The 57,671-nt window shown below is 39.1% G+C and carries 63 protein-coding genes and 2 pseudogenes (1 of these 65 running past the window's edge); 11 read left to right on the top strand and 54 right to left on the bottom strand.

The window, feature by feature from the left end; translation table 11 throughout:
* The 18 genes and pseudogenes from BLS49_RS10120 to BLS49_RS10200 all read right to left on the bottom strand — a co-directional run.
* On the bottom strand, positions 1-171 hold a 171-nt coding region (locus BLS49_RS10120), incomplete at its 3' end, for a transposase (RefSeq protein ID WP_175471367.1).
* A gap of 210 nt (positions 172-381) precedes the next feature.
* Positions 382-1,392, bottom strand: coding sequence for an iron-hydroxamate ABC transporter substrate-binding protein (locus BLS49_RS10125; RefSeq protein ID WP_175471368.1), 1,011 nt, complete (start codon positions 1,390-1,392; stop codon positions 382-384).
* 577 nt (positions 1,393-1,969) lie between these two features.
* Positions 1,970-2,449 carry a DinB family protein gene (locus tag BLS49_RS10130; protein ID WP_091229300.1) on the bottom strand — a complete coding sequence of 160 codons (480 nt, stop codon included), beginning with the start codon at positions 2,447-2,449 and terminating at the stop codon, positions 1,970-1,972.
* A 560-nt stretch (positions 2,450-3,009) separates the two neighbouring features.
* On the bottom strand, positions 3,010-3,210 hold the full coding sequence (locus BLS49_RS25005) for a hypothetical protein (RefSeq protein WP_217640050.1): 201 nt from the start codon (positions 3,208-3,210) through the stop codon (positions 3,010-3,012).
* Positions 3,207-3,350: a hypothetical protein gene (locus tag BLS49_RS24800; RefSeq protein ID WP_175471369.1), complete on the bottom strand. Its 144-nt coding sequence runs from the start codon at positions 3,348-3,350 to the stop codon at positions 3,207-3,209. Before BLS49_RS24800 ends, BLS49_RS25005 begins: the two co-directional genes overlap by 4 nt.
* Before the next feature lie 106 nt (positions 3,351-3,456).
* On the bottom strand, positions 3,457-4,272 hold the full coding sequence (gene pheA, locus BLS49_RS10140) for a prephenate dehydratase (protein ID WP_091229303.1): 816 nt from the start codon (positions 4,270-4,272) through the stop codon (positions 3,457-3,459).
* 4 nt (positions 4,273-4,276) lie between these two features.
* A complete protein-coding gene (locus tag BLS49_RS10145) occupies positions 4,277-5,101 on the bottom strand; it encodes an alpha/beta fold hydrolase (protein ID WP_091229306.1) in 825 nt (274 codons plus the stop codon).
* Positions 5,098-5,796: a DinB family protein gene (locus BLS49_RS10150; protein WP_091229308.1), complete on the bottom strand. Its 699-nt coding sequence runs from the start codon at positions 5,794-5,796 to the stop codon at positions 5,098-5,100. Before BLS49_RS10150 ends, BLS49_RS10145 begins: the two co-directional genes overlap by 4 nt.
* A gap of 53 nt (positions 5,797-5,849) precedes the next feature.
* Entirely contained in the window at positions 5,850-6,608 is a 759-nt protein-coding gene (locus BLS49_RS10155) for a CPBP family intramembrane glutamic endopeptidase (RefSeq protein WP_091229310.1), read from the bottom strand.
* 18 nt (positions 6,609-6,626) lie between these two features.
* On the bottom strand, positions 6,627-7,190 hold the full coding sequence (locus BLS49_RS10160) for a DUF4269 domain-containing protein (protein ID WP_245742329.1): 564 nt from the start codon (positions 7,188-7,190) through the stop codon (positions 6,627-6,629).
* Between the two features lie 26 nt (positions 7,191-7,216).
* Positions 7,217-7,954, bottom strand: a complete 738-nt coding sequence (locus BLS49_RS10165) for a lipoprotein (protein ID WP_091229313.1) — start codon at positions 7,952-7,954, stop codon at positions 7,217-7,219.
* Between the two features lie 57 nt (positions 7,955-8,011).
* Entirely contained in the window at positions 8,012-8,647 is a 636-nt protein-coding gene (locus tag BLS49_RS10170) for a hypothetical protein (RefSeq protein WP_091229315.1), read from the bottom strand.
* Between the two features lie 53 nt (positions 8,648-8,700).
* Positions 8,701-9,027: pseudogene (locus tag BLS49_RS10175) on the bottom strand (NUDIX domain-containing protein); the annotation flags it as partial.
* A gap of 21 nt (positions 9,028-9,048) precedes the next feature.
* Positions 9,049-9,366 carry a hypothetical protein gene (locus BLS49_RS10180; protein ID WP_245742330.1) on the bottom strand — a complete coding sequence of 106 codons (318 nt, stop codon included), beginning with the start codon at positions 9,364-9,366 and terminating at the stop codon, positions 9,049-9,051.
* Positions 9,367-9,389: 23 nt separating this feature from the next.
* Positions 9,390-10,034: an HAD family hydrolase gene (locus BLS49_RS10185; protein ID WP_245742331.1), complete on the bottom strand. Its 645-nt coding sequence runs from the start codon at positions 10,032-10,034 to the stop codon at positions 9,390-9,392.
* A 5-nt stretch (positions 10,035-10,039) separates the two neighbouring features.
* Positions 10,040-10,678, bottom strand: coding sequence for a class I SAM-dependent methyltransferase (locus BLS49_RS10190; protein WP_245742332.1), 639 nt, complete (start codon positions 10,676-10,678; stop codon positions 10,040-10,042).
* An 11-nt stretch (positions 10,679-10,689) separates the two neighbouring features.
* Positions 10,690-11,142, bottom strand: a complete 453-nt coding sequence (locus BLS49_RS10195; RefSeq protein WP_091229321.1) for a hypothetical protein — start codon at positions 11,140-11,142, stop codon at positions 10,690-10,692.
* Between the two features lie 128 nt (positions 11,143-11,270).
* Positions 11,271-11,768 carry a cysteine hydrolase family protein gene (locus BLS49_RS10200; RefSeq protein ID WP_091229324.1) on the bottom strand — a complete coding sequence of 166 codons (498 nt, stop codon included), beginning with the start codon at positions 11,766-11,768 and terminating at the stop codon, positions 11,271-11,273.
* Between the two features lie 118 nt (positions 11,769-11,886).
* Here BLS49_RS10200 and BLS49_RS10205 point away from each other — a divergent pair, with 118 nt between their 5' ends.
* Positions 11,887-12,579 (top strand): M50 family metallopeptidase, encoded by a 693-nt coding sequence (locus BLS49_RS10205; protein ID WP_091229681.1) that lies wholly within the window; start codon positions 11,887-11,889, stop codon positions 12,577-12,579.
* Positions 12,580-12,648: 69 nt separating this feature from the next.
* On the opposite strand, the gene BLS49_RS10210 is transcribed toward BLS49_RS10205, so the two are convergent.
* The 23 genes and pseudogenes from BLS49_RS10210 to BLS49_RS10315 all read right to left on the bottom strand — a co-directional run bounded on the left by BLS49_RS10210 (position 12,649) and on the right by BLS49_RS10315 (position 36,412).
* The gene (locus tag BLS49_RS10210) at positions 12,649-15,471 is read right to left on the bottom strand and encodes a starch-binding protein (protein ID WP_091229325.1); all 2,823 of its coding nucleotides are present in this window, start codon (positions 15,469-15,471) and stop codon (positions 12,649-12,651) included.
* 403 nt (positions 15,472-15,874) lie between these two features.
* A complete protein-coding gene (locus tag BLS49_RS10215) occupies positions 15,875-16,999 on the bottom strand; it encodes a sugar ABC transporter permease (RefSeq protein WP_425432139.1) in 1,125 nt (374 codons plus the stop codon).
* A gap of 68 nt (positions 17,000-17,067) precedes the next feature.
* Positions 17,068-18,588 (bottom strand): sugar ABC transporter ATP-binding protein, encoded by a 1,521-nt coding sequence (locus tag BLS49_RS10220; RefSeq protein ID WP_091229684.1) that lies wholly within the window; start codon positions 18,586-18,588, stop codon positions 17,068-17,070.
* An 87-nt stretch (positions 18,589-18,675) separates the two neighbouring features.
* Positions 18,676-19,779 carry a sugar ABC transporter substrate-binding protein gene (locus tag BLS49_RS10225; protein ID WP_091229330.1) on the bottom strand — a complete coding sequence of 368 codons (1,104 nt, stop codon included), beginning with the start codon at positions 19,777-19,779 and terminating at the stop codon, positions 18,676-18,678.
* Between the two features lie 494 nt (positions 19,780-20,273).
* Complete coding sequence (locus BLS49_RS10230; RefSeq protein WP_091229332.1) at positions 20,274-20,891, bottom strand: MBL fold metallo-hydrolase; 618 nt, start codon at positions 20,889-20,891, stop codon at positions 20,274-20,276.
* 29 nt (positions 20,892-20,920) lie between these two features.
* Positions 20,921-21,802 carry an MBL fold metallo-hydrolase gene (locus BLS49_RS10235; RefSeq protein WP_175471371.1) on the bottom strand — a complete coding sequence of 294 codons (882 nt, stop codon included), beginning with the start codon at positions 21,800-21,802 and terminating at the stop codon, positions 20,921-20,923.
* A gap of 160 nt (positions 21,803-21,962) precedes the next feature.
* A complete protein-coding gene (locus BLS49_RS10240; RefSeq protein ID WP_091229336.1) occupies positions 21,963-22,877 on the bottom strand; it encodes a helix-turn-helix transcriptional regulator in 915 nt (304 codons plus the stop codon).
* A 90-nt stretch (positions 22,878-22,967) separates the two neighbouring features.
* Positions 22,968-23,468, bottom strand: a complete 501-nt coding sequence (locus BLS49_RS10245; RefSeq protein WP_091229338.1) for a hypothetical protein — start codon at positions 23,466-23,468, stop codon at positions 22,968-22,970.
* 39 nt (positions 23,469-23,507) lie between these two features.
* Positions 23,508-24,248: a hypothetical protein gene (locus BLS49_RS10250; protein ID WP_091229341.1), complete on the bottom strand. Its 741-nt coding sequence runs from the start codon at positions 24,246-24,248 to the stop codon at positions 23,508-23,510.
* Positions 24,245-25,570 carry an SPFH domain-containing protein gene (locus tag BLS49_RS10255; RefSeq protein ID WP_091229344.1) on the bottom strand — a complete coding sequence of 442 codons (1,326 nt, stop codon included), beginning with the start codon at positions 25,568-25,570 and terminating at the stop codon, positions 24,245-24,247. The genes BLS49_RS10250 and BLS49_RS10255 overlap by 4 nt, the downstream gene beginning before the upstream one ends.
* Before the next feature lie 361 nt (positions 25,571-25,931).
* On the bottom strand, positions 25,932-26,366 hold the full coding sequence (locus BLS49_RS10260; RefSeq protein ID WP_091229348.1) for a VanZ family protein: 435 nt from the start codon (positions 26,364-26,366) through the stop codon (positions 25,932-25,934).
* 13 nt (positions 26,367-26,379) lie between these two features.
* Positions 26,380-27,465 carry a hypothetical protein gene (locus BLS49_RS10265; RefSeq protein ID WP_091229350.1) on the bottom strand — a complete coding sequence of 362 codons (1,086 nt, stop codon included), beginning with the start codon at positions 27,463-27,465 and terminating at the stop codon, positions 26,380-26,382.
* A 29-nt stretch (positions 27,466-27,494) separates the two neighbouring features.
* Entirely contained in the window at positions 27,495-28,274 is a 780-nt protein-coding gene (gene murI, locus BLS49_RS10270; RefSeq protein ID WP_091229353.1) for a glutamate racemase, read from the bottom strand.
* A 107-nt stretch (positions 28,275-28,381) separates the two neighbouring features.
* Complete coding sequence (locus tag BLS49_RS10275) at positions 28,382-29,452, bottom strand: undecaprenyldiphospho-muramoylpentapeptide beta-N-acetylglucosaminyltransferase (protein WP_091229354.1); 1,071 nt, start codon at positions 29,450-29,452, stop codon at positions 28,382-28,384.
* A gap of 42 nt (positions 29,453-29,494) precedes the next feature.
* A complete protein-coding gene (locus BLS49_RS10280; protein WP_091229357.1) occupies positions 29,495-30,028 on the bottom strand; it encodes a DinB family protein in 534 nt (177 codons plus the stop codon).
* Between the two features lie 18 nt (positions 30,029-30,046).
* A complete protein-coding gene (locus BLS49_RS10285) occupies positions 30,047-30,619 on the bottom strand; it encodes a histidine phosphatase family protein (RefSeq protein ID WP_091229361.1) in 573 nt (190 codons plus the stop codon).
* Between the two features lie 104 nt (positions 30,620-30,723).
* Positions 30,724-31,160: pseudogene (locus BLS49_RS10290) on the bottom strand (GNAT family N-acetyltransferase).
* 130 nt (positions 31,161-31,290) lie between these two features.
* Positions 31,291-31,680 carry a hypothetical protein gene (locus BLS49_RS10295; protein WP_091229363.1) on the bottom strand — a complete coding sequence of 130 codons (390 nt, stop codon included), beginning with the start codon at positions 31,678-31,680 and terminating at the stop codon, positions 31,291-31,293.
* 197 nt (positions 31,681-31,877) lie between these two features.
* A complete protein-coding gene (locus tag BLS49_RS24805) occupies positions 31,878-32,039 on the bottom strand; it encodes a hypothetical protein (RefSeq protein WP_217640051.1) in 162 nt (53 codons plus the stop codon).
* A 71-nt stretch (positions 32,040-32,110) separates the two neighbouring features.
* Positions 32,111-32,278, bottom strand: a complete 168-nt coding sequence (locus BLS49_RS24810; protein WP_175471373.1) for a hypothetical protein — start codon at positions 32,276-32,278, stop codon at positions 32,111-32,113.
* 47 nt (positions 32,279-32,325) lie between these two features.
* On the bottom strand, positions 32,326-34,683 hold the full coding sequence (helD, locus tag BLS49_RS10305; protein WP_091229369.1) for an RNA polymerase recycling motor HelD: 2,358 nt from the start codon (positions 34,681-34,683) through the stop codon (positions 32,326-32,328).
* A 249-nt stretch (positions 34,684-34,932) separates the two neighbouring features.
* Positions 34,933-35,376 (bottom strand): GNAT family N-acetyltransferase, encoded by a 444-nt coding sequence (locus BLS49_RS10310; RefSeq protein ID WP_091229373.1) that lies wholly within the window; start codon positions 35,374-35,376, stop codon positions 34,933-34,935.
* Positions 35,377-35,863: 487 nt separating this feature from the next.
* Positions 35,864-36,412, bottom strand: coding sequence for a hypothetical protein (locus tag BLS49_RS10315; RefSeq protein WP_091229377.1), 549 nt, complete (start codon positions 36,410-36,412; stop codon positions 35,864-35,866).
* A gap of 79 nt (positions 36,413-36,491) precedes the next feature.
* On the opposite strand from BLS49_RS10315, the gene BLS49_RS25255 reads away from it, so the two are divergent.
* Positions 36,492-36,641 carry a DUF3797 domain-containing protein gene (locus tag BLS49_RS25255; protein ID WP_281243730.1) on the top strand — a complete coding sequence of 50 codons (150 nt, stop codon included), beginning with the start codon at positions 36,492-36,494 and terminating at the stop codon, positions 36,639-36,641.
* 314 nt (positions 36,642-36,955) lie between these two features.
* Here the strand turns inward: BLS49_RS25255 and BLS49_RS10320 are convergent, their stop codons facing one another.
* Both BLS49_RS10320 and BLS49_RS10325 read right to left on the bottom strand, forming a co-directional pair.
* Positions 36,956-37,543: a nucleotide-binding protein gene (locus tag BLS49_RS10320; RefSeq protein WP_091229381.1), complete on the bottom strand. Its 588-nt coding sequence runs from the start codon at positions 37,541-37,543 to the stop codon at positions 36,956-36,958.
* 323 nt (positions 37,544-37,866) lie between these two features.
* Positions 37,867-38,436 carry a hypothetical protein gene (locus tag BLS49_RS10325; RefSeq protein ID WP_091229385.1) on the bottom strand — a complete coding sequence of 190 codons (570 nt, stop codon included), beginning with the start codon at positions 38,434-38,436 and terminating at the stop codon, positions 37,867-37,869.
* A 330-nt stretch (positions 38,437-38,766) separates the two neighbouring features.
* On the opposite strand from BLS49_RS10325, the gene BLS49_RS10335 reads away from it, so the two are divergent.
* A complete protein-coding gene (locus BLS49_RS10335) occupies positions 38,767-39,234 on the top strand; it encodes a tyrosine-type recombinase/integrase (RefSeq protein WP_091229392.1) in 468 nt (155 codons plus the stop codon).
* A gap of 222 nt (positions 39,235-39,456) precedes the next feature.
* On the opposite strand, the gene BLS49_RS10340 is transcribed toward BLS49_RS10335, so the two are convergent.
* On the bottom strand, positions 39,457-40,239 hold the full coding sequence (locus tag BLS49_RS10340) for a DUF695 domain-containing protein (RefSeq protein ID WP_091229395.1): 783 nt from the start codon (positions 40,237-40,239) through the stop codon (positions 39,457-39,459).
* A gap of 1,016 nt (positions 40,240-41,255) precedes the next feature.
* Here BLS49_RS10340 and BLS49_RS10350 point away from each other — a divergent pair.
* A complete protein-coding gene (locus BLS49_RS10350; RefSeq protein ID WP_091229401.1) occupies positions 41,256-41,828 on the top strand; it encodes a superoxide dismutase family protein in 573 nt (190 codons plus the stop codon).
* Positions 41,829-42,175: 347 nt separating this feature from the next.
* On the opposite strand, the gene BLS49_RS10355 is transcribed toward BLS49_RS10350, so the two are convergent.
* From BLS49_RS10355 to BLS49_RS10365, 3 genes are all read right to left on the bottom strand, one after another.
* Positions 42,176-43,039: an AraC family transcriptional regulator gene (locus BLS49_RS10355; RefSeq protein WP_091229405.1), complete on the bottom strand. Its 864-nt coding sequence runs from the start codon at positions 43,037-43,039 to the stop codon at positions 42,176-42,178.
* Between the two features lie 38 nt (positions 43,040-43,077).
* Positions 43,078-44,184: a C45 family autoproteolytic acyltransferase/hydrolase gene (locus tag BLS49_RS10360; protein ID WP_091229408.1), complete on the bottom strand. Its 1,107-nt coding sequence runs from the start codon at positions 44,182-44,184 to the stop codon at positions 43,078-43,080.
* Between the two features lie 450 nt (positions 44,185-44,634).
* On the bottom strand, positions 44,635-44,835 hold the full coding sequence (locus BLS49_RS10365; protein ID WP_091229410.1) for a hypothetical protein: 201 nt from the start codon (positions 44,833-44,835) through the stop codon (positions 44,635-44,637).
* A gap of 113 nt (positions 44,836-44,948) precedes the next feature.
* Between BLS49_RS10365 and BLS49_RS10370 the strand changes: the two genes are divergently transcribed.
* Together BLS49_RS10370 and BLS49_RS10375 are read left to right on the top strand one after the other, a co-directional pair.
* On the top strand, positions 44,949-45,764 hold the full coding sequence (locus BLS49_RS10370; RefSeq protein WP_091229413.1) for a helix-turn-helix domain-containing protein: 816 nt from the start codon (positions 44,949-44,951) through the stop codon (positions 45,762-45,764).
* A gap of 67 nt (positions 45,765-45,831) precedes the next feature.
* Entirely contained in the window at positions 45,832-46,221 is a 390-nt protein-coding gene (locus BLS49_RS10375) for a hypothetical protein (RefSeq protein WP_091229416.1), read from the top strand.
* 7 nt (positions 46,222-46,228) lie between these two features.
* Here BLS49_RS10375 and BLS49_RS10380 read toward each other — a convergent pair whose 3' ends face one another.
* The 3 genes from BLS49_RS10380 to BLS49_RS10390 form a co-directional block, all read right to left on the bottom strand.
* Entirely contained in the window at positions 46,229-46,639 is a 411-nt protein-coding gene (locus tag BLS49_RS10380; protein ID WP_091229420.1) for a hypothetical protein, read from the bottom strand.
* 480 nt (positions 46,640-47,119) lie between these two features.
* Positions 47,120-47,203 carry a helix-turn-helix domain-containing protein gene (locus BLS49_RS25770; protein ID WP_425432140.1) on the bottom strand — a complete coding sequence of 28 codons (84 nt, stop codon included), beginning with the start codon at positions 47,201-47,203 and terminating at the stop codon, positions 47,120-47,122.
* 288 nt (positions 47,204-47,491) lie between these two features.
* On the bottom strand, positions 47,492-48,085 hold the full coding sequence (locus tag BLS49_RS10390) for a hypothetical protein (protein WP_091229422.1): 594 nt from the start codon (positions 48,083-48,085) through the stop codon (positions 47,492-47,494).
* Positions 48,086-48,560: 475 nt separating this feature from the next.
* Between BLS49_RS10390 and BLS49_RS10395 the strand changes: the two genes are divergently transcribed.
* The gene (locus tag BLS49_RS10395) at positions 48,561-49,319 is read left to right on the top strand and encodes an ABC transporter ATP-binding protein (protein WP_091229425.1); all 759 of its coding nucleotides are present in this window, start codon (positions 48,561-48,563) and stop codon (positions 49,317-49,319) included.
* On the opposite strand, the gene BLS49_RS10400 is transcribed toward BLS49_RS10395, so the two are convergent.
* The 3 genes from BLS49_RS10400 to BLS49_RS10410 form a co-directional block, all read right to left on the bottom strand.
* Positions 49,297-49,947 carry a LamG domain-containing protein gene (locus BLS49_RS10400; RefSeq protein WP_091229427.1) on the bottom strand — a complete coding sequence of 217 codons (651 nt, stop codon included), beginning with the start codon at positions 49,945-49,947 and terminating at the stop codon, positions 49,297-49,299. The two genes, BLS49_RS10395 and BLS49_RS10400, sit on opposite strands and share 23 nt — an antisense overlap.
* A gap of 102 nt (positions 49,948-50,049) precedes the next feature.
* Complete coding sequence (locus BLS49_RS10405) at positions 50,050-51,036, bottom strand: serine hydrolase domain-containing protein (protein ID WP_091229430.1); 987 nt, start codon at positions 51,034-51,036, stop codon at positions 50,050-50,052.
* Positions 51,037-51,196: 160 nt separating this feature from the next.
* On the bottom strand, positions 51,197-51,610 hold the full coding sequence (locus BLS49_RS10410; RefSeq protein WP_091229432.1) for a VOC family protein: 414 nt from the start codon (positions 51,608-51,610) through the stop codon (positions 51,197-51,199).
* A gap of 230 nt (positions 51,611-51,840) precedes the next feature.
* On the opposite strand from BLS49_RS10410, the gene BLS49_RS10415 reads away from it, so the two are divergent.
* Entirely contained in the window at positions 51,841-52,485 is a 645-nt protein-coding gene (locus BLS49_RS10415; protein WP_091229687.1) for a L,D-transpeptidase family protein, read from the top strand.
* Between the two features lie 41 nt (positions 52,486-52,526).
* On the opposite strand, the gene BLS49_RS10420 is transcribed toward BLS49_RS10415, so the two are convergent.
* Entirely contained in the window at positions 52,527-53,573 is a 1,047-nt protein-coding gene (locus BLS49_RS10420) for an HD-GYP domain-containing protein (protein WP_091229434.1), read from the bottom strand.
* 169 nt (positions 53,574-53,742) lie between these two features.
* Between BLS49_RS10420 and BLS49_RS10425 the strand changes: the two genes are divergently transcribed.
* The 3 genes from BLS49_RS10425 to BLS49_RS10440 all read left to right on the top strand — a co-directional run.
* Entirely contained in the window at positions 53,743-55,350 is a 1,608-nt protein-coding gene (locus BLS49_RS10425) for a spore germination protein (protein WP_245742333.1), read from the top strand.
* Positions 55,347-56,540 carry a Ger(x)C family spore germination protein gene (locus tag BLS49_RS10430; RefSeq protein ID WP_091229436.1) on the top strand — a complete coding sequence of 398 codons (1,194 nt, stop codon included), beginning with the start codon at positions 55,347-55,349 and terminating at the stop codon, positions 56,538-56,540. Before BLS49_RS10425 ends, BLS49_RS10430 begins: the two co-directional genes overlap by 4 nt.
* Before the next feature lie 260 nt (positions 56,541-56,800).
* Positions 56,801-57,671, top strand: partial view of a GerAB/ArcD/ProY family transporter gene (locus BLS49_RS10440; RefSeq protein ID WP_091229440.1) — the 5' portion only. The gene runs 242 nt beyond the window's last position; the window shows 871 of its 1,113 coding nt (coding positions 1-871); it begins with the start codon at positions 56,801-56,803; its stop codon lies off the right edge, out of view.

Genomic DNA, 57,671 nt, shown 5'->3' on the forward strand with positions numbered 1-57,671 from the left:
GTGCCCTTCTATGATTTCCACTCCCTTGTACTTACATAATCGTTTGAAGATTTCAATTAAGTCTTTCCTCACTTGATTATAGATCTCTTTCCGTCTATACTTCGGGGTGAATACAATGTGGTATTTGCACATCCACTTGGTGTGCGCTAGACTATAGTTCTTGTTTGCCATCTATGACCATTCCTTTCCATTGAGCCTGAACATCTCAATTCTATCGGAATGGTCTTGTTGGTCAAACCCTCGTTCCCTCCACCCGCATAGCGGGTGGTTTTTTGTTTCGCACGCTTCGCGAGCTCAACTGGCTAAAGCCTAAATAAAAAAAGCCGCCAAAAGGCGGCCTGCGATTGTCAGTTCAATCGTGGTAATTTGACAATTCGAATCCTACTTGGATTCGATTAATCTCACCAAGTCGTCCATGATTTTAGTTCCAGCGATCTGACCATTGTACAGCCAACTGCTCGTGGAATCAAGGTCAAACACATTTCCATTCTTCACAGCCGGAATGTTTTTCCACAAAGCATCTTCCAAATTACCTGCCTGCCCTTTATCACTGTTCACCAGGAAAATATAGTCTGCATCCAGCTCAACCAACTTTTCGAGAGAAATCGGATTCCAGTTTGCAGTAGCTTCAGGCAATACTGCTAGGACATTAGGAGTCTTCATGCCCAAGTCACCATATAAAACAGCTCCGCTTGCAACTTCACCGTTAACAACGTAGAAGTTTTTAGACACAAGCCAAATAATGGCAGCTTTTTTATCTCCAATTTTTGCCTCAACTTTAGTTTTTGTGTCCGCTACCTTCTGTTCATACTCCTTCAAAGCTGCGTCAGCCTTGTCAGTCGCATTCAGCAGCTCACCCATAGTAGTGAGTGTTTTACGCCAGTCAGCTGAGATTGCGTCACCAACTACATAGGTTGGAGCGATTTTTGAATATTGCTCATACAACCCATTCTGAACAGTGGCTTCACTAGTAATAAGAATAAGGTCTGGATTAAAGCTGGCCACTGTTTCCGGTGGAAGATCATAAGAAATCGTCGGGATACCGGACAATTGATCCTGCAAGTAATCCTGAATACCATTAGCAACTGACCATTGAGCTACTGGTTTATGTCCTAGCACGAGCAATGGGTCTTCTAAATAACTAGCAATGATCCGCTGCGGGTTAGCAGGAATTGTCACTTCATGTCCCATTGCATCCGTTACAACCTTCTCAGTTGCTGTTTGCTCTCCTGCCTGATTTTCAGCCTTAGTCTGCTCTTCCTGAACTACGTTTGAAGAGGTATTCTCTTTATTTTGCTCTCCTCCACAGGCGGTCAGCATTAATGCAAAGACCATCATAATCATAAGGCTTATCGACCATTTACTAGCATGTCGTTTCTGTAATTTCTTCATCTTGTTTCCCTCCATTAATTGTCACAGCGAAGCTCAATGTGTATGTATGCCAATCATCATATCCTTGTAAGCATGAAGATTTGATGTGATTAGTGCAACAATTGTATGATAATGATAATTATTATCAATGTCAAGGAAAACAACTTCACTCGCATAGCGAAAAAAAGAGGCTCTCCCAAAAGTTATCCTAAGTAAACTTTGAGGGATGCTTCTTGTTTAGCAGTGGAAAGACAAGATATCAGGAAGAGGATGCAAAAATACAGTTTTTTTAAAGTAGCCATGAAAGGATGAACAAAAGCGTGCAAAAATGCAGCAATATGGTTCAGAATAGACTAGTTTGAAGAGAATCCTTAGAGAAAGCCTGCACATTTGCAGCAATTTAGAGCATTTAGTAGATTTACATGATCAAAACCTGCACATTTGCAGGAATTGCAGCAATTCTGCGTCATGACACTATTACACATGAGATACGGTCATAGCATATGGCGGGATCAAGCGGTGCAGAGATCGTCTTCCTTGCACCGCTATTTCTAGTTTTGACAGTAAACCTACTTTTGGGACAGCCTCTTAAAGTCACCTACCGACTCTGAATCGCATCCATTTGCACTTTATGATGTGCATCATGATCAATAAATTCCTGGATTATATAAATCAAGCTATATGGAGTTCCTGTATACGGACAATGACTTACTCCATTAGTGGTCGTAGGCTTATCGATAATTTCTAATGAATTCAACAATAACTGTGACAAATCATTTCTCGTATTTCTAAATTCATCTAATAACTGATCTTTAGTTACACTCCGGGCGTATTCATATGCAGTTTTATTAAATGAATCGAATTCCGGGAATACTATGCCTTCATTATTGGCTACCGCAGGGATCGCACTGGATATCAGGTTAAGATCCCAGTACAACAAATGACCGATAATCTCTGCTATTGTCGCCTTACCTTCTGAAAGAGAACAATTCCATGATGAATCACTAAAGCTATAATCAACCCAGTAGTTCTTGTATGTATCAATGATGTTCAGAATTTCCTCATTACTATTTGACATGTTATGGGCCTCCAATTATTTTTTCTTATATATTACCATATACCCGCACAAATAGGAACAAGTGTTCTCGGACGATTCTATATTTTATTTATTTGTTTAATTTTCCAAACACTAATGACAAGCGCACAGGTAAAAATGATAACAATAGGTAAAATGGAGGAAAATTCGAATTTGCGATTGCACAAATTAATGAATCCCCAAGTTGCAGGAAATATCATTCCTATATATTCCAGAGTTTTCGACAGCATGTTTACAGGAAACATAATTCCCGACAGCATAGTAAGCTTTGAATGGCTTTTAACAAATACGCCTAGAAAAGTTCCAATCATTGTACAAGCTGCTATGAAAATGACGAGCATCACGATGTAAGGAGTTAAACTTTGAGGAGTTGAAGCATCGAAGGCTAATGGAGCTGTAATTAGTATAATTATGCTTATCAGAAACAAATGGACAACTCCGGAGATAAAATTGTTTACAGCGACAGTCCATAAGGGTATGTTCCCGATTCGAAACGCTTTTTTCATTTCACTACCATATAGCTCTACCAGTGGTGCAGGAGTTCATAACAGAGTCCCCATACTAACCCCGAATACGGTCATCGACTGGATCAACGTTTGCTTGGCAAGCGGATCGATCGAAGTGAAAATCCCGCCCATAAAGGCAAAGAACACAAGAGGAACCACGTAATACGTCAAAACTACATTTTTATTGCGAAAATCAAGCTTCCATTGTAAAAAAGCCCCATATGCAAAAGCCTTCATTGTCCATCCTCCTTTGCAATATCCAGAAACTGCTGCTCCAGACTGGAGTGCTCGATCTTAATATCGTAAATGCGAATACAATGGGCTTTGGCATACTTAGCCAGCTCGCCAACCAATAAATAATCTTTGATTATCAACAAATGTTCACCTCCATGCGATCATTATATGTGACGTTAGGTCACAAGCAATAACGAAAAACAAAAAAAACTGACAGCCAAAAGGCTATCAGCTATTTATCATTTTGTTTCAACTATTATACCTGCCAAGGATACGAACATGATGTCCCAACGTCTCCAGAATTGTTTTTGCTTTATGAATCATCATTTCACTACAATTATTGTTGGCCTCCAAAAAAAATCGGTAGCACCCTAATTGATGCGCCGTTGGTCGAGATTCAATCCAAGACAAATTAATGTTAAGGGCAGTAACCACATTCAATATAGCAGACAACACTCCTGGTTGCTCCTGATCTGGGGTAATGACAAACATCGTTTTCTTAAAATCCCCATCTGTGTTCATATGTTCACTAATAATGATAAATCGTGTCTGATTATTCGGATTGTCTTGAATATTCCTATCGATAATATCTAAATTCAATAAAGATGCCAATGATTCAGAGCCAATTGCTGCCACATCTAATCTTCCACTGCTCTTTAAAGTTTGGGCGGCTGAAGCCGAGCTATCAAACTGCAGGCTCTTAACACTCCGTTGTCTTATGTATTTCCTGCATTGAGTAAGTATCGGAGAGATTGACCATACCTCATGTACTGAGGAGAGCTTACATTCCTTGTTAGCTAGAAGGTGCAAGGCAACCGGAAGAGTGAATTCTCCTTCGATCATCAGCCCTTCACAGGACACTAAGGTATCTATCGTCATGTTAATCGTACCTTCGATAGTGTTTTCTAGTGGAACGATGGCTTTTTCTACTCTACCTTCCCCAACCGCATCAATAACGTCAGGAATAGTATCGTACATGAAAAACTCCACTTCATCGTGATTAAAGTATCGTTTGGCCGCTTCCTCAGAAAATGTACCTTTGGGGCCAAGATAAGCTACTTTCATGGAATTATATCTCCTTGGATTTGTTTTGTTCTTTATTGTAGCCGTTAATAAATTCAGTATATATCATCTTTCTGTATGACTCATCCCAATATAAACTGTGGCCAGCCTTTACGATATGGATTTCTGAGTTACTTAACTTAGAGCTTAACCACTTGGCACCTTCGAGTGGAGCAGAATCATCATCTTCACCATGCCAAATACTGATTGGAGCATTGACTTGAGCAAAGTTAATGTCCCAGGGTTCCGTTATCATTCTAGTTTCTATCACACTTTCCTTTACACCCTGTCGAAATGCTTCTATCAGTTGAACATCGTTCACCTTTTTTGAGCGAACATTCATTGCTTTATAAAGTAAACTCAGGATTGCAGGACAGGATTTGCTTAAAGTGAAACCCATTCTATTTATTCTATTCATTTTCTTTTTGTGATTTGACATGTTTATCCAAGCGGGTGAAGAAATTAAGAAGACTCCTCGTAATTTCTCTGGAATCATCTCAGCACAAGCTAATGCATAAGGAGCACCTCCAGATATACCAGCAACCCCAAATTTATCGATTTGCAAATGAGAAGCAAGTTCTAATAAATCTAATGGCCAATCCCTGAATGTTCTATTTTTCTGCTTATCCGATAAACCATAACCTGGACGATCAACACTAATCATTCGCAAGTTCAAATCTATTGCTACATCATCTTCAATCTCAAATAATAACCGTGAGCCAGGTGATCCATGGAAAACAAAAAGAGGTAGCCCATCCGAAACACCATATTCGGCGTAACCCAAACGTCTTTTATCTTTCAAAATAATAACTTTGCTCCTGTCTCGAGTCATTGTTCTCTCCTTCTCTGATATTTTTGTTTAATACGAATCGATTTGTTTAAGTGCACAAAATTATGTCTGGTAGCTGGCATAAGCACCAACCCTGCTTTAGTTTTCTTTCCCCAATAGTCCAGTAACCAGCTTTCTTCTTTTTTAACAGCACCTTGATCCTCGAGTTTTTGGAGTTTAGCAGGGTCTACTGCTTCCTTTAATTGCCCGGGTATCATCGAGCTTATGATCTCACGTGTCTTGCGTCCCACCTCTAGTCGATAAGATAACAGTGCATCAATATCTATCCTGGAGCTTAATTCTCCTACTTCTTCCTCAGACATCCCGTTACCGGAATGCATAAAATCTACTTTAAGTTGATTATACCAATCTCCTGAAAAGAGGATTTGATCACCGTTATGTACAAGAGTATTCATAGTCATATCCTCAATCCGGGTAGTATGCCATAAATGCCAAACTATAGAATTTTTTGTCCCCGGGGTTTTAACAGGATATTTTCGAAGTGCTTCTTCAGTTATGTCATTGAATAGTTCGTCCTCTAAGGTAATAAGCTGCGAATAAGTCATTTGGGATGAAAATAATAACGCATGTAGATGAAGAAACAATTCTACTGCACTTTCATGTAAATCCGGATTCAGGATACAATTGCTCAATTTCTTATGATTCTCACTCCATAGTTTCCTTTGAAATGATTCCATCCAGTATCATCCTCATAAATTTTTTCTATTCAATGACCCACACTAATTTAATCCTACCAAGTATTAGTGACCTTCCTTTTACGCATTAATGCATAAACCAGATATACCCCATATATCAGATACAATATATTTAAAATAGATACTACTAGCAGTTCTTTGTCTACATTATCCGGGTTAGTCATTAGTGCAAGAGCATCATACAAAAAATGAAAAGCGATGAGCGGGATGATGTTTTGTGTCAATTCTATAAGAAGAGCAAGAATGATTCCTATCAGAAACGCATTGATAACTTGAGATACAGTTTGTAAGATGTCTTCTCCGTTAAACGCATTCGCCATATGAAGAATACCAAAAAATATAGATGAAAAAACGATGTAAAAAACAGGTCCCTTAATTTGCAGTCGTTCCTTGATGATCCCTCTGAATACCGATTCTTCTGTATAACCTACAAAAAGAGAGAAAATCACAATAATACAAACCTCTGTTAGGGAGATCTCTAAGTTAAACCCACCGAATAAAGGCTGTATCCACGCAATAATAAGAAGCGGAATATAGTATAGTGCTTTTCTTTCTCTACGCCCATCGAGTTTTTTGAATCCAAATTGTTCAAGTGATCGGTCTCTCTTCATCATATACACAGTCACAATCACAGCCATAATAAAAAATGCTACCCCTTGGGCAATCATGATGCCAGTATCATTTAGTTCCATAATCGATGCAACTGTTGATGCTACAACAACCAATAAAGTAAGAACTATTCCCAGCATGATCGAAAATAATATGGGTCGTCCTTTTTTTTCATTGCTTTCCACTGATTCAGCTCCCTTTCCTCAAATGCGATAATTATTCTTAAGCTCTTCATCCGTCCAATTACTCATTTCCAGCAATGTTAAGTATGGATCGCCCTCAAGCTGTAAAAGGTTTGCGAAAGCAGGCTCTGTTTTTAACCCTTCTCTCTTTAATTTGATAATCTGTTCTTTAAACTGCTTTCCAAAAAGCTTCAGCATTCGATCTTCAATTATCATATGTATAAATCCATTTTGCTCATGAGTTGGTTTGTTCTGACCAAAAATTTCAATGGGCCAACCTTCAATCGTAAAGTTGATTTTGACTCGTTCTATGCCTTCAACTACTCTTCGAATGAATGAGAAATCGGCTAGATGTTTAAAATGTGCCTTTACTGCTTTCTCAAACTTTTCAAAGTTTCTAACTTCACAAATAATATCAAGATCGCTTGATTGAATGTGAACCCCAATAGGAACTGTACCAACTAAAATTGGACTATAGTCTTGAAGTAGCTCTAGCAGCTTATGTTTTTTTAACAACTGATAAACTTCCATTTGCGTTGGAGTTCCTGATTTAAGATACTCTATATTCTTCCATTCATCGATCATGCTCGTTATCTCCTTGTTGCAAAATATTACATATCCTCATTGTTAAACTCTTTAAGCTTTATTAGTTCCTTCTTTCCTCTGTTTCCTTTAGTCGTTACAACCTTTCCATTCTCATCCGTTATTTTGATAATATAATCCCCAGTAAGTAAGTTATAATCCTCCTCATCAGCAGACGCAGTCATCGTATGATGCGAACCCGTTGTCGCTCCAATCAAATACCAATCATTATCCTGAAATCTGAATCTATATTTGTTATACCATCTCCAGTTGCTTCCACCATAATCGCTATACAGAACCGATCCTCTATCAATAGTCAGACTATCAAAAGGATCTCCCCAAGCTCCTCCCTCATCGGCCGTCAAGACTACATGTTCTGCAACGATGGAAAGAGAATACGTATTCTCTTCCGTACCAAAAGCAATCAATATTGCACGCTGCGGTGCTTCTTCTGTATCCGATGAAGTTTCTTCAATGATAGCAGCAATATCAATAATCCCGTCTTTATTTAAATCTCCTTCTGCTGTTGCCGGTTCTCCTTTTACGATCTCAAACAAACGCCAGCCAGATGGAATTATAGAAGTTATGTCTTTTGGTTTCTGTGGTTTTTCTTCTTTTGCTGGAATTATCTCATCAGTAACTGTTTTAATATCCAACTCATTTTTACTTTCACTCTCTTTATTGTATACGTTTGAAGTATTATCGATACTTTTATTGCAACCCGTTAAGGTAATAGATAATAAGATTAATAAGATTATTTTTTTCATGATATGATCCCTCTGCAAAAGTTTTCCTTACAAGCCTACTCCCTATTGAATTATGCTTTATTCAAACATTGAAACAACTGTACCTTCGTTTATATCTACAGTCAACCAGTCAATTGTATCCGTCCCGCCGGATCCAGGGTTATACACATGATAAACAAGATTTTCATTATCTTCGTGGTCAAATTCAACTAAGGTTAGGTCTTCAACATAACCATTTTTACTTAAATATGTACTTGCATATGTTTTTGCAAGCGCAAGCCCTTGTTCCTGTTCTGTAGTTAATTCAACAATTTCATTTTCCGGTAAATCGTCGCCCTCCAGACAATTTCCCCCGAGTAATTCACAAACGATTTCTTGCGTAAATGGATTCACGTGATACCACTCCATCACACTGGTTGTAGCTTTACTGGATTGTGTTACTATGTAATTTCCATCCTCATCAGTTTCATATAGATTTAAGGATGAAATTTTTAATGCTTCCTTGCCTAGCTTGGACTCCACTAGCTGTAAGGCTTCCTCTTCACTCAGCATAGCAGGCTCATTTTGTGTGCTAACTTCGGATTCTGGCTGTAACTCATATTTTGTTGGAAGTTTTGACGGAAAGTCAGTTATTGAAGAACTAACAGAACAACCAACTACCGCTAGATAAGATATAATTATAATGATTGCTTTCATAATATTGGTCCATTGCATCTAAATAACATCTCCAATAATTCACTTGATCGAATAGTATATTCGACCATCCGTTACACCCAAGAAATATACCCTGATTTTCGCAAGATAGTTTCTGCCATTATATTAATTCCTTCAATTCGTTGCTCTAAGCTAAAATATTTTAACTCCAATCCTTCATCATCTTGGATCTCGGGTATACCCATCGTGTCCTTAGTTTCATAGACTACAAGCGCGTTATATACTTCATCCCCATGAGGGTATTGATAGTACATATCCTTACCAGATAATAAGGTGATATATTGCAAGTCGTTTGTCCTTAGTCCCGCTTCCTCATAAAGCTCTCTATGGGCAGCCTCCTCAAAGGTCTCCGCTAATTCCAGTGCACCTCCAATAGTTCCCCAATCTCCTGAATCTGAACGTCAGCCTTTATTATTCCCACCATTCAAAACTATAGTTGATGCACTTTCTTTGGTTATTGGTTTCAATCTATTCCATAAATGCAAGCAAGCATAGATCAGCCCATAAATAATAAAAACATCAAAGAAATAATAAAGTAATTGAATGCCTACCCCCTGAATAAACCATTCAGTACTTTGATACTGTATAAAAAACCTGAATGGAAAACCATATTCGATTCGAGAAGCACCCTCCGTTGGAACTTTACCTGGAATCAAAATGATCGTTAACAGAGCTAGCCAAAACGAGATATTAAATATTATTATCCTTTTTTTCATCATATCTCCCTTTCTCCAAAAAGTAGCTAGACATACTGCAATAACTCTCTTATATCCATTAAATCTGCACTCGGAAAAACACCCATACTATTCATTTTTAAAATATCCCCGTGATATGAAATAAACTGGATTCCAGCTTCTGCTGATGCCTTTCCATCGATCCAGGAGTCTCCGACCGAAATCCAATCTTTTGACGAAGTTGAGTTATATCGGTTCAAAATATATTGAAAACCGTCAGGCAACGGCTTTAATGCTCCAACCATTTCTCTGCCAACGATACAATCAAAATAATCATAAATATTATTATCTTTTAGTGCAGCTTCTGCTGCTTCAAGTGCGTTATTGGTCACAACGACCAATCGATACTTTCCCTTCAATTGTTCAAGCAACTCAATAACTCCGGACTCAAGCTTAGCATTTTGCATCCCTGACACTTCATATTTCTTTGGAATCGCCCACAATTCCTCAAGCAGTTCCTCCGTCAGTTGGTTAGTTCTAACAGCTTCCTCAATAAGAGTTGAAGTTGTGTGATTCGTCAGATTAAGCTCTACAGGAAGTAATCCTCGGGTAACAAGAAAATGGAAGGTTTCCTTCTTCATCCCGATAAAATCAATTTTGGAGCACAATAATGTATTATCCATATCAAAAATAATTCCTGTAATCTTATTCATAAGCATCACCTCTTTACAACAATATACCGAAGCAAATATTCTTTACTCCGATTGTCATTGTAAGTTAATGTTTCACAGGTAGTTCCTGTTTCAATCACTTGCAGCCCTTCAAAATGTTCGATCAAATCTTCTTCAGTAAAAAAATGAGCGTACTTCCCCTCAACATACCCAAATGTACCTTCTTCTAATTTGCCGCCTACTCCATTGTTACGATCCTCATCTGAAAAACATGTAAAATACATTAACCCTTCTTCATTAAGCTGTTGAATACAATTATGTATCAATCTTTGTCTATCCTCTTGTAAAAATAAATGCAAGACATCATAGCAATAGATTGCATCATACTTTTTATCCCCTGCTAACTGTTCTAACACTGAGCCCTGAATAAATTGACTCTTAGGGTCCCATTTTATTGCCATACTAATAGCATCAGTAGATAACTCAATTCCATCAACTCGAAAAAATGAGGACAAAGCTTTTGTATTTCTTCCATAACCCGAACCCGGCACTAGAACAGTTCTAATAGTATGCTTAGAATTCTGAAACAACTCTAAAGCGTGGTAGGCAGTTTTACTGGGAGCTTCTCCCCAAATCATTCCTTCATTACTAAATCTATCATCCCAATATGTACTCAAATTACTCATCCCCATCAGTCCTATTCATCTTGAATCTCATTCAATGTATAAATGATGTTAAGCTGCTCATAATCCTCTTTACTAAATATCAACTCAGGGATCTTATCCAACCATTCTACTTCTGTTCCTATATATTCTTCATAAACACATGATTCATCATATCTGCTAGTGTCTACACCGATCCGTTTCCATTTCACAAGCTTCTCACTAACTTCGACCTCTGCAACAATTAAAGTACAGGCTAAATCACAATCATCCGGACACATTAATATAGGTAAAATATGAATTCCTTGACTAGTATTAAAACGTCTTTGAACTAAATATGCTTCTTTTCTTAATATCATCCAATCCACGATGGTTGGAATGAGTCCTAAAAAGAATCGGTCTGGATATTGCTCATCTATAATCTTGTCTAAGGAAATCCCATCAACTAATATGATTGGGTGCTCTGCTTTAACGTATTTACTCTCCATGTATACTACATTTAGTTGGTTAATGATAGGACACATCCTGTACTTGGATTAGAATTCCTTAAGATTATTACAAAAATATGTAATACCCCAGCCAAAGATAGCTCTTATCATGACTGGGGCACTAGGAACTAGTTGCTAACTAGGCTATCAATAACAGGATATGAAATTAAGTTCCTATCTCTGCAGGTTGAAGTAATAGCATCGAAATGAGTGCTTAATATTCCTTTTTGTAATATTACTGGTTTAAAGCCTCTTTCAATTGCTCCATTGTAAGTGAATAATACGCAGTGTTCTGCTGCAAACCCTGAAATAATCACTAATTCAACTTCATGATTCTGCAGTAACTGCTCTAAGTCAGTTTTCCAAAAAGCGTTCGAATACTCCTTCTTGATCACAGCATCTCCTTCATCAATCTGAATCTCTGTGATAAAGTTATACAGATCACTGTTAGCTTCCTGATTATCCATACCTTCAATGTCCTGAATATGTACAACCAGATGACCGTTAGAGCGAAGGGAGTAAGCAACATAATTGATATATTCGCAAGCTTGATCTACCGTCTTCTTCTCAACTTGATCCTGTAAAAATATCTTTTGCATATCTATTATTAAAAAGCCTATTCTCATCAAGAGCCTCCTATTTTTGTGTATCATTATGATCTACTTTATAATAAATAATATCTGGCTTCCATCAGATATGGAAGAAAAAAATGAAATCCGAGAGAAGTTCTGGAAAGGATATTCTATGAATAAATGGCTTAAAGCACTCTTATTTCTTGTAGGTGCAGCTTTTCTAACTAGGTTGATTCCATTCTCTAACTGGTTTCGTATACTGGATACAATGATTCATGAGCTTGGGCATGCCGTGATGACGCTCCTGATGTCCGGCAGCGTACTCCGCATTGAGCTAAATCCGGATCACAGCGGTGTTACCTATTCCATGCTATCCGCAGGTTGGAGTCAGGTTGCGGTATCCCTATCAGGTTATATATCAGCTTCTTTGTTTGCGATTGCCCTGTTTTATGGCTATCACAAGCAAAAACAAACGATAGGTCTTGTGATCATCAGTATACTCGCCATAACCATGATCATCTTTTTTGTACGCTCAGGTTATGGACTATGGTGGCTCATCATTTTTATTATTGTGAATTTGCTGTTTTATTTTATCGGTGGACGAATTCAAAATTTCTATTATTTACTGCTGTCTTTTCTGTGTCTGGAGGAGTCGGTCATGGGACCAATCACACTGCTGCTCAGATCCTTCACCCATCCAGATCATGCAGGAGATGCCACAAATCTGGCCAATACAACGATGATACCCGCTTTTGCATGGGCACTGCTGTTTGTTGCCATTTCTTTTTGGTGTGGGAAGGCAGCACTGCAGTTGTATTGGAAGGACAGGAATCCAGTCCGACAGTCAAAGGAAAATAGTCAGTAAAAAGTAAAGTGCATCTGATTCAGAACTACCTGTCTCTGAAAAAGATGCACTTTCTATTTCTACTACTGGTTAGTTATTAAAATTAAATTCTACGATCGGATTGCTGGCATTAACGGTAAAGCTATGATTTTGACCTGATTCCCAAACCACATTGTTGCTGCCATCCTTCTTAATTGCCTTGAACTCGATAGTTGCTCCTGCAGGAAGATTAATCGTTAATGTCCATGTCGGATAGTTCGTACTTGAGGCAGGACCAACTGCATTCTGAGGACTCCAATTGCCCAGTTCAGCAATGTTACCCGTTATATAAATATTTTGCCCCACATTAGTAGTTGCATTTTGAATATTAAAAGTTACAGGAACGAGCGTGTTATTTTGTTCAGGAGCTGTATTAGAAACTACACCATCTTTGACCCATGAGTTAGCTGTAACCAGGTAACCAGCCTGACTTGCTCCAGGTGTCTGTTGGCCGTTGCTATTGAAAATAACGTTAGCTTTATCCCAACCTGAGATTGTATAGGAGTACCATCCATTTCCTTCATCTTGCATAGCTGTTCCAGGCCATGCTGCATTTTCCTTCTTAGGTGATACTGATTCATCGTAGAAGTAAATGTTTGGTGTTCCCCAATTGTCGGGTTTATAAAAATGAACCGTAAATGATTCCGTATTCGGCAGTTGCTTCGTAAAGGAGTAAGTCTTTGTTGTATTGGTTCCTGAATTTGATGCCGTAACATTCAAGGTGTATGTACTGCCGTCCGCATCCCCTGCACCGATTGTAATCTTTGTACCGGATGTGAAACTAACAGGAGCTGCACCATTTAATGTATACGTCGCATTATTGGCTCCTTGATAACTAATTGTAACGTCCAGACTATCGCTGTTAAACGTACCCTCAGGTTTATCAATGGAAATCGTAGGTATCGTGACATCTGGATTGTTAGGGTAAATTGTACCGTCTTTAATCCACTTTTCACCGGACACTTGATAACCAGGCTGACTAGCACCAGGAGCTTGATTGCCATTGGAGTTGAATATAATTTTTGCTTTGCTCCATCCTGCTATAGTAGCTGAATACCAGCCATTGCCCTCATTCTGCATAGCTGTTCCGGGCCATGCTTTTCCAATCGTTGTCGGAGTTACACTATCGTCGTAATAATAAATATTCGGGGTTCCCCAGCTTGAAGGCTTATAGTAATGAATAATTAATGCAGCGTTAGGGTCCGACTTTGTAAATGTGTACGTTTTTGTGGTTTGACCCGCTGTAACTTTTAACAGGAATGTAGTTCCATATGCGGCGCCAGCTCCAAGAGTAACAGTAGAACCTGAACTAAATGATGTTGGAGATCCATTGTTCAGGGTATAGGATGCATTGCTTGCACCTGTATAATTGATTGTCACAGCCAAGGAATCACTATAGAATTCACCTTCTGACTGATTAATAGAAATCTCAGGTGCATTTGGTGCCGCTTCATACAGGACTGCGATTTTACCGCCACCGATATTTCCAGTTATTTTACCGTTAGATACTGTAAAAGTACCGCCACCAGTAGCCTTATTCGTATAAGTACCATTTGCTAGATTGGTATCGGAATTGATAGATGCATCTCCACCAAGATTAACCATCGTCATCCCTTTATTGCCGCGCTCTACAAGCATGATTTCATTACCTTGAGTTCTTAAATGCTCTCCTTGCCCAACCATTGCATTATGAAATTTGTTAACAGCCACAATATCTGCATCTTGCCACAGGTTGTTACCAGGAGTACCTAAGCTGCTTGCAAATTTCCCGCCGCCCGCAGGTCTATTAAAAAATAATGAAGTAGTCTGAGCACGGGAAGCGATGATCGCCCACCCCATTTTAATGTGCCAGTCGTTCATGTACGTTGATTCGTTGCCGTCATTTGCATAGCTATCATGGGATTCAACCCATGTTACTAATTTCGATGGATTTACACCATTCGCGTTGAAGTCTTTTGCATTATTCACATTTTTACTGCTATTAAAGCCTACTGAGTGTCTGATCGCATCTCCGTAGTATGAAGTTGTAAGGCCCATGTAATTCGCATATTTCGAGTAAGCATCTGCTCCACCTTGAAGAACTTCACCATAAATGTACAGATTCTGCTTATTATTCAATGAACCTAATACCCGCGGCCAGAAATTTGATCCTCCTGGATCATCCGGCAACTCAATATGCTTCGCTGCATCAAATCGGAAGCCGTCAGCACCTAAAGAAACAGCATCGTTTAAGAAACCAATAATCTTATCTTGCAATTCCTGATTGGATGTATTCAAATCAGGCAGACGAATTCCTAAATGAGTCACCGGCCATCTTTCATTCCAATTATCTACACCTCTGAATTCATGCCAGAAATTTGGATTGTTTCTGATCGAAGGATCAACATTGTATGCCGGAGTATACTCTAAATTCCCTCCACCAGCATTTGCTGTATGATTCGCAACGACATCCACAATGATGCTAATGCCGTATTTCTCTGCCTCTTCACATAACCGTTTAAATTGATCTCTGCTTCCAAGCTGTGCGTTACCGATGTCAAAATTGATAGGTTGGTATAATAGCCACCATTTGCTACCATCCATTGTGCCTTCTTTAGTTCCTTGGATAGGAGAAGTCTGGATGGATTTGTATCCTGCCGCCGCAATTGCTGGTATATTATTCGTTATGTTATCAAAAGACCAGTTCCATGCATGAAAAATAAGTCCATCTTTTGTATTTGCCGGAAGTCCATAATTTGTCGAACTTGCCAGCGTACTAACATCGCTGCTTATCGTAACGTCTGTACTCTCTTGTGCTGCTACTGAAATGCCTAACGTTTGCATTAACAAAGCTACGAACAGAACTATACTCCATAATCGTCTTGCCTTTCTCATTAATCAACTCTCCTTTTTCATTTTTAGAACAGACTTAATTAAATTGCCGTAAAAACAGGGTTAGAGTTGACACAAATAATATTCCATTGGTGCAGTAAGCGCTTTCTGAATACGCTTACATTATGCGGTAAAAATAATTCGATTTTTGTCGATCAATCTCTAGCCCCTATCACCGTTCGTACAAACGCTTGCACAGAACGGCAGGTTTTTACTTCAGCAATATTATGTCATCAGAAATTATTGATGTCAATTCATATTATTTTTTGTAAAACTTTGATACAATACTTTTTAAATCTCTTTTTCCCAATCATTAATATAATAGATAAAATAAGCCAATAGAGCTAGTACTAAGCTCTCTTGACTTATTCCTAATCACTATTAACCCGAATAATCGATTATTAAACTATGCTCTTGCTCTTTGTCTACGAGTCATGACGTCGAAGATAACAGCTAAGGCCAGCACACCGCCACGAATCATGTACTGATAAGATATTCCGACACCTAACAAATTCATACCGCTGGATAAAGATGCCATTACAATCGCGCCGATAATAGAGCCGGTAATTTTACCAACTCCCCCCGCTGCAGATACGCCGCCTACATAAGCTGCCGCAATCGCATCGAGTTCAAACAGTGTACCTGCTGTTGTTGTTGCAGATTGCAAACGGGACGTGAACAGAATCCCTGACAATGCGGAGAGCATTCCCATGGAACAAAATACGATGTAAGTAATTTTTTTGACACTGATCCCGCTTAAATGAGCTGCTTCCGGATTACTTCCGACTGCGTATATATGACGTCCTATTACAGTTGAAGTCGTCAAGAAATGGTAGATTACGACAACAATCATCACGATGACTACCGTCCACGAGAATCCATTATAGCCAGCCAAAATCCATGTGATATACGCAATAATCGCAGATATGAACGTTATTTTTAGAGCAAACATTCCACTTGAGATCACTTCAAAATTGTATTTAAGCTTGTTCCGTCTCTTAGAAATTTCAAAATAAATGAACAAGGCTATAATTACTACACCGATGATCATAGAGAGTAAATTCAGTTCACCAATCTTCGCGATAGCTGGGATGAATCCATTACCGATTGCGTTGAAATGCTCGTCTTTAACGATGATCGTACCTGTTTTTTCAGTTACACGAAGCAGTGCGCCTCTGAAAATCAACATTGCTGCCAAGGAAGCTACGAACGAAGGTATCCCCATTTGAGCAACCAGGAAACCGTTAAATAAACCAACGATGATACCTAGGACCAAAATAACTGGAATTGTAATATAGACGGGTACTCCTGCCTGAGTTAAGAGAATTGCCGCTATTGCTCCCAAAAATCCCGCCGCAAACCCTACAGACAAATCAATATGGCGTATAACTATGACTAACGTCATACCAACGGCCAATACTGCAATGTAACCTGTGGCATCGATCAAGTTGCTAATATTTCGGGATGACATAAACAATCCATCCGTCATAATTGAGAAGGTCAACATAATAATGAATAAAGCAATGTACATTCCATAATCACGAATATTGACGGAAATTAACGATTTTGCTTCCTTAAGTAGTTTCACCGGTATTCCTCCTATTGCGTTGCAAGCTTCATTATTTTTTCTTGATCCGCTTCATCTATAGGCAATTCACCTTTGATTTGTCCTTCAGCCATGACATAGATTCGGTCACTCATGCCTAACACTTCTGTCAATTCGGATGAAATCATGATGATGCTCATGCCTTCACTGATCAGTCTGTTCATAAGCGTATAAATTTCATATTTAGCACCAACGTCTATGCCCCGAGTAGGTTCATCCAATATGAGTAACTTGGGGTTAACAAATAACCATTTGCCCAAAGATACTTTCTGCTGGTTGCCCCCGCTTAGATTTCCGACCAGTTGCTCGACTGAAGGTGCTTTGATGTTAATAGACTGTTTATATTCATTGGAAATCTTGACTTCCTCATTGTTATTGATGACCCCTTGAGAAGAGATCGCATGAAGGTTAGCAACCGAGATGTTCTGCTTGATATCCTGAATCAAAAACAACCCGTCACCCTTACGGTCTTCTGTAACATAGGCAATACCATCGTTAATCGCTTCTTTAGGATTTTTGAACACTTTTTTGACTCCACCGGAAAATAATTCTCCTCGAAGCTTGTAGGATTTCGGATTGCCGAAAATACTTTGAGCCAGCTCCGTGCGCCCCGAGCCCATCAAGCCTGCGATCCCGACGATTTCACCTTTTTTCACATGCAGACTCACATCTTTAACGACATCACGCCCAAGCTTGGGATCAAATGCCGTCCAGTTTTTAATTTCCAGCACCGTGTTGCCGAACTCTTTTTTGTTCCGTTTTGGATAAATATCGTCAATTTCCCGACCGACCATGTTTTTAATAATGACGGCTTCCGAGATTTCATTCTTGGATGCATCTAATGTGCAAATCGTCTGTCCATCCCGTAAAACAGTCACCTGATCAGCTATAGCAATAACTTCTTTCAGCTTGTGCGAGATCATAATGCAAGTAATTCCTTGGTTTTTCAGCTCTCTGAGCAGTTGGAGCAAGTTTTCACTATCATCTTCGTTAAGGGCAGCTGTCGGTTCATCCAGAATAAGCAGCTTCACATCTTTGCTCAAAGCTTTGGCGATTTCTACGAGCTGCTGTTTACCTACACCTAGATCTTTGATCAGCACCTCGGGATTGACGTTAAGCTTCACTTTGTTCAGCATTTCCTGAGCTTTGATGATCGTCTGATTCCAATCGACCACAGAGCCTTTCTTCACTTCATTCCCCGCGAAAATATTCTCGTAAACGGTCAGATCAGGAAACAATGCGAGCTCTTGGTAAATGATCGCAATGCCTGTTTTGACACTGTCACTAATTTTACTAAAGCTTTGAACCTGACCTTCGTACACGATATCTCCTGAGTAAGTCCCATGCGGATATACGCCGCTAAGCACTTTCATTAGCGTAGATTTACCAGCGCCATTTTCACCGATCAGGCAATGAATTTCTCCCTTATTTACTTTAAAATTTACGTTGGAAAGAGCCTTTACACCCGTGAATTCCTTGGAAATATTATTCATCTCTAGAATGTATGGATTCATCATTTGATTACTCTCCTTACCAAACAAATCGTAGAATAACGGAAGTAGTGATAGAACCATCTACCACTACTTTCGTCCAAACTATGTTTAATTCAGACCTGTGAATTCTTTTGCTTCATAGTACCCGGAATCAATAAGCGATGACTTCACGTTCTCTTTGTTGACGACGATAACATCGGTTTGTTTTGCCTGTACATCATTTTTACCGTTGTTGTAGGACCCTGTAGTTTCAGGTGATTTTCCATCCAAAATAGAAACTGCCATCGCGATAGAATCTTTAACAAGGTTACGAACATCTTTAAATACAGTCATGGATTGCTTACCGTCAATGATATATTGAATGGATGCTTTTTCTGCATCTTGCCCGGTAACTTTGAAGCTGCTAACCGCACTATCCGAAGCGAATACGTCAGCGATTGAACGAGCAGTACCATCATTAGGAGCCAAAATAGCTACATCGCCTTTTTGATCCGCAGAAGCGGCAGTCAAGTGAGTTTGTGCCTTGTTCTTAGCTTCGCTAGCATCCCAGTTTGTAGTAACCTGGCTAATAATTTTACTTAGCTGATCACGAGACAACTCAGCGCTGTTCTGCAGAGCTACAGCCTCGCTGGAGTTCGCTATCTTGAAAGCACCTTCAGCGATTTTGGGTTGAAGCACCGACCAAGCGCCTTGGAAGAACAGAAATGCGTTATTGTCAGAAGCGGCGCCAGCGTAAAGATACAATGGTTGGCCATTTCCTTTAGCGTTATCTACTAAGTATTGAGCCTGCGCTTTACCTACAGCGACACTATCAAAAGTTACATAGTAATCAATTGCATCTGTGTTCGTAATCAAACGGTCGTAGGAAATAACTTTAACACCCGCTTTTTTAGCCGCTTCAACTGCAGCTGCTGCAGCGTCACCATCTTGAGGGCAGATAATAAGTACTTTAATACCTTTTGCGACCAATGCATCAACATTTTCTTTTTCTTTAGCGGAAGATCCTTGGCTGAACAAAATTTCTGTCGAGTACTTTGTTTCCTTCAAAGCGTCTCTAAATCTTTGCTCATCCTGCACCCATCTTGGCTCATCCTTAGTAGGCAAAACGATCCCCACATCAACCTTGCTGCTGCCGCCATTACACGCCGAGACTAAGGCTGCCAGCATCATTACTACGAGCAATAACGGAATCGCCTTCAAAGACCTTTTCATTTTGTAAAATCCTCCCCTTCATTAGGTAACATCCCTTTACAACACGATATTATCATTGGGGGTTCGCGCTCAGAATAGAAAATTCTGCTTTAAATCTTGAATATACTCACATGTATTAAATTCATGGAACGAGGGGCATAATTCACGGATCGGATAAAAAAGAGGTCGCCCGAAAGTAGGTTTACTAGCTTCATGAGACGGTTGGCCTGATAAAAAGACGTGTCAAAACTAGAAATAGCGGTGCAAGGAAGACAATCCCTGCACCGCTTGATCCCGCCACATTCCATGACTGTATCTCATGTGTAATAGTGTCATGATGCGGAATCCCTGAAATTCCTGCAAATGTGCAGGCTTTGTTTATGTAAAGTCTCAAAATGCCCTAAATTGCTGCAAATGTGCAGGCTTTCTCTTAGGATTCTCTTCAAACTAGTCCATTCTGAACCATATTCCTGCATTTTTGCAGGCTTTTGTCTCATCCTTTCATGGCTACTTTTTTAAAGCTGCATTTTCGCAGGCTTTTCCTGATATCTTGCCTTTCCACTGCTAAACAAGAAGTGTCCCTCAAAAACTTCGGTCGGAGATACAGGATCTATCGGTGCTGTTGATTGTGAAGCAGCAACTCCGGTTACTTTTACGTCCTTGGCAGTAAAGCTTTCTGCCTTTTGTACAGATACTCTTGCCTGGCTATTCACTCTAATAAATGATGAATCCGTATGGTCATGATTAATAAAACTGGACGTTATAACATCTGCTCGAAATACTCCATTAGTGTAATTAAGTTTATTAGGCTCAGCTATAATGACCGTACCCTTGGAAGACACAATGGCAAATGACATATGGTTTCTTTTAGGCATAGGTGTTGTGATGCATTTGATCAAGGTTTTGCCACTCGTATTGTTTAATGTATCCGTATCCCATTTAAACTCCGCTTTTTTCGTTTTCGACTCGTTTGTTGCTGCTGAAGAAGTTGCCTTGGAAGTGCTGGTATTGGATTCGGTCCCATTCCCCGATGGCTTGTATTGTGTTTCGTTATTTCCTTGTGAGCAGGCTTGAAGTGAAGACGCAAATACGATCAACAAACAGATTTTTATAAGCAGTGAATTTCTTTTCATTTCCTGCTCCCCTTTACTACCAAGCTAAGTTATTGAAGATAAAAACATTCTGTTTCCTTCATATTCTCCAACTCCTGTTTATCCAAAAGCAAGGAATTCTCTTTTTTGAGCTCTTTGATACTCAAGGCGTCAAGAATATATTTACTAGCATCCGTATTGTATTCGGAAGGCAAAATAATTGAAGGATGTAATTGTTGAATAACTTTCAAAGTAGTATCCTTCTTCAAGTTGTATTCTGCAACATCTTTAAAACCTGCAATAAGGACGTCAACCTCACCTAGCTGCTCCAGTTGTTCCTTCGTAAGTTCAAGTTGACCCAATGCTCCCAAATAAGCGATGCGCAAATTGTCTATCTCATACAAGTAAATCACCTCGGTAGGTGAATCCACATTTATCGGTTCAGTATTAGCCGAAGCTGCAATTCCTGTTACTTTCACATCTTTAATAGAGAAGCTTTCCGCAGTTTTCATTGATAACCTTGCCTCCGGGTTAGCTTTCTGAATCCCCGGGTCCGTATGATCATGATAAGTAACACTTGAAGTAATAACATCGACATGAAAAACCCCGTTTTCGTAATTGAGAAGATCGGGTTCTGCTAAAATAACCGTTCCCTTGGCTGATACAATGGCAAATGACATATGATTACCTCTAGGTTTAGGTATGGTAACCGATTTAATTAGGGTCTTGCCTGTAGTATTTTTCAATTTCTCCGTATCCCACTTCAATCCGTCATTTTTAGGCTTTGAGTCAGTCTTGCTTGACTCATCTGTATTTTTTTTCGCTTGCGTTACAGTTACTTCCTTCGACTCCTGCTTAGTGATTTGTGCCGTATTCTCTTTAGAACACGCTTGCAATACAACAATAATAACAACCCACATCCAAATTCTCAGAAGCTTTCCCTGTTTGTTCATGTTCTTCCCCCCAATTTTTGTAAGCTTTATAGATATTGTAGTTTCAAAAAAAATGTTCGAACACAGAGAAATGGAAGTGAAAAGCTGAAAATCAGAAATACTTGTGATAAAAAGAACAATAAAAAAAGTCTGCCTAAAAACAGCAGACTCCATGGGTTTCCTATATATTTTTTTTCAACATCCAGCAAAATTGCGTTCTATACTCAGACGGAGTATATCCCGAATATTTACGGAAATTACGAATAAAGTGTGCACTATCCTGAAAACCCACCATTTGCATAATTTCACTAATTAGTAAAGTAGTGTTCCTCAGCATAGATGCCGCCATCTGCATTCGAATGGAATTCAGATACGACATCATCGTATGCCCGACAGCTTGCTTGAACTCAATGTTTAAGGTTGTTTTATTTGTGTGAAAAGTTCTCGTAATGTCTTCTACTTTAATTTTCTGACGATAATGTGTATGAAGAAATTGGACGATTGGCTTGATTTCATCATTTGTCCAAGAATCTACTGTATTAGTACCTTTATATGATTGGTCATATACTCTGCGTACAAGCGACAATAACTCAAACATATAAGAACGACTTCTACAAGGCCATGATTGGTCAGGCTGCTCGGTCAATTGCTCATGGATTTCAGTCATTATTTGCGATAAATGCCTGGCATAAATCGGATCAATAGGAATACAGCTTGATCTATCTCTAAATGAACTCATGAACCATAGATCCTGCAAATCCGTCTCCGTCAATTCCTGCCTTTCTTCCTCATCAAAAAATAAAGGAAATTCATACTTTCGATTTACGATCTGAGGATGGAAGTATACTGACTTTGCTTTGATTTCTGCCCCGGACAGAGGGATTAGTGCATCATTTTCGCTTAAGTAAATCACGGACGGAGCCGTAACGGAATAACATTGCCCTCCAATTTGCAGCGCTCCCCCTTCTTCATCTATTAGAATAAATCGATATCTTGTCTTAAGCGGCTCCGACTGTACAATTTCGTCTTGATCAATGACCTGTATAAGATGATGGTATCCTGGATAGAAATCTCTCCCAATCGTAGTCCACTTCACTATAAGCTCACCTCCGAAACTAAATAAATCAAAGACACCATGGAACGCCAACTGTATGATTCGTCCAGTCAGAAGTCCATAGCATTTGTATTATTGTCGTTTATAGGACACTAGCGTTCCACAATATTCACATTTTACAGGTTGATTTGGTAGTACAGTTGCCTTTGAACCACAGCCCGAGCACTCCACAGAAACCGGTTCATTTGTCTCCTTAGTTTCATTCATTGCTTTTGATTCATTACCATTCACATATTGGTTTTGATCTCCAAAGTTAAAGTTGATGACATTAACATGTTCCTTTGTACCCGATGAATTATTTGAGTTAGTAGTATAGAGATTAATAGTCTTCATTCCATCTGAAGATGATGAGGAATTTGGTGTTGGCGGAACCGCAGCAGCTTCCTTGAAAGTACTCGAATACATACGGATACCCACTGTTAGTAAAATAGCTCCTGGAATTAAGAACAGAACCGCTATAAAAATAAATGTACCTATTTTCATATTTTCCGTAAGCGCCACAAAGAGAATTAGAAAAAATAGCAATAAAAATATTGAAAAAACGATCAACAAAGCGGAAAGTACTTTTTTCATTTGTGTTATGAAACCTCCTATGCCAAGTCTCTCTATTTATTATTTCGAAATCAATACCTGTTCATTTCGTGCAGCAAGACGATCCTGAATATCATTTATGTATTGGATGATCACAGTTTTTGCAATTTCATGATCACTTGATAATGCCGCAGTAATTTCAATATCCAATGTGCTTATACTATTCATGATCTGTTGATTCATGTACAAGAGTGAATCTGGAGTAACGGGATCACTATAGTGAACTTTTTCAATAAGTCGGGCAATCAGGACATTAAGCTCTTCCATTTGTGAAGAATGGACGGATTTCATTTTTATTTGTACCTGCTTTAAAGCAGATTCAATCTCATAAAGCTGTGCGATATGAAATTTCGTATTTTGTTCGTGCTTCCCGTTGTAACGAATAAATAATATTAATAACCCACAAAGAATAATTGCAGTAACAAGAGTCACAATATGAACAGATACATACAATCCCAAGGCAAAATGAGCGATCCCCCTAAAAAATGAATACAAAATTACGGCCAACCAATAGAGAACAACGACAACCCCGATGGCCATATAACCAGGAACCGATTTCTTAACATCATCCACATGGCCAATCACAAAAATACTATAATACCAAATAGCTGTCTCGGCAATAAGTATCGCAATAAGGGATACCCAGAAGGACGAAAACACTAAGGAGTCGCCCAGCAATGTAAAAAATATCATCATTGTCGTAATCAATGCGATCACGTAAATACTTGTTACAATTTTTATTCCGCTGTGCTTAAAAGTCATTTCGCACTCCCTTCAAGAAGATTACTTCCACACTCAAGACAAAACTTCTGATTTGGTTTTACTTCATGCCCGCAATTTTTACATTTTTGAACCAAATCCTCACCACAATTACCACAAAATTTAGTATCGCCCATGACTTGCTGACCACATTTTGGACACTGCCGTGGTAAAGCTTCTTTGCAGACTACACATACTTGACTATCTTCAGCATTATCTGCTCCACATTTTGGACATGAATGATATTTATCTCCACAATTAGCACAGAATTTTGAGCCCGGCTGTAGAGGTGATCCACACGAGTTACAAGCTACTAGTTTTGCTGTTGGTGGAGTAACCTTAGGTGGTTCTGCTAACGATCCACCACATCTGCTACAAAATATCGATGCCGCAGGATTCTCATGCTGACAATTTGTGCAAATAAGAGATTGAGTCGTACCGTTAGTGTTCATTACCTTAGAAAATTGAGACATTTCGCTAGCGAAAGTCCCTCCCATCCCGTATGCCATAGCAAACCCTAGACCTGCACCCATCGTACCCGCCTGCGCGCTTCCTTCATTTTTAGCAGCACCTTCCAATGTATCAAATGTGCGCTCTTGCTGATAGTTATAGCCGATAATATCCATCTCAGCCTTACGAGCCAAAGCTTCTCTTAATCTCTTTACAGACTGATCATCTTCTGGCAAATTCACATTGTGGATATACAAGTTTAGGATTTTTATACCGTATTCCTCAAACTCGGGAGCAATTAATTGTTCAAAGTGTTTGGACATTTCAGGAATAAAAGCATTTATTTCAAGCACGCTAATTTTTTTATGTACTAAATAAGAGGTGAGCATAGAATTAATGTTCATTCTAATAAGGCCACGGAAATATTCGGCTAATCTTTCTTGATCAAATACAGGCAATGTGCCAACAAGCTTGAGTAGAAACTTGCGAGAATCTTCAATTTGAATGCCAAATTGTCCGTATGCTCTAACTGGCACGATAATATTATATTTTGGATCCTGCAGTTGTATAGGACTGGCTGTTCCCCATTTGATATCCAATGCACTGATTTTGTTGACATACCAAACCTCGGCAGCAAACGGAGAATCTCCCCCAAAAGGCAAATTAATTAGGTTATTCAATATCGGAATGTTGGGCGTACTTAAGGCATGACGTCCAGCACCATATAAATCAAGAGCTTTTCCATCCTTGAAGAGAATCGCTTCTTGAGATTGATTAACGATAAGTTGTGTCCATGTTCCTAATTCATTTTCCGGATGCTTCCATGCAAATACGTCAGGTGAGCCATCGTACTTAATTACATCTATGATAGCCATTTCTAAATCCTCACTTTATGAATAATTTGTCCTACTTAATTCTACATCCCCTACTAATATCCTGCTTTTGGAATTTCGTAAAATGGAGGGTCAAGTCATTGGATAGGTAAAAGTCGATCTGGAAGCTCTCTATCAAGAATCCAAGCATTAACCATCTCGTTAAGAAATTCTGGTTCCGAGAGCGGCACTCCATGTCCGACATGTCATTATTTTTTTCTCATGTGCACCTACAGTGACGAGAACCTTTGACTTTGCTTTATTAAAGTTTTCAGGAATCTGAAACGACATATTTTCTTGTAAAATATCGATAAAAAAACGATAAGAGAACCTTCCTTGTTTCCGGATTCCCTATAATGCAGCTTCATAATCGTGTTCCCCTCCGGCCGGCCCAATAATTTACCGCTTTATATAAACCATAACCAATCAAAAAGCCCACTGAGTTTAAAATAAAATCATCAACATCAAAACTCCCTCTTCTTGTCAGCAGCTGTGTTGTCTCTAAAATTAAAATCCCGCTCAAAAATAGAATCCATGATCTGATTAATCCTCGCTTTAAAATCAAAGGAATCAGAATCCCGAATGGTACAAAAACACCTATGTTTCCAGCAAGATTAATGATCTTGGCCCCGCTTAATCTATCCATCTGAAGGAAATGACTAATCGTAGAGAAGGGTATGATATTGTACATATAATCTGACCGAGGCTCTCTTCCAAATCCCCAGATCATCCAATAAGCTAACAGAAAGGTGTAACCAATTAAACCCAGTATGGCAACATTTTTAATTATGATTTTCATGGGAACTCCCGTATTATTTATTAATAGATTCAAAAGAATGAATTACAGCATCCTTATCCGTTAGCATTTCTGTTACCTTTGTCCAATCGTTGCTCATTAAGTTCTGTTCATTAACATCTGCATCAACCACTGTGTCATTCAAAATACAAATGGAACAATCCGTTCCTGTATATGATACATATTTGATTGATTGAGAGGTTCCAACCTCAGATATGCTATCTAAAGAGTCCATAGAATCCAAGATCGATGATTCCGATGCTATAGAAAATAAATACAAGCCTCTTACAGTCGAATATTCATCATCTTCATTTTTACTCGCCATACTTTTACCAATAAAATACACGTCGATTCCTGTCTCATTATCTTGATCTACAATACTATAATAGTCTTTCCACGAGATAGGAAACCTTAATGAGAATCCCAATTTATTGTTGGTATACAGGATATCTTCCTGCGGTGTTGGGGTAACACTAGATTGTTCACTAGGTTGTTCACTAGGTTTTATACCAGTTATGATCTCGCCCTTTTCATTAAGACCTCTAAATACAAAATTACCTACATCGCCATTATTCAATTCATTGTAGGAAGCTGCAAACCCATCTTTTACATTTAACTCTATAACAAGTGTAGAATTCCCCCTGATTTCATTTAAGTCCTCCGGGATAAGATCATCCATTTGGTCGTTGCTTACTATTACTTTCTTAATATCCGGGTTTACAACTTCCGCCGCAAAGATAGTGTCATACTTCTTTTTAGAATTTAAGTGAGCTGACCAGGTTCGTTTGATTGGATCATTTGGTTCGCTTGAGCTTAACTCGGAGATAGCTGATACACGGTGAAAAATACCCCATTTAGTTTCTACCAGCTTTGCATAATTCATTTGTTCCGTTTTCCAAACGACTAGTTTTTTATTGTTGTTAAATTCTTGTTGGTAAATGACTTCTCCCTCTATAGATGGATATGAATTCCGGATAACATTACGTTCTGTTAACGAATATCCGTTTATTTTTCCTATGTAGAGAAGCAAAAGCAACAAGAGCAATGAAAATATCCATATCACTATTCGCAAATGTTTTCGTTTCATAATGACTTGCTTCATCCTTTTCCCCTTTTCCAAAGCTTTCGTGATCAGGTTATATCTCTGAAAATGTCGAGAGCTGTCTTCATTTTTCTCAAGTACTCCTCAGAGTGGTTTGAGCACAAAAATTTAACATCATGCTTCCCACTCAAATTGCATATTGAATTGGCATTTAATATTTGAGTCAACCTTTTGATTGTTCCTTTACTTCCATCCACGATCTGTATATGTTTCGGCAACAATTTCATTAGAAATCGTTTGTAAAATGGATAATGCGTGCAGCCAAGCACAACTGTCCCATATTCATTCAAATCGTAGTTTTCTAGCTTCTTAAGAAAATAATCGTTGATTACATTGTTATCAAAGTTTAATGCCTCACAAAACTCTACAAGCTCAGGTAATGGCAAAGAATCAACTATATTTATGTCATCTACACGACGCACCAGGTCAATGTACTTGGATTCCTTCAAAGTTATCGCTGTAGCGAATACCAGAACTCTTTTACCAGTAGGTCGATTGATTTCAACGGCAGGCTTTACTGCTGGCTCCATACCAATAACAGGAATTTCATACTTGTCTCTAAGCTCGGTGATAGCCAGACTTGTAGCAGTGTTGCAAGCGATTACTACAGCTTTTACATCTTCCTTAACAATTGTCTCTATAGATTGATGAATGAATCTCTTCACATCCTCTGTTTTTTTAACACCATAAGGAACATGAAGCGTATCGGCAAAAAACAGAAAATCTTCATTAGGCAGCTCATCCATAGCCTTTGATAACACTGTTAGTCCACCCAAACCTGAATCAAAAAAAGCTATTCTCTTTGACATGTGTTCACCTATATATCTATAAATTTTGCAGCTGGTATGATCCTTGTTCGTCTACCCACCAAACAGTATGTCTGAAATTCTAATATTTATCACCCTCTCTACCTAACTTACTTAGCAATAGCTGTGATAAGCTCAACTACTTTGTTAACTGCATTAGTGCTTTCGCTGCTTTCCATCCTCTCAATAATTGCATATCTCTTATCAAATACATTTCGAATTGCTTCATTAAAAGTATCATCATCCATATTTTCTTCCAGTAAAATTTCACAGTAACCAGATGACTTAAACGATAACGCATTTAAAACCTGGTCTCCCCTACTCGCTTCTTTTGATAGAGGTATTAACAACATCGGTTTTTTTAGTGATAGAAACTCAAAGATCGAGTTTGATCCTGCACGTGAAATAACAATGTCAGTCATTGCTAAAATATCAACCAATTCATGATGTACATATTCAAATTGTTTATATTCACGATAAACGCTATACGAATTATCTATTTGTCCCTTACCACATATATGAACAATCTGAAATTTATCAATTAAATGATGCAAATTTCTGCGAAGTATCTCATTAATTCGTTGTGATCCAAGGCTTCCTCCCATACAAACGATGACTGGCTTATTTCTTGTAAAGTTACATAGGGTTAATCCTTTAATTGAACTCCCGTGCATAAGCTCTTCTCGGATAATTGCCCCAACATGTAACGCCTTGTCACTCTTAATATATTTTTTGGTTTCAGGAAAGGTTACGCAAATTTTTGAAGCAAAAGGAATAGAAATTTTATTAGCCAATCCAGGAGTGATATCTGATTCATGAATAATAACAGGTATCCGGTTCAACCAAGCTCCTAAAACTACAGGAACCGAAACAAAACCACCTTTTGAAAAAACTACATTGGGCTTCATTTTTCTTATAAGTTGATAGGCTTGATAGACTCCTTTTATTACCCGAAAAGGATCTTTCAAGTTTTCCTTGTCAATATACCGTCTTAATTTTCCCGTTGAAATGCTTAGGTATTCAACATTTCCAAGTTTCTGTATAAGCTCTGCTTCTATACCCTGTGCTGAACCCATGTATTTTATATCCCAGCCCATATCAACAAACTTAGGAATTAAAGCTACATTAACAGTCACATGCCCTGCAGAACCACCACCGGTAAATAATATTCGCTTGGACATCATTACCACCCACATCATTTTTATTAAACAATGCATTGTTAACTAATGCTTATACCCCGAAATCGAATTACTGGAGTCCACTATAAGCTTTGTTAATACAACGATCTGACCTGTATGATAACCATAATGCTCACATACCTGATATAAAATGATTTGTAAATCTCTTGTATAGCCCGGATCAACGGCTTCTTCTGAACTTCTATCCTGCATTGAGGTCCAATCATCCACTGAATAATTTACTCTAATTGGGTTTTTTAAATCTCCTACCTTGACATTTTGCAGGATACTCATTGATTCATTTCTAGTCCTTGTTAGCAATTCTTTTAACTCATTTTTTGAGTACAGTCTATCAGATGTAAATTCCATTGATCTTTTTCTTACATTAGAATTGTTCCCAATTCCGCTTACAAAATGCTGATACTCATTACCCGCAAGATGCAAGCAGAGATTCCCAATAGAATTCATGTTTGATTTAAAACGATACCATACTTGATCCTCTGACAACATATCTAGGCAAGTGAGAATTCTGTTTAATTCAGTATTCATCGTTCGAATAATCTCTTCCACATACCCCATCGCTACAAACCTCCAAATTTATTCAGTCCATATTCTTCTTACTTCAATTAGCTGTTCATCCTTTAATTCCAGTCTAAATATATCTGGTTTTGAAGTCTTCATTAAAAACTCATAATCATAATCACTATCAAAGTAACCCATCATTAACGTCATAACAGCTCCATGAGTTCCTAATGCTATTTTCTGTCCTTTGAATTCTGTTAGTATTTCTTTCAAAACTACTACTGACCGTTTTTGGCAATCAGTAACAGATTCTCCACCTTGTAACGAAAAATTCCGATCAGAAAACATCTTCTGCACGGCAGGATACAATTCCTGATCTGGTATTATCTTATCTTCATTTGAAAACAGTAGTTCTTTAAGATCCTCATATATTATTACTTCTTTACCTGATAAATGAGCTAACTCCTCTATCGTCAAAACAGCTCTTCTATATGGACTTGAAATGAAAATATTCAGACCTTCCTCCTTTAATAATTCAGTTACTTTATTTGCATCCACCTTCCCCTTCTCCGTTAACCCACGAGTACTATCGTTCCCTTCAGTTTTAGGCGATTCACCATGTCTAATCATGTAAATGTATGTATTCATAATTCCTCCAGAAATATCTTACGTTCATTTGTGCACAGTTCCTACCAAGATTTCTATTAACTCCATCGAATTCACTCATTTTGCCTTTTTCTATTTATACATGACTAAAATTTTCGATACCAAAAAATTGCTTTTTCATTACATGTCGGAAATTTTGAATATAACAAATTATCAACTCCACCGATCACAAAATAGTTGTTAGCATAAAATCGGCAGCCCTTCCGATCCCTTTATGTCTCCAATTTTGTACGACAGCAATATCCTCTATAAAAGCATAGCCATTCCAATGAGAACTAAGCATAATACGTCCAATACAGTTATCGTCATTATAATATAAAAAAACAGCTTTGCTTTTTTCATCAATATAGCTTATGTCGATTTCCACATGGTCATATTGTTTAATATATTGTTCAGAAAATATCTCCTCTGTATATGTCCAAGTGTCGTTTTCGTATTTAGGAATAATCCGGCCAATAACATTAAAGCTCTCATTTGGCGTGTTAAGATCCCTAATATTTTTATGTGTCATTTTAATGATCATAGATGTCCCCCTATTACCATAAATACTCCATCTGGCACATCGAATTGTTTTAATTCTAATCCAAACTTTCTAGCTTGTTGAAATCCAAGTCATATCCATACATTCATGAAAAAGTACTCTCCATAAATTATCACTTTTCAATTGCTAATCGGAGTGTTAAAAAAGTCACGATTACTGTTATTGGCCCAAACATTAGTTTCTCAGCTGAAACATCGGAAGCAAAATTCGCAATCGTATTAAGCAAAAAATATGCAAATATAAACCATACACCAAAATTGCTGATTTTTCTAAACTTCTTTATATAACCGATTTTTATTGAGATAACTAAAATGAATAACAATGTTAAAAGCAACGATATAGATTCAAAAATTATTAAGGATTCAGGATTGCTTATTTTCCCACCCCATACAATATCATTGGGGATCATCCCTACTAACAGGAGTACATGAAAAATAAACAACAGGATCAAACAAGTAACAAGTATATTACCTGATAATTTTGCACTTATGAGTTTTTTCATATGTCCCCCTATATCTAATAAATCGAATTTATGGTTTCATCCTTAACATTCAGAGTTTCACAACGAACGCCCACCTTAGATAGTTATTATCTTCGATGGGCGTCTGTGTTGCTAGGTTATCTTCTTCCATGATTATACATCTGACATCAAAAAGGCGATAGACCTGCTTCATGAATACGATGTTAGGCGAAGCTTTTTCACTTTTTCTGAGCGATTACTGTCAATATTTCTGTCTCCTCTTCATAAGCTCTTCCAGTTACATCTGAAAAAAATTCAATGTCTTCAAAGCCTGTACGGCTAAGTAATGAAGAAATCTCTTCAACAGTGTATGTCTTGTCCCAAATATTGTAGACCTGCATATCTTTATGATCTTCTACAACGATGGTTTGTTGTAAATGTACTCGTTCTTCTGGATACCAATAATTAGAGTTCAAACACAAATGTGGCTAGCCGGATTCCTGCTTGCTGCATCTGTGTTTGGATCTAAATGAGCTTCTAGCATTTGTTGTGATATATACTCATCAATCCACATTTGTGAACTACCCTTCTCAAATAACAATGGTTTTTTTGATTTCTCTATTAATTCATATATCTCCATGAAAGTATCCTTCTTTCTAAAATTAGCATTCTTACACCAATATAATATCAATGACAAATTTCATCTACCTGCACACGTCCCTCGGAGATCGCTCTTTCCAACAACGGGCTTACCGTTCCGACGTTATACAGCTGTAAATGGTGCATAGCCCGGGTGCAGGCGGTGTAAAACAACCGCCGTAAGCTCTCGTATCCATAAACCCGTGTCGAAGCATCATAAACGAGGACCGCGTCAAATTCGATGCCTTTAGCCAAATAAGCCGGGATGACTACCACGCCCTGCTTGTATTCGATCGAGTTATGAGTCACTAGCTTAAGCTCGTCGATTCCGCTCAAAGCCTTAAACGCGACCGCGCTTTCTGCCGCGGATTTGCAGATAATCGCGATCGTGGTATAGCCTTGTGACTTCAACTCGACAACTTGGTCCGAAATGCTGCGGTGCAAAACCTCGTGATCTGTCACCACAGTCAGCACCGGCTTGTTTCCGTTCCGTTCAAATGGCTCGATCACTTCACCTCCGGGAATAAGGCTCCGCGTAAACTCGACGATAGGTTTGGTCGACCGATAGCTTCGTTGCAAGGTGATTGCCTCCGTTTGGTCCGACCCATAAAGATGGGTCAGCACGTCGAAATCAACCGCTTCAGCGGCATGGGCAAAAACTGCTTGGTGAAAATCGCCAAGTACCGTCATCTTCGCCGCAGGAAACAATCTTTTAATGAACTCGAATTGGAGCGGCGAATAATCCTGCGCCTCATCGATGAGGACGTGTCGAATCGAAACGTTACTCTGAAATCCAAGAATGAGCTCGTTCAGCAGTAAAAAAGGGGTTGTGTCCTCGTAAGATAGCCTGCCTTCGTCCAAATTTTTTACCGTCAGTTGGCAAATGTCAGCCCACGCATCCGGAACTTTCCCCTCCAGCCATGGCCCAATGTGCAGCGAGTCCTCGTATAACCTCCTGTAAATGTCAGTCAGATTGACGAACTGCAGCGTTGAGATCTCTTCGCGCAACGGCTTCAACTTCTTCCGCACGATCATCCGCGTAAGCTCCGCGGTAAGGTGATCCCCTTCGACATCTTCCTCTGAATCTTCCTTCAGGCCCAGTTTTTTCCGAATACGTGCATAGGCCAGTTCATATTGCTCATTGCTGAGCAGCTCGATCGCTTCCTGTACCCACGGCTTGCGTCGCTCCAGCTTCTCGGCTTCGTTGATTCGCTCATTCAGCCACGTTGCCAGCCACTCGATCCTCCCCGAAAAACGAAAGGAGGCGTCTTCTCCGTAGAATTTTTTCTCCATCTCCTCAGCGGAAACCAGTGTTTCCCCCCGGAATCGCAAACTTTGAAACCGCATGCCGCCTTTTTCCAACGATGACCTGTAGGCCTGGATCAACTCGAAAAAAGACACAGATGCTTTAAACCGGATGGCAGCCAGCCGAGTTTGATATTCGGGGTCATCCGAAGCCGTTAGCACATACTCCAGCTGTCCGTAAGGATCTTCGACCTCATACGTGCCGCTTAACCTGTGATCCAGATACTCCTGGAAGGTCACTTGCTGCATGTTCTCTTCCCCGAGCTCGGGAAGCACGTTGGAGACATAAGTTTTAAACATCGCATTCGGCGAAAATAAAACGATTTGATCAGCCGTAATTCGATCACGGTATTTATATAGCAAATAAGCGATGCGCTGTAGGGCGGCAGAGGTTTTACCACTGCCGGCAGCGCCTTGGACGATAAGCAGACGACCGTCGTCATGCCGGATAATCCGATTTTGCTCCTGTTGGATGGTCGCTACAATGCTGCGCATGTGTTTGTCTGCGGATTGGCCAAGCACCTGTTGCAAGACCTCGTCGCCGATCGTCAAAGAGGTATCAAACATCGATTCGATCTGTCCGCGGCGAATGAGATATTGCCATTTCCTCTTTAGCTCCCCGCGAATCGTACCGCCGGGCGTTGTATACTCAGCCGGGCCAGGGGTGAAATCGTAATATACACTAGAAACTGGCGCCCGCCAATCATAAACTAGAAAATCGTTCCCGCTAGGGTCCATCAGAGAGGAAACGCCGATATAAATTCGTTCCGCTTTCGGTAACCCGTCTTCTGCAAAATCGATTCGTCCGAAGTATGGATTCTCCTGCATACGGCGCAGCGAAGCCAGGCGTTTGGAGGATTGACGGTGGCTGCTTTGGCTTAGCGAGAGCACCTCGGCCTGCTGGCGCAAGCTGATAATGGTTTCAAGAAGATCATCGAAATTATCCTGATTGACAGTAACGTCCTCCCAAAAATACTTACGGAAATCAACGACCTCTTTCCTTTGGCGTGCGGCATCTTCCTCCACCATGCCGATTTGTTCGGCGAGGATGTCCATGACGTGAATCAAACGCTCCTGCTCCTGACGAAGTTCCTTGTCCATTAAAAGCACTCCTTTTTCAAAAAAATAGGGGTTGACTGAGGTTGGTTTTTTTTGTACAATAAAGTTAGGGATATTTTAAATTAATACAAACGAAATGTATGCATGCTATACTAATATAGCACGCTTCTTTTTGTTTATCAATAAAAACAAGCTCATTCAAGCCCCGTCAACGCCGTGATCTGCGATGATTGACATTTTCACGAACTCTCACTGTCTTAAGTGCAGCGTAGCAAAACAGGTCCGATATACTTAATCTTCAAAAAAATGTTTTCGATATCCTTCGACTTTTTCATCTTTAAATCCTAACTTTTCGTAAAATGCATGGGCTTCCTTTCTCTGTCCACCAGACACAAAAATAATATAATAACAATTTCGGTCCCGAGCTATTATTTCAATCTTTGCCATTAGCTTTTTTCCAATCCCTTGTCTGCGAATATGATTTGAAACTATGACATTCTCGATTACCATAAACGGTCTGCATTCCCCTACAATGTCCTGACAAATAATCCCCATAACTGAACCTACTAATTCACTATCTTTAAAAGCTCCTAATATATAATAGTTATCATTACTTTTTATTGTTTCGAATACTTCAACTAATTTTTTATAATTTGTCTTCTTATCAATAAGATCATCGTATAGTTGACTTAAGTCTTTTAAATCGTCCCTTGTTATTTGTCTTATTGTTATCATTTAAATAGATGCTCCAATCTAAGATAGTTTATTTACCTCTATAAAAATATTGCATATTGTATTCATTTCTTCTAACGTTCAATATACCTATCATTGCCAGATCCTTATGCAATAGCAACTTACTTTTCTCATATACACAAAATGACCCAGCCTTAGATAGCTCTTAAGTTAATGTGTATATTTAATTCGTTCTAAAATCATGAAACCCTTTATCTACGCATATTTAACGTTTCTTCAAGTTTTATTAAGCACGCAAAAGAGGTTGTCTTTTGTGGGCAAGTTGTGGGCAAATATAAAGCACCGCCAGATTATTGGCGGTGCTTTATATTTGCCCAATGCCTATCACTCGGCACGCTCACCAACGAAATAATAACATCAGTGAAAAGTAATACTTAGAATGCTCTTTTCGGCGCGTGCCAAAGAGTAGAAAAATAGTGTTAATAAGGAATGCGTATATAGTAGCAGATTATCCTGGAACTTGCAAAGTCTATCTCAAAAACATCGCCATTCTATGATCCGTCAATGAAATTCTATCAACATATCCGTTATCATCAAATTCTATGAATAATGCTAAGACCTTTTCATAGTCCTCTTCGTTATCCTTAGCCAATTCTTCTTCCTTCAAAAACGATTTTTTAACTGTATCGTAATAGTATCTTAGATTAGTGTTACCAGCTTCTTCAGATAAATAACCTTCCCCATATATTTCGGTTACTTCACTTTTGAGCATCCCTATTTTTGTTCCACCTATTGCATCATAAATACCTTTAGTCTCTTCATCCAAAATAACCCCTGCCACCTTATCATCGCGGTAGAGCACTTTCACGCCGTGTTCATAATCATACCCAAAACTAGATTTTTCACCTATTCCTAATATCTTTTCTGCATCTACTCGGCTCATACCATATACTACCTTGGTCTTATTGTCATCCGCCTTCTTGATCCCTATGTCACTCTTCGATAAACCTGACTTTGAATTGCACCCAACTAGAATAAAAATGATCGATAACAGTAAGACAAAACTTTTTGATTTCATTGCTTGCACCCCACTTTTTTACCTAAATTCTAGCAAAAAAGGTGAAAATAATCTATCCAAATTATAGTTATTTATAAGAATATATCCAGATTTCGGCAATGAGTATATAGCAAATGGAGAAGGTAAACTCATTATTGAAGATGATATATTTATCCGAAGTTGCAAATGCGGGTTTGAAATAATAACAGATAAGAATGGAAATCAGATCATAAATAAAAGGGGGGGGTGATCTCCTTAAAGGAGATGGCAAATAATAGTAAAAAGGCAAGATCATAACCGAAGGAGTGATAGCTTATGGGATTACAATATACGATATTCAATAAAATGCCTTGGTATCACAAGCTCTGGTTAATTCCACTAATTCTAACCCTTCTTTGTATATTTGAAACATGGTCATACATCAAAGAGAAATTAGGTCACCCGTAGGCGGCTTTTTTATTTTCTTAAAAACGGTGGTGATAGAAACTATGCAAGAAACTCTCAAACAAATACTATATGACTTCCTAGCTTATAAATATAGGGCAACAAGAGGTAATGAATCAGTCAAAAAATTGGTTGGGCAAATTCTTTGATTTTTAAGCATACATTTCTATCAAATTCTTTATGTTCATCAGTGTAGTTGCTAACTTTCATCGTCGCCTTTGTATCAACCCATTCCTCTTTTTCAGTAGTTTTTTTAATTGGGCCAAGAAGTTCAATCTGCTTGCGGATCTGATTACAAAATGAACCTAATGCTGCAGTGTGGTCATCGCGAGTGCTGTCAAATCTACCTGGTGTGATCCCCAGTAAATCAGTTGGTAAATGTAAGTCGCTATTATCTGATGGAGAGACAAAGAAAACCCTCTCATTTCCAATTCCGCCGATGAAAAGTCCTGTTTCAAATATTACATTATCTCGGACAGTCGACTTCTCCTGATTTCTCATTTTGGTAATATCATCTTGTCCAAATACAAACACAGCAAAATCGTTTGTGTGCACTTGATTCAACAAACTGGTTAATGCAGTTTGAGATAAATCGAAGACACCTTGAGTCCATACAGTGCAATTAGCATCATAATCTAAGTTTTCTTGTATAGCAAAAGCAATCTTTCTTGACTCTACAGAAGAGCCTATGAATATTTTGGGTTTCATGACCTATCCTCCGATTTCTTATGTACTCGGAATCTATTATAAAGTCGAAACCCACATTCTTCCACATAAAAAACAAGAGTATACTTACGAATTAATTAGAGGGTACTTATCAGTAATGAGGATATAAGTACTCATGTTCTCTTACAACATCTCTTCGACCTGACCATATAGTTCAGATCCAGAGTTTTCATCTTCAACCGATGAACAATTAAATATCCTTATAAAAGAAAAGAGGCCAAGGAAAATTTTCCTTACCTCTTATTAATCATTTATTTATATTTGAATACATAATATCATCAGTTTATTACGTCGATACTGCGATGTTATCGAATGTAAACACGTTCAAAATAATACTCGTCTGTATTGTTTTTTAAAGAAATATTTATTACAACATTAGCCTCGTCGCTGTCCTTTCCGAGTTTAACCAAGGTATGCTCGAATCGATCTAATGAAAATTTATTCAAGAAATCATCTGCTAGAGTTAATCCATCTTCTATGGATTCTTCTTCTGTTTTCAATCCGCTTGGAACAGTATCAAAAAAGCTTTTTGCGACAATAAAACTGGTTATTTCTTCCTTTGTAGCCCTTCTAACTTTCTCCTTTGTTTTATAGACGAGGCTGTATTTATCACAAATTGAAGGACGAATATACTCTCTGAAAGCTACGTACTGCATTATTTCATTTGGATCATCACCGTACAAACTAATGTACCCTTTGGGATTTTGAAGGATTGATCTCTCGAACGAATGATAGTCTTCATCTAAAAAGTTAATCGGGTACTTGCCCTTTGGAGCCACTATCAATAATATGTGCCTCTTACTATTTCCTTCAAGCCTATCAAGATATTGAACGATGCTCATAGTATCCTTCCTCTCGGTATAGTATTGCTGCATTTTTTCAGTTCCTCTTTATTGTAACACCTCCAATGCCTGGAAGCATCACACGTTTATTAGTAGGAGGACGTCGTAATCTCATCTGATGGGCTATACCATACCCTAAAACTCTATCATCTTTGCACCCGCCAACCGTCCCCTTGCCCATAGCCTGTGGTTTTCTTGCCCTATTACGGACGAAAGTCTTCATTTCTCCGATTAAGTTGGCATCATTGATTTTCCAAGGAGCAACTGGCTAAGGTAATATCTGCAGCCAAGCAAAAAGCTGAACAAGCTGCTTCTCCAAGCGAAGCATTTGAATAGCGGCAATTTGTAAGAGCTATTTATATAATGGCGCACACGGGCATTCGTATAGGAGAGCTTAGCGTACTAGAGCCAAGGAAGATTAATAGTAACAAGTTAAAGATTAGAATTAGCGCTACACTGTATGACAAAGATGGTCTAGGCAATTATCAAATTGGTCCTCCTAAAACTAAAGGATCGCGCCGATTAGTCGATATTAGCGAAAGAGTCGCAGGAGTTATCGAAGCACAAATAAAAGATGTAAAAGTCTTTCGGTTAATGATCGGACCCAAATATCACAAAAATAAAGATGGTAGAGAATTTGTTTTTGTAAACCCTACCGAGCAATTACCAGGATACCCACTGAGACCAGCTAGAGTAAACGAGATGTTAGATAAAGCACTTATATCAGCTGGTTTTATAAGTAAATTTATTACTGCACATGGTTTGCGTCATACCTATATAAGTCTCAGTGCTGAAGTCGGTGTATCACTCGATGACATACGAAAGCACTAGGCCACTCGAAAGATGAAATGACCACCCGAGTTTACCTCCATGTGACCGAGGCGCGTAGACGTGCGAACGTCGATAAGTTGGACAGCCTAATAGGGGATTTGCTATAACTTTGTGGGCAAGTTGTGGGCAATATCCCCTATAAACCCTGTAGTAGTAAGGGTTCAAACTTAGATAGCTCTTATCTTAGGCTGGGTCATTTGTTGTCTGAGCTACTATTTCAAACTATTTCTTCGACTTGAAAATTCTTTTCAACCTATTCGAAAAACCTTCTTGTTCTTTAATTACTTTAGTTTCCCAGCCATCATAATCTCCATCAAATTCTTGTGCCACATTTACTAAATAATCGGTTACATCACTGATAGAATGAATTTGAACAAAGTCATTTCTGGAAATTCTCAATGAATACTTATTATCCTGAGCAACCTGATCTTCAATATGAAATCCATCTTTTAGAACTTTCTCTTTAAAAAAATTACGTGACTCTTCGGAGCTGAAGTAAATCCAGTGATTCACTGTTCGAGATTTTTCTAAATTATCTCCAAGCTCAATAAGTTTATCTACCAACTGTCTGTTTGCCATTCGATGCCAATCGGATTTATTTGGATATAGAAACTCATGATAAAAGGCTCTTGGCTTCTTTTCTTCAATGCGGTTAATACCGTACTTATAATTTGTCAGAAACTTTCCGGCAAGACTTTCCAATTTGCTTCCATCCACAGATTTCGTATAGTAAAAGAAATCTCTCCTACCATCGGTGGTGATCCTTCCGACAAACATATAATTACTATCTAAGGAATCATGGATTGAATCCTCAATACCATACAAAACTTCTGCTTCTTTTTCGCAAGTAAGTCCATTTTCATTCGGTTCATTTAATGTAACTCTAAGCCGATACAAATGGACTAACAATTCGTTATCACCATTTTCCCATGGTTCCAAATCCAACAACAATGAAGCTGGTTTATTATCGATGAAAGTAAAGTAAGTATTCCAATTGTCTGACACTTCTGCACCGCCCCGCCTAACAAACTTTTAATTTCAAAGCCACACAATCAATTATTCGACAAATATCCACTAATTTCCTACCGCGTTGTTATGTAAGATAACTATTCTGCACATCCAGTGGTTCCATTGATCTCAAATCCTTAAATAGTATCTTCATTATTAATAAAAAACTTTGCTTTAACTCCCTCTATTGAATTTTTCCCGATGTTTTTAACGAAACGGCCCCGCATAGAAAGCTAATATCTTAGGCTGGTTCACTACTTACATTAACAATCTCAAGCTATCTAAATAAATGTTGTTAAATTAATTATTATCTATACTCATACTTATCAAATTAATAAATAAAATATATATGGGATATAGAAATAACGCTCCTATCGCTATTAAACCTGTAACTGGATTGGGGTCATCTCCACCATTTGTAATTGGGAACAGTAAGGAAAAGATATAAACAAATAAAATAAAAAAAGGTATCCAGAGTATAATATTAATGTAGTTCAATTTACTTCTACCTAGCCATTTAGCTGTTAATAGATAAAAAATTGCTGTACCCAATATAATATCAACCATAAGAACTATAACATTTAAATTGTTTACGGTTTTGATCTCCCAACCAGTCACTCTACTAATTCTGTACACATTAAGCATAAGTTCGATCGGAATAAATATAAATAACGCATACAGTACACTGACTACATTGATTCTAATAATATGGTTCATTATGATGACTAGCTCCCTCCCAAGTTATTGATTATTTCCTTTTGCCAAAAAACTTTAAGAACTTATTGAAATTGTATCCCAAGAAATAACCTCTGTTATTGAAGGCAAACAAACCTTTGACGAGGCGCTTCAACATATCAGAACAATAATGGTCATATTTAAAGCACTAGATACTCATGTATCCGGTGCTTTTTTGTATGAAGAAGTGTCAAAAATAATAGTAGGTTTACTGTACCACATAATGGGAATAATTAAATGATAGCACACAATTAAATTAATTGATTTGGAGGGTATTTATGAAGTTAAGACAAATTACATGGATAGCTATTATGGTTGTGCTCATGATTGCAACAGGTTGTGAAGTCCAGGATGCCATAGGTAAAATAACAACCACATCCGCCAATGAATCATCCGGAGCAGTGAAACCGATTATGAGCGACATTATCAATGAAAAGGGAGATAAGATTGGAACAGCTACGTTTACACAATTAGCGAAAGGAGTGCAAATTGATGTAACTGCTTCAGGGTTAAAGCCTGGCCTACATGGCATTCATATACATGAAACAGGTAAATGCGAAATACCGGATTTCAAATCAGCCGGAGCACATTTTAACCCGACAGCCAAACAGCACGGATATGATAATCCCTCAGGAGAACACGCGGGTGACTTATCTAACTTAGTAGCAGGAACGGACGGGAAAGCACAAGCCCAATTCGTAGTAACGACGGTAACGCTGCAAAAAGATGTACCTAACTCTCTGCTTAAAAGTGATGGAACCGCTCTGATCATTCACGAGGATCCGGATGACATGCATACCGATCCCTCAGGCAACTCTGGCAATCGAATCGGATGCGCGATTATTCAATAAGTGCAGGCCGAAACGAATAGGCTGGTGATATGATCCTGATTGATGTCAGCAACTACTTTTGCTTTTAAAGATTTTTTGCCAATGTTCTAGTTCTTTCCCATAATGGGTTTTCATACAGTTGACTCGCAATTGCACGAAAGGTGTCGAATAAAAAACGGCCGCAATAGTCGGCCATAAATTGATGTAATTTATTGAAATTATGCAGAGCTAGAACATCAGCTATGCCAAGCCGCCACGATAATGTGACGGCTCCTTTGTTAGCCTATAAGTGGGTGTTTTAAACATAAAAAGACCTCCAATCACATAACTGCCATTGGAAGACAGCTCTTAAAAACCGCAATTTCAATTTACTCGATGGGGAAATAAATATCGATTTCAGAGTTCCTATCATTTGCTTCGGTGAACCTTTCTGTATAACACTCAAAATCGTCGCGATTAGCAAGTTCAAAACCGCTCTTAGGGAACCAAACACCCCAAATGTAATGATATGTCTGTATTAGAGTATCTATCGTTCCTCTATGGACAAACCTTGCATACTTTCCACCACATAACTTTTTTCTTTGCATATCATTTAAAATAGGATAGTTCTCCGAAATTTCAATTCCTACAAAAGCCATACTTTCGCTATCGGTATTAAATATATCAGCGGAACAGGTTTCACAGGTCTCAAAAACTCCATATCGTTTATTGGCAAAAAGCGCAGGGGGAACTTTCTTGTTAAACTGTTGCCACATGGTAACAGTTTCATTTCCAGAAACAGTTGTTTTAAAACGAATCCCCATGATATATATTTCAGGCATTATAAGGATTTCTGGGGTTGAACCAGCATATGTAATGATAGTCTTATCAGAATTCTGTGCGGATTGCCTGTTTCCAATTAAAACATCTATTCCGTTTTTTCTGTATTCAGATGGTGTAATGGAATACCTATCCTTAAAAGCTCTTGTAAAACTTTCGGCTGTTTCAAAATAAAGAGAAAGTCCAACATCTAACACTTTTTTATCACTGTGAACCAAATCCCAAGCCGCTTGTGTTAAACGTCGGCTTCTGGTATAGCTTCCTATTGTTTCACCCATAATAGCGTGAAAATAGCGGTGAAAGTGATAGTAGGAATAGGAAACTGCCTCAGCAACATCACTCGAAACAATCGGTTGATATAAATTGTTCTCTATAAATACAATGGCTTTGCCTATTATTTGTTTGTCATTCAAAGACGGCCCCTCTTCCTCTTTGATAAATGCTTATTACATTAGTTGATTTTGTAAAAATCTGGTCTTGTTTTTTCTTGCGGCAACAACACTTTCATTTCATTTATGTCAAATGTTCCAACAGAAAAAGTATGCCATTCATTGGCTTGCGGAGAACCAAACGTCATTTCTATTGTTTTATCAGTTGTATCAAATATCATAGAGCGTAGCGTACCAAAAAATTCACTATAATAATGGCAACAAAGCCCATTTGGATATGATGTTGAAAGCAGTTCTTTTATATTATTCTTTGAAATTCGTCTATTTCTTTCAAATAGACCAATAATCATATCATTGCGAATTACAGAGTTTTCAATAAGCATTTTTTCATAAGGCTTTATATCGTCCAATAGCACATGATTTGTGGAACTAAGGTATGTTTCATCAGTGTTTCCGTCCAAAATTTTGTAAGCCTTATGGCCATCGACACATTGAAGTAATGCTATTTTGTTATGGCTATCAGCCAACATCAAATTAATATTGTAACCGATGGGCGCATCCATTGTCCATTTGATTGCTTCGTCTACATTTTTGCAGTTTTCAAGTATGCTACGAACAACGATCCAAAAACTGAATCCTGTAACTCCTGCTTTTTGACCGCCCTCAAAATTTCCGACAGGTAAACCGTTGGACGCCTTACACACCGCAAGACCGTGTTCATTCATTCCATCACATCTACCAAATAAATTTAAGGTAGAGCCAATATACTGATATTTTCCTTTAATATCAGTGAAAGCAAAGCACATTTCTTCCATTTTATCATTAAAGTCATAATTCCTTGCCATTACAGTATGGCCGCTTTCGGTCTTTTGCGGCAATGCTGCCATTAGGCTACACCCTCGTTCCAAATAGGTCATTGCGTAAAAAAGCACCTGTTCTTTGGAAACTCCAATCGTATCTGAAAAACCTTTGATTTCCTCATTGATACCTTGGCAATAACAATCCAATAAATCGAAAATTTCAACAAATTTGTCATGAGGATAGGCGTTGGGGGGCAGTAATACTTTCTGCAATAAATCAGGCGTAGATAAAATCCATTTTCCTATTTGTGTTCCTACTTCATAACTTGTCCCGATTAAATTTTTAAAATATACCTTTGTCTCTTCCATTTATGTCACCGTTCCTTTCACAAATAATATAAATCTATTTTGCACCTTGAACTTGATATTTTTTGCTGTTTACCAAAACACTATTGTTGGCCCGAAGCTCCGCTGTCCAGATACAGAATACCGCCCATCTTGTCTAATTGGGCGGTATTCTGTGTAATGTGCTAGCTCATATTTTATTTGGGCTCATATGTTAACCATTTCACATCAATTATTTTTCGGCGTATTCTTCAAAACTTTGCTTATATGCTTTTAAAAACTTCTTGGTCTTCAACGAATTCATATTGATTCATAAGTACTTCTGTAATATTATCTCATTCCATCTACCACGCTTCAAAGTAGTTGTTAACCAGGTATTTTAATTCATTAACAGTACTACCTTGTATTACTTACCTGAAACGAAGGGGGATAGAAAAGCTACTTTTCATCGCCTTGTGTATGGTTACGGCAAATCTAGAAATATTTATAATACAAATCATAGTTCGGAGTTTGGGCTAAACATTTCTGTACCGCCAGCCCGGAATTTTTCAAGGGGAAATCCCCAAAGGAAACGGCGGTGACTGTACTGTCCCAACTCCGTGACCGAGGATACCGCCTGTCAATTTGCTCCATCGCTATCCCACCGCCATGAACCGCACTTCGAATTCCCAGCATTGGCACGCTCCCCGGCACTTCGGGGAAAAGCACCCCTGCCCCGGGCGGTTACAAGCTGCCCCGTTACCTCCGAAAGGGATACCACCCGCAGGGGAAGCTGGCGGGATACAGCCATGAATGTGGCCTTGACCATACAGGAACGGTTAAAGGATTTGCGGGTGGAACGGGGCCTGACGCTGGAGCAGTTGGAACAGCGGACGGGCATTTCAAAATCCGCTTTGGGCAACTATGAAGTGGAAGATTACAAGGACATCAGCCATACCAGCATTGTGACGCTTGCAAACTTCTATGGCGTGTCCTCTGATTATCTGCTGGGGCTGACGGAATCAAAAAATCACCCAAAAGCAGACCTTGCGGAACTGCATTTGAGTGATGGTATGATAGAGCTATTGAAAAGCGGGAACATCGATACCCGGCTTCTTTGTGAAATGGCGGTACATAAGGATTTCGTAAAGCTGCTGGCGGACATTGAAATTTATGTGGACGGCATTGCCAGTATGCAGGTGCAGAACCTCAACGCCTATATCAATCTGGCGAGGGACACCATAGAGAAGAAATACCGCCCCGGCGAGCATGACCGCCATATCCGCATATTGAACGCCGCCCACATTAACGAGGACGAATATTTCCGTCATGTGGTGCATGACGATATGGACGGTATCATTAAAAGCATTAAAGAAGCCCACAGACAGGACACCACCAGCGCACCGGAAACTGACTTTGTGCAGGAGCTAAAACAGGATTTAGAGTTTGTTTCCAGCATTGAAGGGAGCGCACAGAAGAAACAGGTGGCCCTGTATTGCAGGCGGCTGGGAATTGATTATACCAAGCTGACAGATATTGAGTTTGAGGTGATGATGAGGGTACTTCAAAAGTCCAAGCATTTGAAAGGGCAGGGCAAAAAGCGGGGCAGGAAGAAGAGAAAATGACAAGATTTTGTAGTAAGGAACCAAAATGGTGTAAAGTTCGTCTAATTATAAATTAGGGGGTGATATTGTGAAAAGAATACTTTTAATATTTGCGGCGGTTATACTGACTTTCCTCTCGGCCTGTGCAAATCAATCTAATGATTTTTCCATAGAAATGCTTCCCGATAGTATTGAACAAGTAACGGTCAGTCACTATCTCTCAGGAGAAGAAACCGAATGGGCGCTAGAGGCTGATGGCCTTGAGAAATGGAAATCATGGTTAGAGGGCCTTTCGGCACGTCAGAAAATCTTTGAAGAAGGAAACACACCAGGCGATAGTGATGGAGGTGAAGTTTATTCCTTTACCATTAACAATGGGGAAGCAAGCATATCATATGTTATAAATGGTAGTGATGAATGTTATGTCTTATGTGAAAGTGAGTGGCATGCTGTATCCAATCCAACTAATCCTTTCTGAAAAAATTCTATTTATAAATAATTGATAGCAAAAACCAACCGGAAAGGTCATATAAACTGATTCGCCGTTCCTGCTCGCTTGCTCGTAAAACAGCCGCTATGCCTATCCAGCCAGTCAAGGCGGGTAGTATTTTGCTATCGCAAAATCTCCACCCTTTTTCCTTGACAGTCTGGATTTTTGCCGTGGCATTTCGCCGCCGACAACGGGGAACTGGATAAAATCCTGCCTCGTTGCCGTCCGCTCCATTCTGCGGCAAAACCGGCTTCGCTACGTTGCGATAATCGTTAGTTTTTTCGGTGGCTCTGCCCCCGCACCCCCGGCCTCCTCCAAAGAACAGGTGAAAGGCGTTGTCAACGGGAATGTGGAATAGCGGACGGAGCAGAGCGAGGGAGCATATGCTGCAAAAGCCCATTGACATAAGCCGAAGCCCACACTAAACAGAAAGGTTCCCATGTCCTTTCACATGGGAACCTCTGCCACACGGCGAGTGGGGGGAGTTTCAGAGGGGGAACGCCTCTGGATACCTTGCGGGACTTCGGGCCAACTTGGCCCGAAGTTCGGACGATAGACGAGGGGTTCATATACACCCTGTCCGCTGATGAAATCGGACTGTCATTTGCGGCTCCACACCGCAAATTCCCTCCCGCTTTCCTGCCGCTTCAAATGCCCTTGCCCTCCCCGGCGGCAACGGCATTTTCACGGCAACGCTGACATAGCGTATAACACACTACACTTTGCTCCGCAAAGTCGTGTGCCAAGGGGTAAGCCCCTTTGGAATCCCCCACAAGAAAAGACGGTATGCAACCCCTCTGCGGGGTACATACCGTCTTTTCTTGTTATCAGCCCTCCGGGCTTTATTGCCACAGGCAAGGTAAGCGTGAGTTGTAGTGTGGTATCTTTAACTATGTGAAACTCCGCTTTCCCATTTTGATATTGCAGTTCTGGACACAAATAATTCTTCTGCGAGTTGTTCTTGTGTCATGGACTTTTCTTTTCTAAGCTGTTGCAGTTTTCATTAAATTCCATAGATAGACCTCTATTCTTAGAAATCCCTTGCGTTGCATGGAAACTCTTATATTATTATACATTTCCGACTGCTAGCTGTTTATCCTATAATTAGTGTATCAGGTAGTTGCTTCCTTATAGACACTGCCCATTGTGCAACTACTTAAAACAAAGGAAATAATAGAATATGAAGTGGTTTTGCAAATTATTGACTTGTCATTTGAAAACCCACTTTCAAACATCTTATATTCCTCCCGAATAAATATCACTTAGCTATCGCATTGAAATTATATGTCTGTAGATTATGCTTTTGATCAATAATTATTACATAATCTAAGCCTGTTACATCCACTGTGATATCTAAAGGGTAAATTTCATCTGTTGGCACTACTGTTGATAGGATTGGATTGCCAATCGACTCTCCGTCTTTCGTGGATTCACATATAATGCTTACTCCCTCCGAACCGCTACCAGTTAAAATGGCTTTATTAAAAACAGAGTATTTCAGAGTTGAAAATTGTTTATTTAAATGAACAACAATGTTGTTTTCTGTATCTTCCGGTTGATTAAAGATTTCATAGCTATGACCGTCCGCATCCATAAAACTGTCTGTGACCGTCACTACTAAAGGAGCTATTTTCGCTTTAGCGATATCTACTATATCTCCAGAATTGTATGTATTGCTTGGACTATTCACACTTTCAGTAGTTGCTGTTGGTATCGAACTTTCGTTAATAACAGTTGTTGCTGAATCTATCGTATCCTTGTCCTCAGTCAATTTAGCAATAAATGTACCGCCAACAATTCCGAGGGCAAGCATAACAACAGCAATTATAACAACCGTACCTTTACCTTTCATACAATCACTCCACTCAATATCATGTTAATTCCAATATTTGGTTTTAGAAATACTCCATTGAACTATAATATCTCATAATTCATTCCTTAGGACCTCTTCAATCCATAGGATGTCGTTGGCCAAGCGATGAAGATCAACTATATTGATATTAACATATATGCCTATACCAAAAGACAAAAATAACAGGCCACCACATGGCGGCCCATTATTATTTACTCTAACCTTTTTCATATCTATTTTCTAACTATTCCTTTATTATTCCTTACCTTAATTACTCCGTCGCAAACCATTTTATATTTAACCAATAAATATAGTTGGAATTATATGTTGAATATAGATATAATAAGTGTTAAATTAATAACATTCAACGAACCATTGAATCGACTAGAGAAACTAGAGATTCAGCGAGTGACGAAACGACCCATGTCACCTTGCTGGATCTTTTTTTATTTTATTCAGGAAGGAAGAGAAACATATGGTATCCACTTTAGAGATTAACCAAGTTAGCAAAACGTTCAACAACGACAACGGAGATGTACACGTACTAGATCATTTAGACCTGTCTGTTCAAGAGGGGGAATTCGTGAGTGTTATTGGCCCCAGTGGTTGCGGAAAAAGCACCTTGCTCAAGCTGATCGCAGGTCTTGATTCAGATTTTCAGGGTCAAATCATGGTTGGATCTCAAGAAGTGCATGGCCCCTCCATCGACAGAGGCTTTATTTTTCAGGAGCATCGGCTATTTCCGTGGTTAACAGTAGAAAAAAATATCGCTGGCAATCTGTCCTTCAAAGATCCTGATGTACGTTCCAGAGTCGATCAATTAATTGCGCTCGTGAATTTAAAAGGATTTGAAAAAGCGTACCCGCGTCAATTATCCGGCGGGATGTCCCAGCGCGTCGCGATTGCCAGAGCACTGCTGCGTAATCCCAAGGTTCTGCTGCTGGATGAACCATTTGGTGCATTGGATGCTTTTACACGTACTCATCTGCAGGAAGCACTACATGACATTTGGGAGACTAACAAAACAACCATGGTCCTCGTTACTCATGACATTGACGAATCGGTCTTTTTATCCTCCAAAGTTGTGGTGATGGATGCGAAACCAGGTCGAATCAAAGCCATTGTTCCGATCGATCTTCCTTATCCACGTGCAAGAACGAGCAAGGCATTCCAGGAATTCAGAACCGTTATTCTGGAGCAGCTGGCCGTCATTAATCCGCCGCCAACTCTATAGCTGCCTCTGCGGCGAGATCACGTACGAATTCAGGAATCGTTAACCGCACTTCCTTCAGCACTCCACTGAAAGCGAACGGTGTGTCATATTGATCCGACACTGCGGTGTGTGCACTTTTCCCGATGGAGAAAACCCCTGGTTCTACTATGGCAGCTGCCTTCAAAATTGCTCCAGTCCCAACATGCCGGTTATTGATCAGCAGTTTTCCCGTTTGTTCCTTCGCATCATAATCGAATCGTACGATTACAGGACCTACAGGCAATTCCTCTGAGGACACTACCAAGTAATGCTGTTCCCCGATATTGTTGGAATGGTAGACGAGCCGATTATTCTGTACATACAGTGCCCAACCGCCAAATTTCCCGCCATGCGCTACAATAGTACCTTCCTGATCAATCGAGTTCCGATAAAAATCTGCTTCGATGCGGTGAGATAATTTAGCATTAAATGTAACATAATGATGAAAGCCTTCCGGCCCCGGATAATATTTCATTGTCTCATCTCCTAAATTGATGATTTCATAGGCAACAAAAAAAGAGATCCAATAAGCAAGGGATAAATTTCCTCCGCTTATTGAATCTCTGGATTTCCAGTCGATTTCACAATCGATATAAAATTGTCGCTCCACGAACTTCTCTTTGAGAAAATATTAACAGCTAATAAGTTAGCGTGTCAATCACTATCTATTGAAACAGGTATGCTCATAATTTCACCAATAAACTGGAATTCACTATACACAATTCTCAAATATTGGTTCAATATATTTTTTAATAAATTCCATTCTATCCTTGACCTTTGGCACAAAAAGAGAAACAATAGAAACTACTATTTTTTTCTTTGTATTGACATAGATCATATTTCCTCCATCTCCCATAGCTGCATATCCATTCCCGTTCTCTACCCACCATAAATATCCATATGACAGATTGAATTTTTCCCATCGGCTATGTTCCTTTGTACCCTCGTCTATCCATCTTGCCGATACAATTTGTTTTCCATTCCACATTCCGCCATCTAAGCACAATTGACCTATCCTTGCCATATCCACAGGAGAGAGAGTAAGACCCCATCCTCCTGTATTTACTCCAGCCGCGTCAGCAACCCAGCCACTGATACTTTTAGATTTATTAAATGCGCGTTGTTCCTTTGCACTATGAAAAATCACATTACTCTCAACAGTAATTCCGAGTGGCGAGAATAAATTTTCTGTTGCGAAATCAAACACAGATTGTCCAGTTGCTTTTACAAGAATGCCCGACAAAATATCTGGACCTACGAGGGGAGTGTATCTGAATTTCCCTATCTGCCCCTTACCTCCCAATAAATCAAACGTAAATTTTACCCAGTCATCACTCATGAAATACTTTATGTAAGTGTAAGGTGCAAACTTATATTTATACGGAGCTGTCATTGTCAGCAAATCCTTAAGTGTAACATTCTGTATTGTTTTTTCTCTTCTTTTAACTATGTAATCCGGGAAAAAATCCAATACCTTCTGGTTGATACTTTTGATGTATCCTTTGTCCATGGCGATCCCAATCAGGATGGAAATCATACTTTTTGTTACTGAATAAACATGGATTCGGCTAGCAGCAGTGCATTCATTAAAGTAATTTTCATATCGTGTTTTACCGTCTTTTAGTACAACCATACCTGCAATATTGCTATAATCTTTGTTTATTTTCTTTTCCAGCTCTGTCACTATTTCTTGATTCATTAAATTACCTCCTTCATCTAAAGGTTAAATTGATTAGAAATATTTTACAATACCTAAATATTTGACACTTCATTGTACCTTTATTTGATTATCTTCTTTTCACTAAAAAAAGATGCCCTAAGGCATCTCAATCTCAATTCTTCGACTCGCATATCAAACATTATTGACCTAAATTGAATTGCCAGCCAATACCGTATTTATCCTTCAAGGAACCGTAGTATTCAGTCCAGAAGGTCTCTTGAAGCTCCATCTCAACAACCCCGTCTTGCTTTAGCTTATCCCAATACTTTGTGAGCTCCTCTTTACTGTCACTGACAACTGCCAAACTAATATTATTCCCTTCTACAAAAGGCATCCCGGGAAAAGTATCAGAGAACATAACCGTGCTGCCACTGATAACAAGCCTGGTGTGCATGATCAAGTCTTTGGCTTCTTCTGGCAGAGGAAACTCTGGATTCTGAGGGGATTCACCAAAAGTCATAAATTTCGGTCTTTCCGTCTCGAATACGTCAGCGTAATATTCTACAGCTTCTCGACAGTTACCACTAAAATTGAGATAGACTTCAACTGCCACACACTCCACTCCTTCAATTAATTGATGTGATTTTCATCTCAACAATATTATAACCTACCTCTTCATGGCAATTCACCATACTTCTTCTTTTCCATGGATAAAAACAGGACTAATGGTGATACTACTGTCAGCTAACTATTACATACATTAATTATTACCTATTGGAGAATGTTATGAACCAACTGATTAGGAAATTGTCGCTATCCATGCTCATCATCATACTGGTATTAATGATAAGCGACATCTTTTCGATACAGCCAGTGCATGGAGAACCTTCTTTGCCCATCGTATCCGAAGAAGGGATCTATTCTATCGAAGTGTATCCATTACGCCACGAATTGATTGTTTATGCACAGGGAAATCGTTTTAAAACATATCGGGTCGCTGTTGGCAATCTCTCCACTCCTACACCTGTTGGAGAATACAAGGTTATTTATAAAGGAAGAGACTGGGGTCCTTCGTTTGGACCACGCTGGCTAGGACTCAATGTCCCTTGGGGCATTTATGGAATACACGGAACCAACAAGCCTCAATCTATAGGACAGCATCAGAGCCATGGATGTATTCGAATGCGAAACCGGGATGTTATGGAATTATTTGATGTTATTCCTGTGGGAACCAAAGTGACTATTCATGGTCATCTTTTAGGCGATCCAGCTCACGATCCCCGTGCACTGGCAGAAGGCGATGTCGGTGGTGATGTGCAGCTGATTCAGTCACGCCTGAAGAGTGCAGGATATTTTCAGGGAACAATCAACGGCAAGTTCCGCTATGATACTACATTAGCTTTAAAGCAATTTCAAAAAGACCACGATTTGCCTGTAAACGGAGTGGTCAGCATTTCAGTATATTATGAACTAGGACTATATGAATAATGGCCGACTCCCCGCAAAAGGGAATCGGCCATTATAATCAGTTATTCCATAAACAATTCTTCAACGACAATATTGCGTTCAACTGACAAATCACGAAATTCTTCACCGACTTGAACGAGTGGCTTGAAATAATCCGAAGGATTGTTCCAAATAATCGTTGCTGTTTCACCAGAGCTCAAGCGTGCCCTTTTCCCAATGAAGTTTGGCAATAGGTTCCGTGTAAGCGCCTGTACTGCTTTCTCATTTAGCTCACCAAATCCTAGCTCATATACTTTGCGAAGCACTGTCAAGAGTCCTGGTTTGGGACTGCCTTCCTTCGGAGCAGTCAATCCTACATAAGTATTCGCTACTGCAACAATTTGCGCATAAGGATGAATATCATCTTTCTTTAATTCGTTAGGATAACCTGAACCATCTTCACGTTCATGGTGCTGGAGAGCAGCCAGAGCGATTTTTTCACTTGTCATAGATTCGCGAATAATGTCATATCCATACGTAGTATGGCGTTTCATTTCCTCACGTTCTTCCTCATTTAGAGATTCCTCGTGATTACGAATGGATTGTCTAACCTGACTTTTCCCAATGTCATGAAGATAACCCGCTTTACTGATCTCTTCACATTCCTTCTTGGAATATCCAAGCCATGACGCTATATAGTATGACAACAATCCTACCTGCAGGGAGTGATTATAAATGTTGACGTCTTCCTGTCCAAACGTAATCAGGAGTGACACAACGTCCTTCTTCTGATCGATCACTTCAAGCATCGGTTGAAGTTTATCCTCAACCATGGATTGACTGAATTTACCAGTTGTCAACGCTTCAAGAAAGACACTTTGAAATCCTTTGACAGCGATCTCAAAGTTCTCCTGCAGCAATTGGCTAAAATCCTGTCGTGTTGAGCCTGCAACCGGAACTAACTCCTCACGTGTCTCTATGTCAACATGGTTAATGCTCTGCCTGATAAGTAAAGCGATTTCTTCCTTATGTATACTGGTCCCTCTTGGGAGCACATGAAGCCCTGCCCTATTAAAAATATCTGATTTGAGGCGGTCTCCTTCTTTAAGATCCATAATATGGGTTCTCACAGAATTGACCTCCTTTCCTAGGTTTTTCATTTTCGCACACTGTAATTATAATATCGAACAAATAAGTCCAATATTAAATAGTTCCAAAGTCTGTATTTGTCGAAGAATAAAACTGACCCATAATGCAAATCTTTAATGTAACACCTAAGATTGGCAAGGAGGTAATAATTTGACGATTTGGAGCAGATTATATCGTGGAATTCACAGTATACACAAGGCCTCAAAATCTTCTGCAAGCAGTTCAAACGAACAACCTCCTGTTGGCTCAAGATCAAACCATGTTTCTTATAATCCTAGCCTTAAAGTACGTCTGGATTGGATCAAAGCTCAGTTTAATGATTGCTTCGATGTCATATATCGACAATTTGTTCTAACCACAGGACATAGCTGCGCAGTAATATATATCAAAGGCATGATCAACCAAGATACGATTCAAGAATTCATTATTAAAAGTCTGCTTAATGAAACTGCTGGCCTCACGCACGACAATGTCTATGAACTTCTGTTTGAGGACAATTCGCTCTCCGTATCGCAAAATCAAATTATTACTGATTTAGATAAAGGCTTAAGTGCAATCCTGGATGCTGGTGCCCTGCTTCTCATTGATGGCGATATCAGAATGCTGACCTTTGCCATTTCAGCTTATCCCACAAGATCAATTAGCGAAGCACCAAATGAATCTGTGATTCGCGGACCTAGAGAAGCGTTTATTGAGGATCTGGATACGAATATTACTTTTTTAAGAAGGCGAATTAAAAACAAGGACTTGAAAATAGAATCCATGATAATAGGTCAAAAGTCGCAAACCAAAATAGTACTCGCATATGTTAACGGAATTTGTAAGCCTGAACTCATACAGGAAGTGAAAAAAAGGTTATCCTATATTGAAGTTGACGGAGTGCTTGGTACTTCTTATTTAGAAGAAGTCATCGAAGATAACCCCTATTCTCCCTTCCCGCAACTCCAATACACTGAACGGCCAGATGTAGCGTGCGCCTCAATGCTTGAAGGGCGAATCACCATCTTTGCTGACGGAACTCCGACAAGTCTTATTGCACCAGTCACTTTGCCTATTCTGATGCAGGCTGCTGAAGATTATTATCAGCGTTATACTGCTGCTACATGGATTCGCTGGATCAGATACTTCTTTTTGTTCGTATCACTGCTGCTGCCGTCACTCTATATTGCGATCACAACGTTTCACCCTGAAATGATTCCTTCCCAGCTTCTGATTACTCTTGCAGCTTCCAGAGAGGTTGTTCCTTTTCCTGCCTTTCTGGAAGCAGTGATGATGGAGCTCGCTTTTGAAGCCCTTCGAGAGGCATCGGTTCGGATACCCAAATCGATAGGACAATCTGTCTCTATTATCGGAGCGCTCATCATTGGAACAGCAGCCGTTCAAGCGGGAATCGTCTCCGCAGCCATGGTTATTATCGTTTCCCTTACTGGGATCGCTTCCTTTATTATTCCACATTATGACCTTGGCCTTACGATCCGACTGCTGCGCTTTCCGATCATGTTTTTTGCCTCTCTCTTCGGATTGTACGGGGTAGCTTGCGGAGTAATTCTAATCTACATCCATCTGATCAATCTAAAATCATTTGGGCTGCCTTATCTATCTCCAATTACACCATTTGTAAAGGATGAAATGAAAGATACGTTCGTACGTGCTCCTTGGTGGAGCATGCTGCGACGTCCGTTGCATCTGACTAGAAACGACACCAGGCAAAAGAACAATTCGCGACGTTGGTCGCAGCAAACAGGTGAGCAGGAATGAACATGCTAAGAAAAAGACTGATCACAATATGTTTAGCGCTTTTCCCCCTTGTAATCATTAGTGGCTGCTGGTCGGCTTTCGAAATCAATGACAGGGCCTTCGCTACAATCATACTCCTCGATTTAACTGATAAAGGGGAAACCGAGCTCTCGCTTGGCTTTCTCCTGCCTAATCGAATGACCCCTGGAACGACCGGAGGAAGCGGCGCTCCTAAAGGAGAACCATTTACGTTTGTTACAAAAGCAGCAGAAAACATTAGCCAGGCATACAGTAAAATAAGTGTAGACATATCAAGACCCATATCCTTTGGTCATACACAAGTTATTGTCATCGGTGAAAAATATGCCCGACAAGGCGTTTTGCCGATTATTCAATTTGCAGAACGTCAAACAGCATTTCATTTAAGCTCAAATATTTTTGTTACCCATGGGAATGTGTCAAAGATTACGAAGACGCCACTAGTATTTGAACCATTTGTTTCGACCATTTTGTCGAAATATATAAGACACCATTATACACTTGATTCAACTGTCAAGGATGTCATCATAGCATCGTATAAAGGAGGAGATATTCTGCTTCCCTTCCTAAACTTTACTGAGAAACCTGAAATTGAAGTAGATAACCCTAAGAAAAATCAATGGATAGGTACAGATGGCGCAGCGATTATAAGTGGCGGCAAAATGTCAAATATTAAACTTAATCCTGATGAATTAAGAGGCTCATTATGGATGAGTGCCCAAATCAAAAGCACGATTATTACAGTGGCTTCACCGAGTGATGGCAAAGAAATAAGCTGTGTCGCGCAAGACGTTTCAACCAATTTTGACCCTGTCGTTAAAAATGGCGAAGTTTCCTTCAAAATTAAGAGCAAAGCAAAAGCATTCATCCTCGATAACAAATCTGATATCGATTTAAGTAAAAGTGACACACTCATTCAAATTAAGAAAAAACTGAATGAAGCAGTTAAGAACAATATTGAGCAAGTTTTGATCAAAACACGAGAGGCCAAGTCCGATGCATTTTTGATGAGTAATTATCTGGATTGGCAATATCCAAAAGCATGGAAAAAAATAAAATCACGCTGGAAGGATTACTACTCTTCGAGTCTTCCTATTGATATATCTGTTGATATTGATTTAGATCGAACTGGAGGGAATTATAGATCCGTTGAAGTGGAAAAAACAGATTAAGCGAGGGGTTGGATATGTTCTGGATCGGAATCACATTCATCCTGATTATAGGGTTTGATTGGTGGAAACAAAATAAAAGTCAAAAAAAAGTGAAGCTTAGAAACAAAATGATCCCCATGATGTTTTCGTTGGTGTTTTTCATATTATCACTCATTCTGTTTGCTTTTAAAGACAAAATGACTATAGCGATGCTGGTTAAAATGCTTAGCATTTCAATAAAAACCTGGTTGTTCGGCAAAAATTGACTGGAGGACTGCTCTATGCTAAAAAGTGTAACTTCGTCACAAATATTTTCACTTTTCAATCTATACATATTCACCACTGTAATTGCTTTTCTTGCAGGAGCTTTAATATCAGGCAGTAATTACTCCACTCCCGTCGCTACGCTCATTGGAAGCTTCCTAGCCTTGCTGATGATGTATCCTTCTTACAGAGTTGGTATGTCCCGACCGGATCAATTTCTATCTGATTATGGCAGAGAAATCGTTGGCTCGACTTTACACACTATTTTTATCATACTCATTGTAATAGCCAATTTTGCACTAGCAGCAGTAAATCTCAGAAATTTATCCGATTTTTTGCTAATGGAATATCTTGTAGGCACACCCTCGTGGTCTGTTATATTGTTGTTCTGTATCTGTGTCGCTTACGCCGTTCGTTCGGGTCTCCCTACCATTTTTCGGGTTGCCCAAGGCATATTCATAATAACCGCTATCGTGTTCTTCGTTATTCCATTCCTCTCAGCAGCAGAAATTGAACAGGATATGTTGATTGCCTTAATTACCCATCTGAACTTTAAACATTTAGGTGTAGGTACATACATCACCACTGCCGTATTTGGTGAATTGGCTTTTATTTATCTTGTATTTCCATATTTACATGCCCCAGGAAAACTATATAAAACCTTTTTTACAACAACGATCTCATCACTCTTTCTAATTTTCACACATCTGATCCCCATTCTTCTTGCATTCGGACCAGATTTAGCGGCAAATTTAACCTACCCGGATATGGAACTGATCCGATTCATAAGGAATGGTTCCTTTTTTGAAACATTAGACCCTATATTGATTATTTTATGGCTTACAAGCCTTTTCGTTAAAATCGCCTTCACCATCTTTATCATCGTTT

This window comes from Fontibacillus panacisegetis (genome assembly GCF_900102215.1).
Classification (GTDB): domain Bacteria; phylum Bacillota; class Bacilli; order Paenibacillales; family Paenibacillaceae; genus Fontibacillus; species Fontibacillus panacisegetis.

Excerpts from the sequence above, each read along its gene's own strand:
- BLS49_RS10125 (WP_175471368.1), bottom strand. The coding sequence starts at position 1,392 with ATGAAGAAATTACAGAAACGACATGCTAGTAAATGGTCGATAAGCCTT.
- BLS49_RS10130 (WP_091229300.1), bottom strand. The coding sequence starts at position 2,449 with ATGTCAAATAGTAATGAGGAAATTCTGAACATCATTGATACATACAAG.
- BLS49_RS25005 (WP_217640050.1), bottom strand. The coding sequence starts at position 3,210 with ATGAAGGCTTTTGCATATGGGGCTTTTTTACAATGGAAGCTTGATTTT.
- pheA (WP_091229303.1), bottom strand. The coding sequence starts at position 4,272 with ATGAAAGTAGCTTATCTTGGCCCCAAAGGTACATTTTCTGAGGAAGCG.
- BLS49_RS10145 (WP_091229306.1), bottom strand. The coding sequence starts at position 5,101 with ATGACTCGAGACAGGAGCAAAGTTATTATTTTGAAAGATAAAAGACGT.
- BLS49_RS10150 (WP_091229308.1), bottom strand. The coding sequence starts at position 5,796 with ATGGAATCATTTCAAAGGAAACTATGGAGTGAGAATCATAAGAAATTG.
- BLS49_RS10160 (WP_245742329.1), bottom strand. The coding sequence starts at position 7,190 with ATGATCGATGAATGGAAGAATATAGAGTATCTTAAATCAGGAACTCCA.
- BLS49_RS10165 (WP_091229313.1), bottom strand. The coding sequence starts at position 7,954 with ATGAAAAAAATAATCTTATTAATCTTATTATCTATTACCTTAACGGGT.
- BLS49_RS10170 (WP_091229315.1), bottom strand. The coding sequence starts at position 8,647 with ATGCAATGGACCAATATTATGAAAGCAATCATTATAATTATATCTTAT.
- BLS49_RS10180 (WP_245742330.1), bottom strand. The coding sequence starts at position 9,366 with ATGATGAAAAAAAGGATAATAATATTTAATATCTCGTTTTGGCTAGCT.
- BLS49_RS10185 (WP_245742331.1), bottom strand. The coding sequence starts at position 10,034 with ATGAATAAGATTACAGGAATTATTTTTGATATGGATAATACATTATTG.
- BLS49_RS10190 (WP_245742332.1), bottom strand. The coding sequence starts at position 10,678 with ATGAGTAATTTGAGTACATATTGGGATGATAGATTTAGTAATGAAGGA.
- BLS49_RS10195 (WP_091229321.1), bottom strand. The coding sequence starts at position 11,142 with ATGGAGAGTAAATACGTTAAAGCAGAGCACCCAATCATATTAGTTGAT.
- BLS49_RS10200 (WP_091229324.1), bottom strand. The coding sequence starts at position 11,768 with ATGAGAATAGGCTTTTTAATAATAGATATGCAAAAGATATTTTTACAG.
- BLS49_RS10205 (WP_091229681.1), top strand. The coding sequence starts at position 11,887 with ATGAATAAATGGCTTAAAGCACTCTTATTTCTTGTAGGTGCAGCTTTT.
- BLS49_RS10210 (WP_091229325.1), bottom strand. The coding sequence starts at position 15,471 with ATGAGAAAGGCAAGACGATTATGGAGTATAGTTCTGTTCGTAGCTTTG.
- BLS49_RS10215 (WP_425432139.1), bottom strand. The coding sequence starts at position 16,999 with ATGTACATTGCTTTATTCATTATTATGTTGACCTTCTCAATTATGACG.
- BLS49_RS10220 (WP_091229684.1), bottom strand. The coding sequence starts at position 18,588 with ATGAATCCATACATTCTAGAGATGAATAATATTTCCAAGGAATTCACG.
- BLS49_RS10225 (WP_091229330.1), bottom strand. The coding sequence starts at position 19,779 with ATGAAAAGGTCTTTGAAGGCGATTCCGTTATTGCTCGTAGTAATGATG.
- BLS49_RS10230 (WP_091229332.1), bottom strand. The coding sequence starts at position 20,891 with ATGAAAAGAAATTCACTGCTTATAAAAATCTGTTTGTTGATCGTATTT.
- BLS49_RS10235 (WP_175471371.1), bottom strand. The coding sequence starts at position 21,802 with ATGAACAAACAGGGAAAGCTTCTGAGAATTTGGATGTGGGTTGTTATT.
- BLS49_RS10245 (WP_091229338.1), bottom strand. The coding sequence starts at position 23,468 with ATGAAAAAAGTACTTTCCGCTTTGTTGATCGTTTTTTCAATATTTTTA.
- BLS49_RS10250 (WP_091229341.1), bottom strand. The coding sequence starts at position 24,248 with ATGACTTTTAAGCACAGCGGAATAAAAATTGTAACAAGTATTTACGTG.
- BLS49_RS10255 (WP_091229344.1), bottom strand. The coding sequence starts at position 25,570 with ATGGCTATCATAGATGTAATTAAGTACGATGGCTCACCTGACGTATTT.
- BLS49_RS10260 (WP_091229348.1), bottom strand. The coding sequence starts at position 26,366 with ATGAAAATCATAATTAAAAATGTTGCCATACTGGGTTTAATTGGTTAC.
- BLS49_RS10265 (WP_091229350.1), bottom strand. The coding sequence starts at position 27,465 with ATGAAGCAAGTCATTATGAAACGAAAACATTTGCGAATAGTGATATGG.
- murI (WP_091229353.1), bottom strand. The coding sequence starts at position 28,274 with ATGTCAAAGAGAATAGCTTTTTTTGATTCAGGTTTGGGTGGACTAACA.
- BLS49_RS10275 (WP_091229354.1), bottom strand. The coding sequence starts at position 29,452 with ATGTCCAAGCGAATATTATTTACCGGTGGTGGTTCTGCAGGGCATGTG.
- BLS49_RS10280 (WP_091229357.1), bottom strand. The coding sequence starts at position 30,028 with ATGGGGTATGTGGAAGAGATTATTCGAACGATGAATACTGAATTAAAC.
- BLS49_RS10285 (WP_091229361.1), bottom strand. The coding sequence starts at position 30,619 with ATGAATACATACATTTACATGATTAGACATGGTGAATCGCCTAAAACT.
- BLS49_RS10295 (WP_091229363.1), bottom strand. The coding sequence starts at position 31,680 with ATGAAAAAACTCATAAGTGCAAAATTATCAGGTAATATACTTGTTACT.
- BLS49_RS24805 (WP_217640051.1), bottom strand. The coding sequence starts at position 32,039 with ATGCAGGTCTACAATATTTGGGACAAGACATACACTGTTGAAGAGATT.
- BLS49_RS24810 (WP_175471373.1), bottom strand. The coding sequence starts at position 32,278 with ATGGAGATATATGAATTAATAGAGAAATCAAAAAAACCATTGTTATTT.
- helD (WP_091229369.1), bottom strand. The coding sequence starts at position 34,683 with ATGGACAAGGAACTTCGTCAGGAGCAGGAGCGTTTGATTCACGTCATG.
- BLS49_RS10310 (WP_091229373.1), bottom strand. The coding sequence starts at position 35,376 with ATGATAACAATAAGACAAATAACAAGGGACGATTTAAAAGACTTAAGT.
- BLS49_RS10315 (WP_091229377.1), bottom strand. The coding sequence starts at position 36,412 with ATGAAATCAAAAAGTTTTGTCTTACTGTTATCGATCATTTTTATTCTA.
- BLS49_RS10320 (WP_091229381.1), bottom strand. The coding sequence starts at position 37,543 with ATGAAACCCAAAATATTCATAGGCTCTTCTGTAGAGTCAAGAAAGATT.
- BLS49_RS10325 (WP_091229385.1), bottom strand. The coding sequence starts at position 38,436 with ATGCAGCAATACTATACCGAGAGGAAGGATACTATGAGCATCGTTCAA.
- BLS49_RS10335 (WP_091229392.1), top strand. The coding sequence starts at position 38,767 with ATGGCGCACACGGGCATTCGTATAGGAGAGCTTAGCGTACTAGAGCCA.
- BLS49_RS10350 (WP_091229401.1), top strand. The coding sequence starts at position 41,256 with ATGAAGTTAAGACAAATTACATGGATAGCTATTATGGTTGTGCTCATG.
- BLS49_RS10360 (WP_091229408.1), bottom strand. The coding sequence starts at position 44,184 with ATGGAAGAGACAAAGGTATATTTTAAAAATTTAATCGGGACAAGTTAT.
- BLS49_RS10365 (WP_091229410.1), bottom strand. The coding sequence starts at position 44,835 with ATGCTGGGAATTCGAAGTGCGGTTCATGGCGGTGGGATAGCGATGGAG.
- BLS49_RS10370 (WP_091229413.1), top strand. The coding sequence starts at position 44,949 with ATGAATGTGGCCTTGACCATACAGGAACGGTTAAAGGATTTGCGGGTG.
- BLS49_RS10380 (WP_091229420.1), bottom strand. The coding sequence starts at position 46,639 with ATGTCAATGGGCTTTTGCAGCATATGCTCCCTCGCTCTGCTCCGTCCG.
- BLS49_RS25770 (WP_425432140.1), bottom strand. The coding sequence starts at position 47,203 with ATGACACAAGAACAACTCGCAGAAGAATTATTTGTGTCCAGAACTGCA.
- BLS49_RS10390 (WP_091229422.1), bottom strand. The coding sequence starts at position 48,085 with ATGAAAGGTAAAGGTACGGTTGTTATAATTGCTGTTGTTATGCTTGCC.
- BLS49_RS10395 (WP_091229425.1), top strand. The coding sequence starts at position 48,561 with ATGGTATCCACTTTAGAGATTAACCAAGTTAGCAAAACGTTCAACAAC.
- BLS49_RS10405 (WP_091229430.1), bottom strand. The coding sequence starts at position 51,036 with ATGAATCAAGAAATAGTGACAGAGCTGGAAAAGAAAATAAACAAAGAT.
- BLS49_RS10415 (WP_091229687.1), top strand. The coding sequence starts at position 51,841 with ATGATAAGCGACATCTTTTCGATACAGCCAGTGCATGGAGAACCTTCT.
- BLS49_RS10430 (WP_091229436.1), top strand. The coding sequence starts at position 55,347 with ATGAACATGCTAAGAAAAAGACTGATCACAATATGTTTAGCGCTTTTC.